Below are 52,427 nucleotides of genomic sequence, written 5' to 3' on the forward strand. Positions count from 1 at the left end.
CATGCCCCGCTCGCGCACCGCACGGATCCACGCGCCGGTCGCGGCCGGATCGAAGCAGATCTGCGAGACGACGTAGTCGGCGTGCCGGGCTTTGACGTCCAGTGCGCGCGCGGTCTCGACGTCCGGGATGAACGCGTGCGATTCCGGGTAGCCGGCGATGCCGATCCGGGCCGGTCGGCGGCCGAGCTCCTCGATGGCCGACAGCAGGCCCGGCGCGTCGGCGAATTCGCCCACCGGTTCCGGCCGGTCGCCCGCGATCACGAACACCTCGTCGATGCCGGCCGCGGCCGTGCGGTCGAGCAGCTCGGCCAGTTGCACCTGCCCGGTGATGCTGCGCGCCGCCAGGTGCGGGACGACGTGCAGACCGAGCTCGCGCAGCCGGATGGCGACCTCGACGGTCCGGTCCGGTCCCTTCGAGGCCGAAGCCGTCACGGTGACCGTGCTGCCCGCGGGCAGTTGCGCCGCCTGCTCCACGGCGCCGCGCAGCGGGAGCACCTCGAACCTGGCCTGCAGGAGGTGCTGCCGGAGCTGCTCGGGGTTGGTGATCATGCGCCCATCACCGCTCTTTCCGCTGTTGCCGCCGTCCGGCGGCGGTGTCGGTTCCGCGTATCGCGCCCGGTCCGGGCACTGCGGTCGGCGGGCACCCGCGGGTGCGTGGGGCGCGGGTGCCCGCGCCGCGGCGGTGCTGCCGCGGCCGTCCATCGGTCCCGTCACGCCCGCACGAGGCGCTTCGGGATGTCCTTGCTCGGGTCCAGGAACGGCTTCTCCGCCACGACCGCTTCCTGCGGGCCGTGCTGGGTGTGCACCACCAGTTCGGTACCCAGCTCGTGGTAGGCGATCGGCACCATGGCGTAACCGATGTTGCGCTCCAGCCGCGGCGACCAGCACGCGGAGGTGATCTCGCCGATGCGCAGCCCGTGCGGGTCGTGCACGTCGAACGGGTCGATCATCCGGCCGTCGTTGAACGAGCCCACGCTCGGCCCGCCGATCTCCACCCCGACCAGCTTGCGGGTGATGCCCTCGGACTTGATCCGCTGCAGCGCCGCCTTGCCCAGGAAGTCCGATTCCTGCGCGAGGTCGACCATCCAGGTCTTCTCGAACCCGTACCCGGCTTCGAAAGGATTGGTGTCGTGGGTGATGTCGCAGCCCCAGGACAGGATCCCGGCTTCGATGCGCCGGATGTGGCACGGGCCGATCACCCGCATCCCGTGCGGTTCGCCGGCCTGCCAGATCCGGTCCCACAGCGCGACGCCGTCCCTGCTGGCGTTGTGCAGGTAGATCTCGTAGCCCAGCTCGGCGGTGTAACCGGTGCGCGAGACGACCACCTGCATGCCGTCCAGCTCGCGGTCGACCGCGTAGTAGTACGGGACGTCCAGGATGGACTCGCCGAACAGGTCGACCATCACGTCGCGGGATTTCGGGCCCTGCACCTGGACCGGACCCACATCGGGCTCGCGGATCTGCACATCCATGCCGAGGCCGTGCGCCAGGCCCTTCGCCCACAGCAGCACGTCGCTGTCGGCCAGCGAGAGCCAGAAGTGGTTCTCGCCCAGCCGCAGCAGGACCGGATCGTTGATGATCCCGCCGTCCTCGTTCGTGATGAACACGTACTTGCACTGCCCGACCTTGCACTTGGTGAGATCGCGGGGCACGAGCATGTTGGTGAACTCGAACGCGTCGGGACCGGTGATCTCCACCTGCCGCTCCACGCCGACGTCCCACAGCGTCACGCCCTCCAGCAGGGCCCAGTACTCGCCGATCGGGTCGCCGTAGTGCCGGGGGTGGTAGGTGTGGTTGTATACGCTGTAGAGGCCGACTCCGTGCCTGCGCGACGCGTAGAAGAACGGCGACTTGCGCAGCCGGGAGTAGAGCAGGATTCCGGGGTTCGGGTTGATGCTCATCTGGACTCCTCGTCGGGTGCGAAGGGTGTGCTGGGTCGGCGGGCGAGGCCGGGTGCCTCGCCGCGGGGGCGGTCGGAGTGGTCGGTGGTGCTGGATCAGCAGCGCATCCGGTGCATGTCCGGGTCGAAGACGGGGTCTGCGACCACGGTCGCCGGATGTCGCCGGTCGAAGTAGGACACCTGCAGGGCGGTGCCCGGTCCGGACAGTTCCGCGGGCAGCCACGCGTACGCGAGGCTCGCTCCGACGCTGTGCCCGTAGCCGGTGCTCGTGGTGAAGCCGACCGCATCGGCCCGCTCCGCGGTGAACACCGGTTCGGACCCCATCAGCACTGCGCCGTCGTCGACGGTCAGACAGCACAGCTTGCGCTGCGGTGGCCGCTCGCGGCGCCGCAGCAGCGCATCGCGCCCCAGGAAGTCGCCCTTGTCGGTCTTGACGGCGAAGGCCAGGCCGGCTTCGTCCGGATCGTGCCGGCTCCACATGTCGGTGCCCCAGGCCCGGTAGCCCTTCTCCAGCCGCAGGTTGTTGAACGCGGCCCGCCCGGCGGGCACGATCCCGTGCTCGGCGCCCGCCGCGGCCAGCAGGTCCCACAGCCGCAAGCCGAATTCCGCCGAGGCGTAGAGTTCCCAGCCCAATTCGCCCACATAGGACAGTCGCAGCGCGGTTACCGGGACCTCGCCCACGTGCAACCGCTTCGTGCGGAAGAACCGGAACCCGTCGTGCGAGATGTCGTCATCGGTGAGCTCGCCGAGCACGTCCCGGGCGCGCGGCCCCCACAGGCCCACGCAGCACGTCCCGCCGGTGATGTCCCGGACCGCGGTGCCGGGTTCGGCGTGCTCGCGCAGCCAGGCGATGTCCCGCGGTCCGTTGCAGCCGACCTGGAACAGGTCGCGCTCCAGCCGGGCGACGGTGATGTCCGCGCGCACGCCCGCGGTGTCGTCGAGCATGAGCGTGTACGTCACATAACCGGGCTTGCGGTCGAGGTTTCCGGTGGTCAGCCGCTGCAGAAGGTCCAGCGCGCCGGGTCCGGACACCTCCGCGCGGGGCAGCGAGGTCATGTCGTACATGGCGGCGCGCTCTCGGGTGGCGTGGTGCTCGGCGACGGCGATCGGTGACCAGTAGCGCGCCGCCCACGGCCCGGGTGCGGCGTGCTCGTGGTCGCCGAGCATCCCGCTGTTGGCGGTGTACCAGTGCGGGCGTTCCCACCCGGACGCCTCCAGGAAGAATGCGCCGAGTTCCTGCTCGCGCGGGTAGAACGGGCTGGTGCGCAGCGGGCGCGGGTGCTCGGGCGGTTGCTGCGGGTGCAGCACGTCGTAGACCTCGCGGAAGCTCTGCGAGCCGCGCTCGGTCACGTAGGCGGGGCTGTGCGCGAACGGGTCGAACCGGCGCACGTCCGCGGCGCGCAGATCGGTACCCGGGTGGCCGCGGACCAGCCACTCCGCCAGTGCGCGGCCCACCCCGGCCGAGTGGGTGATCCACACCGACTCGCCGAGCCAGAAGTTGTCGACCTCCGCGGAGGGGCCGAGCACCGGCATCCCGTCCGCGGTGAACAGGAACAGGCCGTTCATGCCCTCGGCGATCTCGGCGTCGGCCAGCACCGGGAGCAGTTCGCGGGCGTCCTTCCACGGCACGTCGAAGTCCGCCGGGGTGAACTCGTGCACCGAGGCCATGCCCGCCCAGCCGCCGCCGGAGGACGGAGCTTCGGCCCCGTCGCCGGGTGCGGCGGTGGGCGCGAGGTCGGCGCTGCGCACCGGGATCGCGCGGTGCTGGTAGGACCCGATGCCGTACCGGTCGTGGGCCTGCCGGAAGTACATCGAGCTGTCCTGGTGGCGCAGGATCGGCTGGGAGACCTCGTCGGTCCCGGTCAGCCCGGGAACGTGGCCGGTGACCGCGTACTGGTGGGCCAGCGGCTGGACCGGTACGGACACCCCGGCCAGTCGGCCGATGCGCGGTCCCCAGATCCCGGCGCAGCACAGTACGGTCTGCACCGCGATGTCCCCGCGGTCGGTGTGCACCGCGCGAATCCGCCCGTCCTGCACGTCGAATCCCGTCACGGCCGTGCGTTCCAGGAAACGCACGCCCCGACGACGCGCGTCGCGGGCCATGGCTTCCCCGGCGCGGACCGGTTTGGCGATGCCGTCGGTGGGCACGTGCAGTCCGCCGAAGATGCGGTCCGGATCGATCTGCGGGATCCGGTCGCGCACCTGGCCGGGGTCGAGCAGTTCGCCGTCCACGCCCCAGGCGGCGGTCAGGCCGAGCTTGCGGTGCAGGTCGTCCCAGCGCTGCTGGGTCGCGGCGACCTCGATCCCGCCGACCTGGTGGAAGCAGGGCTGCCCGTCGAGTTCGAGCTCGCCGAAGGTGCGCACCGTGTCCTGGGCGAGCTCGGTGAGCAGCTGGGACCCGTTGGTCTGGAAGACGAGTCCGGGGGCGTGCGCGGTGGAGCCGCCGGTGGCGAACAGCGGGCCCTGCTCGACGACGACCACGTCGGTCGTCCCGAGGCGCGCGAGGTGGTAGGCGGTGCTGCAGCCGACGATGCCGGCACCGATGACGAGGACCTGGGTGCTTGTTTCCATAGCCGCCGCCTGTTGCGTCTACGACAACTAGATTCGATATACGCAACAGTGCGCTCCGGGCATCCGGTGCGTCAAGGACACGGCAGGGTCAATTTCGCCGCGGCTGATCGCGGGTTCGGGGACTCGGATCCGTTGCCGGGTACCGGGATTCGGCCCGGGAGGAGCGTCGGCCGGATATCGCCGGGCGCCGGCGGGATCCGCGGGCGGCCGGGGAGCGCCGGGTGCGCCGGCGGGATCCGCGGGCGGGTCAGATCACCCGGCGGATCGCCTGCTCGAAGTGGTCCACGTGGCGCACCGCCACCTCGTCGGCCCGGTCGGCTTCGCCGTCGACGACGGCTCCGATCAGCGCGGCGTGCTCGGCGACGTGCTCGCTGAGGTCGGGCAGCTGGTCGGCGAACAGGTACCAGATGCGCAGCGCCAGGTTGTAGTAGTGGTTGAGCGTGGTCTCCAGGTACCGGTTGTGCGTGCCGCGGTAGATCGCGCGGTGCACCCGGGTGTCGAGGTCCATCACCGTCGGCGGGTCGTCGGACAGGCCCTCGGCCTCGGCGCGCAGCGCATCCAGGTCCGTGCGCTCCTCCGCGGTGGCGCGCTCGGCGGCGCGCCGGGCGGCATGGCCTTCCAGCCTGCGTCGGACGTCGGCGATCAGCGCGTGGTCGGTGATGTTGACCTCGGTGACGAAGGTGCCCCGCCGCGGGTAGATCGCCACCAGCGCCTCGGCCTCCAGCCGCTTCACGGCCTCGCGGAACGGGGTTCGGCCGATGCCGAGCTCGGTGGTCAGCGGTTCCTCCTGCACCGGCTGGCCGGGCGGGAGCTGCAGCGTCACCACGAGATCGCGCAGCGTCAGGTAGGCGATGTCCGCCTGGGACCGGTTCTCGCCCGGCCGTGAATTCACTGCTGGTGACACGAGCGCACCGTACCGCACGGACTGGTATACCAGCACTGGCGGACGCCGATGCCCTTGCCGCGCGGCGGGTTTCGCGGTCAGCCGGTTGCGGCCGGCTCGGTGCTGAGCGCGGAGACCAGGCGCCTGCGGTGCGCGGCGAACTGCTTGGGGCTGTTCATCGCGAACACCGCCACCTGGCGCCCGGACCGCTCGTAGTACGCCACGAACCTGCGGGCCCGGGTGGAACCGTCCACGATCCGCACCCGGTCCTTCGGGCCCGCGTACCCGGCGAACTGCAGCGTGCAGCCGAACTGCCGGGACCAGAAGTGCGGCATGCCCGGGTAGTCGTGCGCGCGGTGGCCGGTCAGCAGGTTGCGCACCGCGACCGGGGGCTGGTTCATCGCCGTGCTCCAGTGGTCGCTGCGCACGGTGTGCCCGCGGGGCGGCTGCGCGCCGTGCACCGGGCGGTAGCGGGCGATGTCGCCCACCGCCACGACGTTCGGCAGCCCGGTGCGGCAGCCGGAATCGGTCAGCACGCCGTCGCGCAGCTTCAGCCCCGAGCCGCGCAACCAATCGGTGGCCGGGGTCGACCCCGCCGCGACCACGACCGCATCGGCGGGAAGCACCCGGCCGTCGGCCAGCTCCACGCCGGTCACCCGGTCCCCGGACAGCACCCGGGTGGCGGGCGTTCCGCAGCGCACGCGGACGCCGAAGTCCTCGTGCATGGCCAGGCACAACCCGGCGAGCTCGACCCCGAGCGTGCGGGACAGCGGGACGTGCTGAGTGTCGACCAGCGTCACGCGCGCGCCGAGGAGCCGGCAGGTGGCGGCGATCTCGGTGCCGAGCACACCGCCGCCGACCACCACGACCCGCGCATCCGCCCCGACTTCGGCGCGCAGGGCGGCCGCGTCGTCCAGGGTGCGCAGCGAGTGCGCGCCGGGCGCGCCGGCCGCCCCGGGCAGCGCGACGTCCCGCGCTCCGGTGGCCAGCACGACGCCGTCCGCGCGCACCTCCCGGCCTCCGGTCAGGCCCACCGCGCCGCGGCGGGGGTCCAGCCGCACCGCGGTCTCGCCGAGGAGCCAGTCCGCCTGCAGGTCGGCCTCCTCCTGCTCGCTGGCCAGGAACAGGTCCTCGGGTGCCACGCGTCCGGCGAGGAATTCCTTGGACAGCGGAGGTCGGTCGTAGGGGCGGTGCCGCTCCTGGCCGATGATGACCAGCCTTCCGGCGAACCCCTGCTCGCGCAGCTCCTGCGCCGCTCGCCAGCCCGCAACCGAGGAGCCGACGACGGCGACGGTGTTCACGTGTCGTCCTTGGACGCGAACAATGCGACCTCCGTTGCACCATGAGGAACAGCGGGTATCATGTGCAACAAATCTGGCCCGCGGGAACCGGCGACGTCAAGAGCATCTGCCCTCCCCGGCCCAGGTGCACCCCGATGGCGGGCCGCGCCGGTTGCGATCGGGTCAATGCAGCAGCGGCGGGTTCACATCCGAGCCCGGATGGATACGGTTGGGCCGTGGATAGCGCAACGGATGGTCGTGGACGGGGCACGCCCGCCCTGGTGCAGTCCGTCGACCGGGCGGTCACCGTGCTGGAACTGCTCGCGCGCAGTGGCGAAGCGGGGATCACCGAGATCGCCGGGGAGCTCGGCGTGCACAAGTCGACCGCGTCCCGCCTGGTCGGTGTCCTGGAAGCGCGCGGCCTCGTCGAGCAACTGGGGGAGCGGGGCAAGTACGCGATCGGATTCGGCGTGGTGCGGCTGGCCGGAGCCGCGACCGAGCGGATGGATCTGCCGCGGCTGGGCAGGCCGTTCTGCGACTCGCTGGCCGCCGATCTCGGCGAGACCGTCAACATCGCCATCCGGGACAACGACGTCGCGCTCAACATCAGCCAGGCGCGGGGGACCGCCGCGGTCACCGCGCACAACTGGGTCGGGCAGCGGACCCCGCTGCACGCTACCTCCAGCGGGAAGGTGCTGTTCGCGCACGCGCCCGAGGGAGACCAGGAAGAACTGCTCTCCGGCGCGCTGGAGCGCTACACGACCCGGACCGTGGTGCAGCCGGACGAGCTGCGCAAGGACTTCGACCTGATCGTCCGCGACGGCTACGCGACCAGCTACGAGGAGCTCGAACTGGGGCTCAACGCCGCGGCCGTGGCCGTGCACAACCACGACGGCGAGGTGATCGCCGCGCTGAGCGCCTCCGGACCGTCGTACCGCTTCTCGCGCAAGCGGATGCGCGAGGTCGTCGGGACCATGCGGGTGGCGGCCAAGGAGCTCTCCTCCCAGCTGGGTTATCTGGAGAGCTGACGCAGCCGGGTCAGCGGCCGCGCCATTCGTCCTGCAGCGCCTCGGCCGCGGAGTGCCGGGTGTCCTCGTCGACGGATCTGCGGTGTGCCGCGGGCTGCACCCGCGTCTGCCCGGACCTCGGCCGGGCCGTGCCGGGAGCAGCGGCTTCCGGTCGGGTCCCGCCGCGACCGCGGTCTGCGGCACGTCGCCGGGCGGGTGGCGGGGACTGGGCGATCACGTACAGCACCTGCAGGATCAGCACCACGGCACCGGCCGCGAACGCCGCCACCGCCAGCCAGGCCGCGCTGGAGCTGCCGCCCCACCACAGGCCCAGCGCGACGCCGCCGACTCCGCCCGCGGCCATCGCGAGCAGGTGGAACAGCAGGTGCACTCCGTAGCCCCGCACCGCGGTCACCTCTCAGTCGCGTCGTCGCCCACCGGGCGAGTTCGGGTCCCTGCGCAGCACACGTCCACCGCGCGCGTGTGGTTGTCCGGGCCGCACCGACCGACCCGGGCCGGTTTGCGGATTCGCGCACCGTTTCGATAATACCGCCCGTCAGGTGCGGAATGCCCTCAATCGATCTCCGTTCTTTCCGGAACGATTCGGCTCGATCGGCGGTACGTGATCGCGTTCCGGATTCCGCGCGGAAATGCGATCATCTCTCACCTCTTCGGGTGGGACGGCCGCCCGCGCAGGAGGTGGTGCCGCGCCGGTGCACCTACCGTGAACTGCAGGAGCCGCAACGGAGTCGGCTGGTCCGGCTCCGGATCGATCGATTCGGTCGGGGAACCGCGCCAATCCACCGCGCCGGGGGTGATGCCGGTGATCAATTCACTGGCGGGATTCGTCATTACCGCCACGATCGGGATCTCGGCGATCATCGGATCGCTGATCGGAATGTCCTGGGTGGAACGACGCCTGCTCGGTCCGGCACCACCGCCGGTCGCCGCGCGCGGGCAGGAGCGGGTGAGCGGACGGCTCGTCGTCGAGTACCGCAGCAAGCGCGCCGAACTCGCGCGCGGCTCGGCTCACCGGCTGCCCGCACTGCTGGAGTCGTCCGCGGCCGCCGGGCACGCGCTGGTGGAGATCATCCGGAACGGCACCGTGCGCCCGCCGGAGGCGCCCGCGGGCGGACCGGGCGCCATGCGCCGACCGGACCGCTGACCGGCGGGACCGCTACAGCGCAGCGAAGTCGGCGAAGTCGAATCCCGGGGACACCACGCAGCTGACCAGGGCCTCGCCCTCGGCGGCGGACTCCGCCCGCTGCCAGGTGCCGCCGGGAACGACCAGCTGCGGGCGCTGCCCGGGACCCGCGCCGAGTACCGCCTGCTCCGGATCGCTGCCGGGCCGCCGGCCCGCACCGCCGAAGGACAGGGTCAGCGCGCTGCCGCGGTGCCAGAACCACACCTCGTCGGAAGCCACCACGTGCCAGGCCGAGACCTCGCCGGGTGGCAGCAGGAAGTGGATCGCGGTCGCCGACGGGCGCGCGCCGCCGGCCGTGTCCACCGGTGTGCCGCTGGTCCAGGTGCGCCGGTACCAGCCCCCTTCCGGATGCGGGAGCAGGTCGAACTCCTCGGCGGTGGGACCGCGCCGCTCCAGGTCGAGGAACGTGCCGTCGACCGCGCGACGCGCGTAGCGCACTCCGGTGATCGCCGTGCGCGGCACCGGGCCGTAGACGTGCGGGAACGCCGTCGCGGGTCCGACGCCGAGCGGGGGCGCGGGGCTGGGCGCTTCCCAGCGGACCGGGGACGGCAGCAGGTCCGGATCCAGTTCCACCGCCACCAGCTGCTCGTCGGTGTCGCGGTACAGCGTGTTGGCCACGGCCACCGTGGTGGCCACGTCCGGAGAGCAGTGCACGAACCCTTCCGGGCCCGGCTCGGCGACCGGGGCGGTGCGATGCGCGCGCAGCTCGCTGAGCGGGAGCAGGTGCAGCAGGGGCGTCACGCCGCCAGTCTCCCCGGAGCGCCGCGGTGGCGGGTGCGGATGTCGGCGGTGCCACACGATCACCGCAGCTGTCCGGCGCCTAGGATCGTGGGCCGCCAACCGCATCCCGGCGAGGAGGTCCGCGATGTCCGTCCGAGTCGCAGTGCTGGACGACTACCAGCGCGTGGCGCACCGCTACGCCGACTGGGAGTCGCTGCCCGCCCAGGTGGAGTTCCTGCACGAGCACATCGCCGACCGCGACGACCTGGTCGCCCGCCTCGAACCGTTCCAGGTCGTGGCGGCCATGCGCGAGCGCACGGCGTTCCCCCGCGAGGTGCTCGAAGCGCTGCCGAACCTGCGGCTGCTGGTGACCACCGGGATGCGCAACGCCTCGATCGACCTGGACGCGGCCCGCGAGCTGGGCATCGTGGTCACCGGCACCGGATCCAGCGGCGCCGCGGACAATTCGTGGGCACCGACCGCCGAGCTGACCTGGGGGCTGATCTTCGCGCTGGTGCGCGACATCCCGAACGAGGACCTGCTCCTGCGGCGGGGCGGCTGGCAGGGCGGGGTCGGTCTGGAGCTCGGCGGGCGCACCCTGGGCGTGCTCGGGCTGGGCCGGTTGGGAACCCGGGTCGCCGAAGTCGGCCGGGCCTTCGGCATGGACGTGATCGCGTGGAGCGCCAATCTCACCGCGGAACGGGCGCAGCAGGCCGGGGCGCGGCGGGTGGAGTTCGGCGAACTGTTCGAGCGCTCGGACGTGCTCAGCATCCACACCGTGCTCAGCAAGCGCACCCGCGGTCTGGTCGGCGCCGCTGAACTCGCCCGGATGAAGCCCACCGCGTACCTGGTCAACACCGCGCGCGGCCCCGTGGTGGACGAGGCCGCGCTGCGCGAGGCGCTGCACGCCGGACGGCTGGCCGGCGCCGGGCTCGACGTCTTCGGCCGCGAACCGCTGCCCGCGGGTGACCCGTGGCGGGACACCCCGCGCACGGTGCTCACCCCGCACCTGGGCTACGTCACCGAGGGCACCTACGAGAAGTTCTACGCCGAAACCGTCGAGGACATCGCCGCGTTCCTGGCCGGCGCACCGGTGCGCCGGCTCACCTGAGCCCGCCGCATTCCCGGGGAGGCCGGTCCGGACCTCCGGTCTTGACGGTCGGGGAGATGCGCATCACAGTGTCATACCAACCAGTCGGTCTGTGACGTCCATCTCCGAAGGGGACACCCCATGACAGCACCGCAACCGACCCCGGCGCGCGCGCCGCGGAAACTGCTGGCCGCGGCACTGATCGCCAGTTCCATCGAGTGGTACGACTTCTTCATCTACGCGACGGCCGCGGCCCTGGTCTTCGGTCACCTGTTCTTCCCCGGCGCCAGCCCGCTGATCGGCGTACTGCTCGCGTTCGCCACGTTCTGGGCCGGCTTCATCGCCCGGCCCATCGGTGGCCTCGTCTTCGGCCACCTCGGGGACAAGATCGGCCGCAAACCGGCGGTGGTGACCTGCCTGGTGCTGATGGGGGCCTCGACCTTCCTCATCGGCGTGCTGCCCGGCGCCGCGGTGATCGGCGTCGCGGCACCGATCCTGCTGGTCCTGCTGCGATTCCTGCAAGGCATCGCGGTCGGCGGCCAGTGGGGCGGGATCATCCTGCTGCTGACCGAGAGCGGGGATGGCCGCAAACGCGGCATGGCAGGCACTTTCGGCCAGATGGGCGTGCCGCTCGGCGTGATCCTCGGCAACCTGTCCTTCCTGCTCGTGGGTGCGTCGATGGGCCAGGAGGCGTTCCTGTCCTGGGGCTGGCGAATCCCGTTCCTGGCCAGCGCGGTGCTGGCTCCGGTGGTGCTCTACATCCAGCTGCGCATCGAGGACACGCCGGTTTTCCAGGACCTGCAGGACCGCGCCGACCAGCGCGAGCAGGACGTGGTCAAGGCTCCGCTGCTGGAAGTGCTGCGCTCGCACAAGAAACCGGTGCTGCTCGGTTCCGGGCTACTGTTCGCGACCAACGCGATCTTCTACATCAGCATCTCCGGGCTGCTCGATTACGGCACGCGGGAACTGGGCATGGACCGCAATTCGCTGCTGCTGGTGACGCTGCTGTCCTCGTCGGTGTCGGTGGCGGTGATCTTCCTCAGCGGGCAGCTGTCCGACCGGGTGGGCCGCAGGCCGCTGATCTTCGCCGGTGCCGGGCTGCTCGCGGTGTGGGCGTTCCCGTTCTTCTGGCTCGTGGACACCGGGACGATCACCGGGGTCGCGATCGCGGCATGTGTGGGCGGGATCGGTTCCAGCCTCACGTACGGGCCGCTGGCGGCCTACCTCAGCGAGCTGTTCGAGCCGCGGGTGCGCTACTCCGGCGCCTCGCTGGCCTACCAGCTGGCCGCGATCCTGGTCAGCGGCGGCACCCCGTTCATCATGACCGCGCTGCTGGCCGCCACCGGCAGCTCCGCATCGGTGTCGGCCTACCTGCTGCTGATGGGCGTGATCACCCTGCTGTCCGTGCTGTTCCTGCGCGAAACCCGCCAGCGCGAACCGGAATCCCCGCGCACGCCCGAGCAGAGCATGTCCTGAGCCGGCGCCGCGCCCGGTGCTCGACCGAGCGCCGGGCGCGGAACCGCGTCAGTCGAAGACGACCATCCGCCGGACACCGCGTCCGGCCTGCATCTCCTCGAAGGCGCCGCCCACATCGGACAGTCCGATCCGTTCGGTCACCAGTGAATCCAGGTCCAGCCGGCCGGACCGGTAGTGCTCCAGCAGCACCGGGATGTCCGCCTCGGCGTCCGTCGAGCCGTACATGCAGCCGCGCAGCGTGCGCGCGAAGTGGGCGACCTCCAGCGCGTTGAAGCTGAACTGGTCGCCGGTTCCGCCGAGCCCGACCACCGTGGCCTGCCCGCCGCGGCGGGTCGCCGACCACGCCGCCCGGATCGTCTCGGCGCGCCCGACGCACTCGAAGGCGTGGTCGGCGCCCCGGCCCTCGGTCAGCTTGCGGATCCGCTTGCTCAGGTCCGGCCCGGGTTCGAGGACCTCGTCGGCACCCAGCCGGACCGCGAGATCGGCCTTGTCCGGCGCGGGGTCGACGGCCAGCACCGTTCCCGCCCCGGCGATCCGCGCGGCCTGCAGCGCGCACAACCCGATACCGCCGAGCCCGAACACGACCACGCTCTCCCCGGGACGCACCCGCGCGGCGTTGAACACCGCGCCCGCCCCGGTCAGCACCGCGCAGCCCAGCAGCGCGGCCTGCTCCAGCGGGATGTCGGCGTCCAGCCGCACGCAGGAGTTCACGCCGACGACCGTCTCGGTGGCGAACGCCGCCGTGCCCAGCCCCGGATGCACCGGGGTGCCGTCGCCGAGCGCGGCGTAGGGCTGGGCCATCGCGTTGCCGCCGTGCGGGCACAGGTAGGGCTCACCGGCGGTGCAGAACCAGCACTCCCGGCACGGCGGGGTCCAGTTCAGCACCACCGAGTCGCCGGGTTCGAGACCCGCCACGTCCGGACCGGTCTGCACGACCGTCCCGGCGCCCTCGTGCCCGAGGACCGCGGGGACCGGATGCGCCAGCACGCCGGTGGCCAGCGACAGGTCCGAGTGGCAGACCCCGGTCGCCGCCAGCCGCACCCGAACCTGGCCGGGGCCGGGTTCGGGCAGTTCCACCTCCTCCAGCGCGATCTCGCCGCCGGTCTCCCGGATGACTGCCGCCTGCGCCGTTGTCATGCCGCTCCTCACGGGCGTGTGGTTCGGGATCGTGGGTTCCCCGGGGAATGGGTGCGCCGCCGGTCAGACCTCGGAGGCGAGTTCCTTGACCTTCTCGATGAGCCGGGCGCTCTCCTCCGGGCTGCCGGCCACCGGCGTGACGTTGAGCGTGGTCACCCCGGACTCCTTGAGCGCGGCCAGCCGCTCCTTGACGTGCCCCTCCGGGCCGATCAGCGTGGTCTTCTCCAGCAGTTCGCGCGGGACCGCGGCCGCGGCCTCCTCCTTCTTGCCGTCCAGGTAGAGGTCCTGGATCTTCTCCGCCTCGGCCTCGTAGCCGTAGCGGCGCGCGAGGTTGTTGTAGAAGTTCTTGCCCTTGGCGCCCATCCCGCCCACGTACAGCGCGACCTGCGGGCGGCCGAAGTCCAACAGGTCGTCCAGGCCCTCGCCGATGGCCAGGTGCGCCTGGGCGACCACGTCGAGCTCGGGCAGCGAGGGATCGCGCTTGGCCTTGCCCGCCGCCAGCGACTCGCCCCACACCTCGCCGGCCTTCTCCGGCAGGTAGAAGATCGGCTCCCAGGACTCGGCGATCTCGGCCACCATCTGCACGTTCTTCGGCCCGATCGCGGCGATCATCACCGGCACGCGGTCCCGAACCGGGTGGTTGATCAGCTTCAGCGGCTTGCCGAGCCCGGTGCCCTGCTCGACCGGGAGCGGGATGTTGTAGTTCTTGCCCGAGTGCTCGACCCGCTCCCTGCGCCACACCTGGCGGCAGATGTCCACGATCTCGCGGGTGCGTCCCAGCGGTGCGTCGTAGGGCAGGCCGTGGAAGCCCTCGATCACCTGTGGTCCGGACGCCCCGATCCCGAGCGTGAATCGCCCGTCCGAGACGTAGTCCAGACCGGCGGCGGTCATGGCCGTCAAGGTCGGCGTGCGCGTGTAGATCTGCAGGATTCCCGAGGCGATTTCGAGCCGTTCGGTGCACGCGGCGATGTAGCCGAGCTGGCTGACGGCGTCGAAGGAGTACGCCTCCGGCACGTACACGATGTCCAGCCCGGCGCGCTCGAAGCGCACCAGGTTGTCGACCGTCTCCTTGAATCCTCCGCTGTAGTTGAGCGGCATCCCGATGCGCATTGGTGGTCCTCTCCGTTCGCGGCAGCGGCATGCCCGCCCTCCGGCCACGCCGCCGAGGCGCTCCTGAGGTTACCGACGGGTTTTCGCGGTCGGGAGATCGGCGCCGAACCGGTCTTTGTGATGCACCTCTCACGGATTCCCCCGGTCGCGACGATCTTGACCGGCACCGGTCCGGACAATGGGGACGAGGCGCACCGGAGCGCCGGGAGCCGCGGGAAGGGGTCGGATGAGGCTGGCGTTGCTCGACATCGGGTCCACGGCCGCACGGCTGGACATGGTGGACCTGGACAGCGGGAGGGTCCCGCGCGCCGACTGGAGCGTCAAAGCCCGTACCCGGCTCGCGGACAACACCGGCCCGGACGGGATGATCAGCGAGGAAGGCGCCGCGCTCGCGGTGCGCGCGGTCCGCCGCTGCGCGTCGGCCGCGCGCGAGGACCGGCCGGACGTGCTGCTCGGGTACGCGACCTCGGCAGTGCGCGACGCCCGCAACGGTGCCGCGCTGCGCCGCAGGCTCAGTGCCGCCGCCAACGTCCGCATCGGCACGCTCACCCCGCGGGACGAAGCCGCCGTGACCTACCGGGCCGCTCGGCGCTGGCACGGCAGGTCCGGCTCCGTGTTGACCACGGTGGACATCGGTGGCGGCACCACCGACGTCGCCGCGGGCATCGGCACCGATCCCGCGGAGATCGTCTCGCTGCCCCTCGGCGCGGCCAGCCTCACCAGGCAGTTCCTGCCCGACGACCCGCCCGGCCCGGAGCAGGTGGCCGCGCTGCGCGCCGCGCTGGACCGGGCGTTGCCCGACCGGTTGCGCGGTTTCGCCGGACGCGGGCCCGGCAATCCGGTCGCGCTGTCCAAGGTCCTGCGCCAACTCGCGGTGCTGACGGCGAGTTCGCCGCAGCACCCCGTCCGCCACCCCGACCGGCTCTCCCGCGGGCTGCTCCAGCCGTGGATCCCGCGGCTGGCCGAGCTTGGGCAGCGCGAACGGGCCCGGCTGCCCGGGGTTTCGCGCAGCCGGGCCCGCCGGATCCTGGCCGGTGCGCTGCTGGCCGAGCGGGTGCTGCACGTCATCGGCGCGGACGAGCTGGAGATCTGCCCGTGGGGCCTGCGCGAGGGCCTCGTCTTCCGGTTCCTGGAGGCGTACCGCGCGTGCGGGCAGCGACCGGACGGAGCGGCCCGCGCACTGTCCGCGTTGTTCCGCTGAACCGGCCGCGGTCGAGGTTCCGGCGGTGGCACCGGGCGGTAGCGTCGGCGGCGTTCAACACCCGCGGAACAGGAAGGTCCAACGTGGCACTTCTGGTGCAGCTCGTGATCACCGCGGTGGCCGTGTGGATCACCACCGCGCTGCCGGGGATCACGCTGGAAGGCGACGACACCACCGCCAAGGTGCTCACCCTGCTGGTGGTGTCGGTGATCTTCGGCGTCGTCAACCTCGTGCTCAAGCCGATCGCCAAAACGCTCGGCTGCCTGCTCTACGTGCTGACCCTCGGCCTGTTCGGCCTGGTGGTCAACGCCCTCCTGTTCTGGCTGACCAGCTACCTGGCCGGTCAGCTGCAGCTGCCGTTCCACGTGGACGGGTTCTGGGCGGCGTTCTGGGGCGCGCTGATCGTGTCCGTGGTCACCAGCGTGCTGGCCGGGCTGTTCGAGCGGTCCGGCAGCGACGACCGCAGCTGATCCACTGCCGCAGGGCCGGTTCCGCCGCGGTTCCGGTCCTGCGGCCCCGGCGGCCGTGCGGCGCGGGTCCAAGATCAGCGCGTGCTAGGGTCGTCGACCGTCCGCCGGTCGGCTTCGGGGAGCTGATCGGCTGCACCAGCCCCGGTCCAGGGACCCGGGTCGGTGATCGTTCTCCCCGGATCGCGCTGGTGCCGCGCCCCTCTCGAAGCGGGCGCACCTGCTGACACTTCAGCGCGATCGTCCGCACGTCGGGGACGGCCGGTCGCGGTGCTACTCGACCTCGTGCGGAGCACTGTGGCGGAAACGATGGGTTCCGGCCGACCGGACGCCCGGCCCCGACGGCTGCGGGCCGCGGCATGGCCCGGCCTGGTCCTGCTGCTGGTCTGGCTCCTGGTGTCCTCGATCGCCGTGCACGGTGCGCTCGCCGATCGGTCGGCGGCGGCCGGGGTGCGCGCCGAGACGACGCCGGTGGTCGACGTGCTGGTGGCCGTGCAACAGGAGCGCCGGTTGGCGCTGCAGCGCCTGGCCCCGCCGCCCGGCCCGGGGGAGCGGCGTCCGGACGCGGCCGCGCTGCTGTCCCAGCGCGCCCAGACCGACCAAGCGCTCGCCCGGCTGCGCGTCGTGGCCGGCGCCGTGCCGGACCGGTTCGCCGGACTCCCGCAGCACCGCGAGGCCGTCGACGCCGGGACGGTGCCGCGCGGCGAGGTGGCCGCGTTCTACGGCGGTCTGCTCGACGCCGGGGTGCACCGGCTGGACGTCGGCGCGCGGGTGGTGGCCGATCCGACCGCCGGGCACCAGTTGCGCACCGCCGCCGAGCTGTTCCGCGTCAGCGCCCGGATGGCCGGTGCGGCCGCGCTGGCCGACGGCGCGCTGGGATCCGGCGGGTTCACCACTGCCGAGCACGTTGAGTTCGCCCGCCAGGTGGGCGGCTACCGGGCGGTGCTGGAACCGGGCCTGCCGGACCTGGCGCGCGAAGCCGCGGCCGTGCACCGCGAACTCGTCACCGGGCACGGATGGCGCACGCTCATGGACCTGCAGGACCAGCTGATCAGCGCTGCACCCGGAAGCGGCGCACCGCTCCCGGACGGCGAGCAGTGGCGCAGCACCAGCACGCGGGTGACCCAGGACCTGGTGGCGCTGGCGGTGGAGCAGGCCACCGCGGCACCGGAGACCGGCGTGCGCGCCGCGGACCGGGAGCTGTGGGCCACCGCATCGGTCGGCGCGGCCGGACCGGTCGTGCTCGCGGCCGCCACCGCCGCGGTCGCGAGCCGTACCCGCACCCGCGGCGCCACGGTCGGGACGGGCGCAGCGCAGCAGCCCGAGGAGACCGCCGGTCAGACCCGGTAGAACGCTGCGGCGTTGTGCCGGAGCACGGCGTCCGCGTGCTCGCCCGCGGCCTCGGCGACCAGGTCGAGATCGGCGTGCGCGAAGGGCCGGCGCGCGCGGGTGGACGGCAGGTCAGTGCCCACCACGAGCGCGGTCGGGTCGATGTCGAGGATCGCGCGGATCGCGTGCGCGGGGTCGAGCTCGATCCGGCCGAAACCGGTGGCCTTGACCTTGACCCCGCGCTCGACCAGGCCGAGCAGGTGCGGCAGCCCGTCGGGGTGCAGGCCGAGGTGGTCGATGCTGGCTGCGGGCAGTGCGGCGAGGGTGTCGGCGAGATCGGGCAGGTCGCGCGCGTCGACGTAGAGCTCGGTGTGCATCCCGGCGATGCCGTGCACCCGGCGGGCGAGGTGGTCGAGGTGCTCCAGCCCGGCCGATCCGCCACGGCGCAGGTTGAACCGGATCGCGCGCACGCCCCGCTCGGCGAGCTCGGCGATCTCCCGATCGGGCATGTCGTGCGGGATCTGTGTGACGCCGACGTAGCCGGGGCCGAGCTGGGCGAGCGCGTCGAGCAGGTAGGTCTGGTCGAACCGCTGGAACGAACCGGACACCACCGCTCCACCGACGACGTGCAGCCGCTCGGTGCGGGCCCGGTAGTCGTCGACGGTGAACTCGTCGGGCAGGTAGTCGTTGTTCGCGTGCAGCGGGAACCGGCTGTCGATCACGTGGAAATGGGCGTCGAACAGCGGTCGGCGGTCGGTCACGGTGGGCGCTCCCGGGGCGGGGTCGGTCGGGCGCGGGAATCGGGCGGCTTATCTGTCCCCGAACGGCGAAGTGGCCTCCGAAACAGCGAAAAGGCCAGGCGCGGAAACCCTTTCGGGTTCCGACCTGGCCTTTTCGTCGGTGGGCGATACTGGGATCGAACCAGTGACCTCTTCGGTGTGAACGAAGCGCTCTCCCGCTGAGCTAATCGCCCGAGTTCTGTTGTCCGCCGCCTTCTGCGGCGACGGGGAAAGATTACACGGTCGTCCTCAGGAGCCGAACAGGGGGGAGGCAAGCCAGGTCATGTGCATGCCGAACCAACCGCCGACCAGGTCGAACACGCCCATCATCCACAGGGTCACGCCGACCACGGCCGCCGTGCCGCTCATGACCCCGATCTTGGTGATCGCGCGCTGGCGGGCGAGCCAATGCACCCAGCGCTGGTAGTGCCGCTTGGCGAACGCGTTGACCCGGTGCGCCCAGTGGAACTCGGTGGCCAGGATGCCCAACCCGGCGAAGACCACGAGCCAGCCCGGGCCGGGGTAGGGGACCATCACGATCCCCACCACGAGCACGATGGCGCCGACGGTGCCCAGCACGCAGCGGTAGGTGGTGTTGAGCGTGCGCCGGTGCCGGATGCGGTCCCGGCGTGCGGCGACGGCGTCGCGCATCGCGCGCAGCCGCCCGCGCAGTCCCGTGTGTCCCGGGACGTCGGCGTCCCCGCCGTCGGGGCTCCCGGTGGCGGCCTCCCGGCGCCCGGCGTCGCGCTCCGCCGACTCGTCGCGTGTCCCGGGCTCGCCCGGTTCGGTTCTGGGGTTCAGGACCGCACCTGCCTTGTCCGCGCTGTTGCGATGTCGTTCGCTCCGATGCCTGCACGACCGCATGTCCGCCTCCCGACGATACTGGGCTCGCCGGTCCAGCGGAGGCGGATCCGCCCGGCTTCCCCGCCCGCCGGGGGTGTCAAGCGGGCAGACGGGGATGGTTCGGGCGGCCCGCTCCGCAAAGTGTGTCCCGAATCACCCTACTCGCTCTCAAGCTTGCTGAACCGAGTGCCGATTCGAGGATTTCGACCCTGGTCACACTGTGATGCCGAATTCGAGCGGGAGTTCGGACTCAGGCGGCCTCCGTGACGATGCGGAGCAGCTGCCTAACCCGTTCCGGGGAACATGGGTGGCGAGGGTCTCAGCGCGCGGCTGCGCTGGGAATATCGCCCCCCGCGCCATCGCTTATGCTCGTGACGGCGCTCGGAAGGCTCGATTCGTGCGGAACCCGGTGGTCAAACCGGGTCTCGGCGGTGGGGTCCACCGAGCCGGGGCGCAGGATCGAAGGCCGGGCACCGGTACGACTGCCTGATTGCGAACAGTAGTAGCAATCAGGCACCACCGAGTGGCCGCCCTGCGACCCACCGTCCTCTGTCGGGCAAGTCCGCGGCGGATCGTTCGCCGCTGCAGCCGGTACCCGGCCGGCTGCGGTGTCGGCCGGTGTCGCGGGCGGGTCGGTCTCGCGGATGCGTGCGAGCCGAAATACTGAACACGTTGCGCAGTTGTCTGGTTGCCCAACGAATTCGGGCGTGGCCCGTACGGGTGATCTATCGGGGAGTTGCGAGCGTCCGGGTCCGATGAGGCGTCACAACTGTGTTGCTCGGCCGATGTACTGGTCGGGAGCAGGAAGGGGAGGACAATGCGTAACGACCATGTGACATTGCGTTCGACGGCCGTGTTCGATCTGCTGGCCCCGCAGTCGCCCGCAGTTCCGGTGCAGGTGGAACTCCGCTACGACACGCAGGACCCGTACGCGGTGGTGGCCGCGTTCCGCACCGGCCGTGCCGGCTGGGTCGAGTGGGTGTTCGCCCGCGATCTGCTCGCGGACGGGCTGATCGCGCACGCGGGCGAAGGTGACGTCACCATCCGGCCCGCGCCGGACGACCCCGAGGTGGTCGCCATCGAGCTCAGCTCGCCGTCGGGGCATGCCGTGTTCGAGGCGTCGGCCCAGGAGCTCGCCGACTTCTTGGACCGCACGTACGACGTCGTGGTGCCCGGCAACGAGAACCTCTGGGTGGACGTGGACGAGGCGCTGACGCGCCTGCTGCCGCACGACATGGGCTGACCAGCCCCGATCGGCTTCCCGCGATACCGGGCGGGGGTGCGGGGCACCCCCGCTTTGATCGTGTTCGCGGATGTCGTCTAGAGTTCACGGTGCAGCGCGGCGGAAGGCAGCGGGTCAGCCGGACCGGACGTCGCAGGCAGGCGGACGTAGCGCAGCTGGTAGCGCATCACCTTGCCAAGGTGAGGGTCGCGGGTTCGAGTCCCGTCGTCCGCTCTGGAATCTCGTGCGGAGTGGGCCGGCGATGCGTCGATCCGCTTCCGTTGCGGCGGAGTGGCCGAGTGGCTTAGGCAAGGGCCTGCAAAGCCCTGTACGCGGGTTCGATTCCCGCCTCCGCCTCGCGCGATTAGCTCAGCGGGAGAGCGCTACCTTGACACGGTAGAGGTCACTGGTTCGATCCCAGTATCGCGCACCACTTTTTGTGCAGGTCAGAGTGCCTGACCATGGATCATGCGTTTTCATTGGCTCGCTGCGATGGGGCGAGAATGGGGTGACCCCATCGCTCACGCTTGAGAGCGGCCTGAGTCAGGGCAGCTTCAGCCACGGTGTGTGCTGTTCCAGCCAGCCTCGTTCTGTGTCGTTGATCACAGCCAGTCCTCGGTTCCATCGAGCTTCGAGCGCTTCGGAGATCTGTTCGCGCATGGCCGGGGTGACGTGGTCGTAGACCCGTGCGATACCTTTCATCTTCTGCCCAAGTCGGGCCCGGCGAGCGACCTCGGGCACCCCGTCCTCGGTCACGGGCAACACATCGATACGACGGTGGCTGACCGCGTCGATGATCACGGTCGCATACTGTTGTCGGCGTGCGAGCGCGAAATCATCAACGCCGAGAACGGTTCCTGGTTCAATCGCGGGCTCGGGAAGTGCGTGGACCAGTCTAAGAACCGTGCCGCGACTGGCCGGCATCTCGAGCAGACCGGCGAGCCGAGCCCCAGCACGGCCCGCTAACGCGAGCCCGACCTGGGCCAACGACTCACGGCACGGTGAACTGCGCTGCGCATGCCGCGTGGTCAACCCCTCCACCTGCTCCGCGAACGTCCGCACCGAACACGTCCGGTCGTCGCAGAAGAAACGGCGCACCCGCAGGCGCAGCGCCACCGGTTGCCCCGCCACAGGCAGATCAGCCAACGTCCGCTCGTAACGGCTATGCACAGCGGGCGTCCCGCAGCTCCAGCAGGATGCGCCGTTCGCGTCGACACGCGCCCAGACCCGAACACCGGCCGGCATCCGTTCGATTCCCTCGATGACCGCCCCGGCCAAGTGCGGCAACAACCCGTCTAACCACTCCTGATCACACACTCAAGATAATCACAGAAACCCGCTAGATACCCCGCCCCGGTCCATGATCACGGAACCTTGGAAAGAACCGTTAGATCGACACTCCCCTCGGGAAGGTCTCCGAACCTTGTGAGTCGCATCGTCAGACTCCTTCGTGTCGACGGACGGAATGCAAACCGAGAAGTACCGTGAAATAGTCCGCTACCCTAGCCTATCGTTTCGCGTAACGCGGAGTGCTTGCGGATCTAGATCGACTACGCCTTCTTCATCAAATTGGCGACAGGGCCAAACCCTGAGCGGGCCCGGTGTGGGTTTCTGGTATTCCTTGTCACCAGTCCTTCTCGCGGACGCGCGGGTCACGCAAGATAGCGTAGACATATGAGGGCTGGGCGACTGGTGGAAGCTTGCTCGGGCCATCGACGGGCCATGCGTCCAGCGCATTGCTGAAATCTCCACGGGCTATGTTTCGGCGAAGGTGAGAGAGGGTCACGTACCAGGGAACAGGAGCGCCGCCAATCCTGTAGGTGAACTCCTTTCCTCGGACCGTCGTGAACACCTCACCGGCGTTCTGCTCGATCCGCTTCCATGTCTTCTCGATCTTCAAAAGTTCCCGCTGTGGCTCAACCGGCGCCGGTTCTGGCGGGCCCGGTCGCCCCTCCCAGATGGCCAGATCACGCTCTGTCGGCGGTCGGGCGGTGCCCCAGTACGGTCCGCCTGGCTGGGCACGGAGGACAGCAGCGAAGCTTCGTCCATCCGGGGCCGTGAGAGCCACCGTTCGGAAGTCGGGGAAACTCCGAGTTAGTTGCACCTTGGCATACCCCGCCCGTTCCGCGGCTTCACGCGCGGCGACCTCGCCATGCCACGTCGCTTGAGCCCAGTGGTCCTCATTGGCATCGTCTGTGAAGTCGACGACCGCGACCAACTCTCCAGTGCGCATCCTGGCGGCTCCCCTCGCGCCACACGGGCGTCGGAAACAAGATCGTTTTCATTTTGAGGGTATCGCAACGATCTGACGATCACAGCTGATTCGGAGATCTCCGCGCATCTGCAGCCCAGGTGAGTCCCAGCGTGCCGGTGCGTTGGGAGCCGCCAACCTGGGAGGAAATGGGGAGAAATCACCCGCGCTGAACCGCTTCGAACGGCTCCCAACGGAACCGTCCTGGTCTGCCGATTCGTTATCTCCGCAGGTGAGGACGGTTGCCGGCGCTACCTTGACACGGTAGAGGTCACTGGTTCGATCCCAGTATCGCGCGCCACCGAAGTTCCCAGGTGAGAGCCCCATCGATGCTGTCCATCGGTCGGGGCTCCAACCATTTCGGGGCGCAGTTGACGTTGTCGTGCCGTGTTCGCCCCATTCGGCAAACTCGGTGTTTGCTCGGGCATCCAGGTTCTCGTCGCGGCGGCCGGTGCGGATGAGATCGGTGTTCGGGGCGTGTTCGTCGGTGAGGGCCCGCACTGCGGCGGCGGCGATGTCGTGGCGTCGACGAAACCGACGCGCCCGTTGCCCGTCACGGTCAGGATGGGGCCGTCTTCCCCGCGGGCGCGGCCGCCGCCGTGGTCGGCTGGTGCCGGGGCACCCGGCCGCATCGGGAGGTCGCCGACCGGGTGCCCCGGGGTCAGTCGAGCGTGACGCCGTCCATCGTGCCGGTGGCGCGCCACCGGGCCAGCAGCTCGAAGAACTCCACCGGGCCGCCGCCGTAGCCCGCCGCGAGGAGGCTGTCGGGGTTCTCGTGGTCACCTTCGGTGTCGAGATAGCTCGGGGTGCAGTCCCGGAAGAACTCGACGCCCGGGCCGGCGAGTTCCCGCATGGTGCGGACCCATTCGTCCTCGGCGGCCAGGTCGGCCTCGATGGTCCGCGTGCCCCGCTCCGCCCACTGCCCGAGCAGGTAGGCCAGGTGCCGAGCTCGCTCTTCGGCGGTGTGCGTGTAGTTGTGCGCGATACCGGTCTGGGTGTAGCCGAGGAAGAAGCAGTTCGGGAACCCGTGGGACTGCAGGCCGTGGAACGTGCGGGGCCCGTCCTTCCACTTCTCGCTCAGGCGCACGCCGTCGCGGCCGACGATGTCGAAGCCGGTCCGGCGCGTGTAGGTCGTGCCGACCTCGTAGCCGGTCGCGAATATCAGCGCGTCCACCGGGTACTCGACACCTCCCACGACCACGCCGCCGGTGGTGAGCCGCTCGATGCCGCGCCCGTCGGTGTCGACGAGCTCGACGTTGTCGCGGTTGAACGCCTGCAGGTACTCGTCGTGGAACCCGAGCCGCTTGCACAGGCGCTTGTACCAGGGCTTGAGGGCTTCGGCGGTCTCCTCGTCGGTGACGATGGAGTCGATGCGGTCCCGGACCCGCTGCATCGACCAGTAGTCCTTCTCGTAGAGGAAGTCGACGATCTCCTCCATGCTCATGTCCCCGCCCCGGCGGGCGATCTCGTTGACGACGGCCGGCGCGGTGACCTCGAACGCGACCTCGGTCCAACCGTCGTCGACGAGGTCGTTGCCGCGTTCCACCTCGGCGCCTGCCGTGACGCGGGTGAAGTTCTCCATCCGCTCCCGCTGCCAGCCCGGTTCGAGGCCCGCCGCCCACTCGGGGTCGGTGGGGCGGTTGGCGCGGACGTCGACCGCGTTGGGGGTGCGCTGGAAGACGTAGAGCTGTCCGGCCCACCGCCCCACCTGCGGCACGATCTGCAGCCCGGTCGCGCCGGTGCCGATGACGCCGACCGCCTTGTCGCGCAACCCGGTCAGCCCGCCGGACTCGTCGCCACCGGTGTAGCCGTAGTCCCAGCGGCTCGTGTGGAACGTGTGGCCCCGGAACTCGTTGATTCCCGGAATCCCGGGGAGTTTCGGCCGGTGCAGCGATCCTGGGGAGACGACCACCACCGACGCGGTGATCCGGTCGCCCCGGTCGGTCGACACGATCCAGCGCTTGAGCGCGTCGTCCCAGACCATCTCGGTCACCCCGGTCTGGAACAGGGCGTCGTCGTACAGGCCGTAGCGGCGGGCGATCTCCGCCAGGTGCTCCCGGATCTCGGGCGCGTGCGCGTAGCGCTCGGTCGGCACGTGCCCGAGCTCTTCGAGCAGCGGCATGTAGATGTAGGACTCGATGTCGCACTGGGCACCGGGGTAGCGGTTCCAGTACCACGTGCCGCCCACGTCGCCCGCCTTGTCCACCAGCCGGGTGCCGGTGATGCCGACCTCCTGCAGCCGGACGGCGGCCAGCAGACCGCCCAGCCCGGCGCCGACGATGAGCACGCCGACCTCGTCGTCGACCGGATCGCGCTCGTCGCGTTCGACGTACGGGTCGTCGGCGTAGTGCGAGAACTCGGCCGTGACCTCGACGAACTGATCGACGGCGTCCTGGCGCAGGCGTTTGGCGCGTTCGTGGGCGTGCTTGGCGCGAACCCAGTCCGGGTCGTAGTGATCGGGCTGCGGTCCCGGCGGCGGTGCCGTGTCAGCCATCCGTACCTCCTTGCCCGCGGCGGGGTTTCACCGGTTCGCGATCTCGCGGAAGCGGTCCCGCAGCGGACGGTCGTCAGGGGTGGAGCGGTAGATGCCCCGGTCGATCAGCCGCGGCACGACCTCGTCGATGAACTCCCGGATCGACAGGGAACCGACCGGGAACATGAGGTTGAAGCCGTCGACGTGGCCGTCTTCGAACCACAGGGCGAAGTCGTCGACCAGCTCGTCGTAAGAGCCGACGAACTTGCGGTGCGTGGCCCCGCCGCGCCCGATCGCATGGGCGGCCACGTCCCGCACCGTCACGCCCGGGTTGTCCCGGACCCAGTTGTAGAGCCCGACGTAGTTGCCGAACGTGCTGTTGATCGTCTTCTCGACCTCGGCGGGCGGCGGGAGGATCTCCACCGGGAACGGATCGTTCACGTCGTCGAATTCCAGCGGGATGTCGAACTGGGTCAGCGCGAACGGCGCGAGGAGATCCCACGGCACGTAGTCGTCGAGGGCGCGCATCTTCTCCTCGGCCTCCTCGGCGGTGCGGCCGATGAAGGGGATGAGCCCGGGAATGGCCGGAACGGTGTCCTGCTGGCGCCCGGCCTCCAGCAGTGCCTTGTCGAGATCGGCCCGGTACGCGGCGGCGCCGTCGCGGGTGGTCGCGTTGGTGAACACCATGTCCGCGTGCTTGGCCGCGACCCTGATGCCGGTTCCCGATCCTCCTGCCTGCGCGATGAGCGGGCGCCCCTGCCTGCTGGGGGCGACGTTCAGCGCGCCCGCGACCTGGAAGCGCTCGCCGTCGTGGTCGACGGGGCTGGCGTAGAAGCGGGTCGCGCCGTCGGGGTCGGCGCGGAGTTCGCGGTTGGCCCACAGCGCCGTGACGACGTCGAGGAACTCGTCCGCGCGGCCGTAGCGGGTCTCGCGGTCCGGGTGGCCTTCGAGGCTGTAGTTCCGCGCGAAGTGATCGCCCGCCGTGGTGACCGCGTTGAAACCCGCGCGGCCGTCGGATGCCTGGTCGAGCGAGGCGAGCAGCCGCGCGAGGGTGTAGGGGTCGTAGAACGTCGTGGACGCGGTCGCGATGAGACCCACGTGCTTGGTCCGGGCCGCCATCGAGGTGAGCGCGGTGATCGGCTCGGCCGGTCCGCCGTCCATGGCCGGCGACATGGCCAGGCCGGGGACGTCCCCGAGGAAGATGGCCGTGAACAGCCCTTCGTCGCCGAACTGCCCGTACTCCATGAGCCGGGTGAACGCGTCGCGGTCCTCGAGACCGCCGTGCTCGCGCTCGTAGGCGAGCGCACCCATGTGCAGGTTCAGGTCGTTGCCGACGAGATTCAGGTGCAAGTGGCGTCGATCCGACATTGGTACTCGCTTTCGATTCGTCGATGACTGGAGCCGTGCTCAGCCCGGCGCTCCGCCCCGGCCGGTGGCGGTCCGGGTGCGCGGCGTCGTGTCGGTGAGCTGCTTTCCGTGGATGTGGGTCTGCTTCGGCATGTTCCAGCCGAGCACGCCCGTGACCACCCCGTCGTGCCGGTAACGCGCGACGAAGCGCGGGCCCTCGACGGCGCCCTCCACGATGTCCACGTCGGAACCGGGTGGGAGGGTTCCGAGGATCTGGATCTTGGTGTCGTACTGGTCGGTCCAGAGGTAGGGGACCGGCGCGTAGGGCTGGGGCGCGCCGAGGATGTTGGCCGTGACGGCCCTGGCCTGGTCGGCCGCGTTGGTGCGGTTCTCCAGGCGCAGGGGGCCGATCCCCGGGTGCTCCCAGCGGGCGATGTCACCGACCGCGAACACGCCGTCCGCGGCGCGGCAGCGCGCGTCGCACAGCACGCCGTCGCCGATATCGAGCCCGCTGCCGTTGAGCCAGTCAGTGGCCGGGAACGCGCCGAACGCGACCACGACCACGTCACCGGGCAGCACCTTGCCGGTGGCCAGGCGCACCCCGGTGGCACGTCCGCGGTGTCCCGCCAACCCGGTCACCGCGGTGCCGAGCCGGAGTTCGACACCGCGCTCGGTATGCAGGGCCGACAGCCGCTCGGCGACGGTGGTGCCCAGCTGGTACTCCATCAGCGCGGGCTGGGGGCCCGCGATGGTGACCTCGCATCCCATACTTCGCGCGGTGGCGGCGATTTCGGTGCCGAGCACGCCGTCGCCGACCACCACGACCCGTCGCGCGGCGAGCAGGTCCGCGCGCAGCGAGATCGCGTCGTCGAGGGTCCGCAGCACGTGGGCCCCGGTGAGGTCCCGCTGCCCGGGCAGGGTGCGGGGTCGCAGACCGGTCGCGAGGACGATCGCGTCGGCCCGCAGCGCCCGCCCCGCCGCGGTGCGCACGGTGCGCGAGTCCACGTCCAGGTCCACAGCGGGATCGGCCAGCACGAACTCGGCGTCCAACGCCGACAGGGCATCCGGGTCCCGCAGGAACACCCGCTCGGTGTCCCAGGACCCGCCGAGCACCTGCTTGGACAGGGGCGGGCGGTCGTAGGGCAGGTGGCGCTCGGCGCCCAGGACGGTGAGCGTGCCGTGGAACCCGCTGCGTCGCAGGGATTCCGCGGTGGCGAGGCCGGCGACCGATGCCCCGACGACCAGGACACTCGACGGCGTGCTCATCCGTCCTCGCTCACCGAGAGCGAGTCCGTGCCCGATGCCGCGAGTCGGGTGCGGCTTCGCGGTGCCGCGCGCGGACCCCTCGGCGCCGAGGAGATCACGCGGCGGCGGGCGGTGACGCGGCCGCAGGTCGCGCGGACGGCGGCCACGATCTCGGAGGCGTTCGGCCCGTCGGTGTCGGCCGGTCCCACCACGTACTCGATGGGCGCGTGCAGGGTGCCGAAGAGTTCCCGGTGGATGACGGCGGCGATCTCGGTAGGCGGTCCCGACGGTGCCGCCATGTCGGGCGCCAGAACGAGGCGCCGCGTGCGGCGGACCGCCGCGAGGACGGTGTCCACGTCGAGCGGTGCCAGGCTGCGCAGGTCCACCACGTCGACGTCGATGCCCTCCGCGGCGAGCGCGGCGGCCGCGCGCAGTGCCGGTCCGCGGATGGCGCCGTAGGTGACGACGGTGGCATCGGTGCCCCGACGCACCGTTTCGGCGGCACAGCGGTGAGCCGCGGTGCGCGCCGGTTCGGCGCGCGGACCGCTCGCCCGGTACAGCACGGCCGGTTCGAGGACGATGCACGGTGCCGGGTCGGTGATGGCGGCGGACAGCAGCGCCTCGGCGTCGGCGGGCGTGCTCGGTGCGAGGACCTTCAGGCCGGGAACTCGCGCGAACCACTGCCCGTACGCGCGACTTCGGGACTCACCGGGCGGCAGCGGAACCCGCAAGACCGGTGCGCCGGTCTTCGCCGGCCGCTCGCACCCGAGGACGGCCTGGAGCTGGTCGAGCACCGCGTTGGTGATGCCCGAGGCCGGGATCTCCACGACCGGCAGCATGCCTTCGATCGCCGCACCGACGGCAGCCCCGATGATCGCGGGCTCCGGTGTGTCCACGACGCGGTGCAGTCCGTGTGCGGTCGACAGCCCCTTCGTGACGCCGTAGCGGCCACCGACCGGATCGGCGAGATCCCGGCCGAACAGCAGCACCCGGTAGTCCGCCCGCAGCGAGCGGTCGAGGGCGCGGTTGAGTGCGACTCGGCCGGAGTAGTGCGCAGTGCTCATGGCGTGTCTCCTTGGCTGGGCCGGGAGGGTTCACCCCGTGATGTCGTCGCCGACCGCGAGTCTGGTCACGACGTGGTGGCGCTGGATCTTTCCGGTGTCGGTGCGGGGGATCTCGTCCCACACCGCGATGCGGTCGGGGGTCTTGGACGTGCGCAACGCGGCCTCGGCGGCCTCGCGCAGCGCGTCGGGATCGAGCTCGGCGTCGCGTTCCGGGGTGACGACCGCTTCGATGCGGTGGCCCCACTCGTCGTCGGGCACACCGACGGCGACCGCGTCGGCCACGCCGTCTTGCCGCAGGAGCACGTCCTCGATCTCGGCGGGTGCGATGTTCTCGGCACCTCGGATGATCGTGTCGTCCTGGCGGCCTTCGACGAACAGGAACCCGTCGGCGTCGAGCCGGCCGAGGTCGCGGGTGTCGAACCAGCCGTCGTCACGAGCGCGCGCTTTCCCGGCGTACTCCCCGGATACCTGCTCGCCGCGCACCCAGATCCGGCCGGGCGCGCCGATCGGCACCTCGACACCGTCGGCATCGCGGACCTGGACGTCGACGCCCGGGATCGGTCGTCCCGCCGAGTGCAGCCGGGCGCGCACCGCAGGATCTGCGGAGGCGAACGCCTCCCGGTGCTCCTCGGGGCCCAGGATCGAGACGGTCGAGCTCGTCTCGGTCAGCCCGTAGGCGTTGACGAACCCGACGTGCGGCCATTCGCGCAGGGCGCGCTCGATCACCCGCGGCGGCATCGCGGCTCCGCCGTAGGCCAGGGTGCGCAGGCTCGGGACCGACCGGTCCGCGGAGCCGTCGTCCATGATCCTGGCCAGGATCGTCGGGACCACCATTGCGTTGGTGACCCGCTCGTCACGGACCAGGCGCAGCCAGGCGGACGGGGTGAAGGCGTCCAGCAGCACGAGCCGTCGCCCGGCGTACAGGTTCGTGAGCACGTTGGACACCGCGGCGATGTGGTACGGCGGAACGCAGAGCAACGAGGACTCGTCGGCCCCGGCGCTGCCGAACTCGACCGTGCCGATGACGTAGGACACCAGGTTGCCGTGCCGCAGCAGCACGCCCTTCGGCTCCGATGTCGTACCGCTGGTGTAGATGATCACAGCGGTCGAATCCGGATCGGGATCGCTCGCGGATCCGCTCGCCGCGGGGGTGCGCGCCGCGGCGAGCCATGCCTCCGGGGTCCGGATCCCGACGGCGATCTCCTCGGCCAGCCCCGCGTGCTGTTCGTCGGCGATCACGTAGGCGCCGGGGTGCTTCGCCAGCAGCGCGCCGAGTTGCGCCCGCCCGAGCCGGTAGTTGATCGGGACGAACGGCACCCCGGCCAGCGCCGCGGCCAGCAGCGCCACCGGGAACGCGGGCCCGTTCTTGGCGATGTGCACGAGCGCGGAGGCTCCGCCGCGCGCCAGCGTCGCGGCGCCGTTCCGGGCGGCTTCGCGTAACTGCCCGGCGGACAGACCGTCCCGGCTGCTGCCGAGCACGATCCGGTCGTCCCCGCCGTCGGCGGCCATGTCCAGCAATGTCGTGAGGTTCATGGCGTCAGTCCGATGCCGGCAGGGGTTTGGCTGCCTTGACCGCCAGCGCCGCGTCGCCGAGCGCCAGCGAACCCTGCCCGGCCTTGGTGCACAACAGCTCCACCGAGCCGTCCGCGGCGACGTAGCGCTTGCCCAGCACCGTCCCGGACGCCTGATCCGGGTCGAGGGTCCCGCGCGCGGACCCGTCGTGGTCGTCTTTGCCGACCATCGGTGCGCCGCCGCAGGTCAGCGGAGCCGCTCCTGCGGACCAGCGCACGACCACCACGGCGGTGTCGTCCACCGTGCTCACCAGTGTGGACCCGACCTTGGGTTCCATGACGCCGTCCCTTCTCGGTACGTGGGGTGCGGGAGGTTTCCGCGGCCGACCACCGCGCGGGCCGATCACGATGCGGGCCGGTCGCCGATCACGCCGTCCGCCGCGAGCGAGGCGATCTCGTCCTCGGACAGCCCGAGCCCGGTGAGGATCTCGGTGTTGTGCTCGCCGAGGAGGGGGGCGTGGCGACGGTGGTAGGGCACCGCTGCGCCGGAGAACCGCAGCGGCAGGGTGCTGTAGCGCCCGGTGCCGGCGACGGGGTGCTCCACGGTCTCGTAGAAGCCGCGGGCCCCGAGCTGCGAGGTCTCGGACTGGCGGTGCGGGAACAGCACTTTCGCGACCGGAACGCCCGCGGTCGACAGCAGTTCGACGATCTCGTCACCGGTGCGCGGCAGGCACCACTTCTCCAGACCGTCGTCGATCTCGTCGTGCCGCTCCCTGCGTCCAGCCACATCGGACAGTGCTGCGTCCTCGGCCCAATCCGGTCGCCCGACCGCGCCGCACAGGGCCTGCCACTGCTCGTCGGTGGCGACCGCGATCGCGACCCACGAGTCGCGGCCGCCGAATTCGTCCTGCTCCGACGTCCGGTAGAGGTTCTGCGGCGCGGAGACCGGACCGCGGTTGCCGTCCCTGGTCAGCAGTGCGCCGTAGGCTGAGTGCTCGATCACCTGCTCGCCGGCGATGTTGATCGCGGCGTCCACCATCGCCGACTCGACGAGCATGCCCTCCCCGGTGCGCCGCCGGTGTTCGAGCGCGAGCAGCAGCCCGTTGAAGGCGTGCACACCGGCGTTCGGATCGCCGAGCGTGTAGGGCTCGACGGGGTTCTGGTCCGGGTGCCCGGTCAACCAGGTCAGGCCGGAGGCGTCCTCGATGACGTACGCCAGCGCCCCCGCGTCCCGCCACGGGCCGTCGAGCCCGAATCCCGGCATCCGGACCACGATCGCGTCGGGCCGGATCTCCTTGACCGCCTCGTACCCGAAGCCGGCCTGCTCCAGCACCCGGGGCGTGTAGTTCTCCACCACGACGTCGCAGTCGGCGATGAGCCCGCGCAGCAGCTCGCGCCCGCGCTCGGTCTGGAAGTCGATGGTCACGCTCTTCTTGTTCGTGTTGAGCGCGGCGAAGATCGGCGATCGTTCCCACCACCGGTCCTCCGTCGCGGGCACGCCCGCGATCAGCCGGGTCCCGTCCGGTCGGCCGGTCGATTCGAGGTGGATGACCTCGGCGCCGAGCATCGCGAGCAGGTGGGTGCACGACGGGCCCGCCCAGAACGCGGTCATGTCGAGCACCCGCAAGCCGGCGAACGGCAGCGCCGCGGGCTCGTCGCCGGGCCCGGCCTGCTCGTCCCGGTTCTCCGGTCGGCTCCGGACCCGGCAGCTGTCGGTGTGCTCCCCGAGGCGAGGCGCCGGTTCCGGGTCGCCCAGCACGTCCGGAGACAGCCGGTACGGGAGGCCCGGCTGCAGGAACCCGTCCCTCGGGTTGGGCCGGAACGTCCCGCGCGCTGCGAACTGGTCCATCCCGGTGATGCTCGACCCGTTGCTCACCGGGGCGTTGGGGATGCGGAACGCCGTGGCGGCCTCGCACACGTCCTCGACGTCCCGCTCGGCGATCCAGGCGTAGAGCTCGGGTGCGACCTCGCCCGCCAACTCGGTGATCGCGATCGGTTCGTCGGGGTCGATCCACTCCGGATGGCCGACCATCGCGCAGAGGTCGAACCACTGCTGGGCCGTGGCGCAGCCGATCGCCACGAGCCCGTCCCGCGCCGCGGCGACACCGGGCACGAACAGCGAACGGACCGAGCGGAACGGGCGGTCCAGCAGGTCGAAGAAGGTGACCGGGTAATAGGTCAGGCAGAGGACGTGGACTTCGAGCATCGAGACGTCGACCAGGCGTCCGCTGCCGCTGGCCAGCGTCGCCAGGCGCGAGACGAGCGTCCCCGCCGCCGCGTACGCCCCCGACAGCCAATCGCCGACCTGCCCCCCGATGTGCACGGGAGCGCGTTCGGGATCGCCGCGGCCGATGCCGATCATGCCGCCGGACCACGCCTGGAGGGTGAATTCGGTGGCGGGGAAGTCCTTCCACGGCCCGTCCAGCCCGAACGGCGTGATCGCGGTGACGGTCAGGTGCGGGTACGCGCGCCGGATCTCCTCCGGCAGCAACGCCGCGTGCTCGGCGAGCCGGGATCCCCGCGACCACACGACGGCATCGGCCGAGGCCAGCAGCGAGTGCACCCGTTCCAGGGCGGCGGGATCGTCGGGTTCGGCGACGACGCCGCGCTTGGAACCGGCGAGGAAGCTGAACAGGGCGCCGTCGGCGCCGGGCGGGATCTCGGCCCCGGACGCCGACCACGAGCGCAGGGCGTCGCCCTCCGGCGGCTCGACCTTGATCACGTCGGCGCCGCCGTCGGCGAGGGTCTTGGTGCAGTAGGCGCCCGCGATCCCGGCGGAGAGGTCGATGACCGTGTAGCCGGACAGCGGTGGTTCCGGTGCGGCGGTCATGGTCACTCCGGCTTCCTGCGGCCCGACTTGCTGAGCCGGAAATCGGGCGGGAACTGGGCGTCGTTGTCCTTGACGGTGTTGTTCAACCCGCGTTCGAAGGTTTCCTCGTCCAGGACCACGTCCCGATCATCGGGTTTGACGTAATTGCCGAGGCTCTCGAACAGGCCGCTGAGGATGCTGCCCAGGTATTCGCCCTGGTGCTGCTTCATCATCGTGAAGAAGAGCTTCTGCTGGTACACGACGTCGGTCGGGCGGGTGCGGGAGCACGCGAGCGCGTACTTGCCGACCTCGTCCTCCAGCTCGTCCCTGGTGACGACCTTGTTCAGGAAGTTGCAGTCGTACATCTCGGCCGCCGTGAACGGGCGCCCGGTGAACACCATCTCCTGGAACTTGCGGAGGCCCATCGTCATCGCCCAGCTCCACATCCGGGGACCCCAGCCCGCGTACCGGAACGCGGCGTGCCCGAAGAGCGCGTCGTCCGCGGAGATCACCAGGTCCGCGTCCGCTGCTTGGTAGAAGTGCCAGCCGTAGCAGTAGCCCTTGACCTCCAGGATGCTGATCTTCTTGAAGTCCTGGAGAGTCCGGCAGCCGGACCTCGGGTCGGCGAACCACTGCCCGGTCTGCGCCCCGCCGCGGAAGGAGTCCTGCGGCGGGAGCCGCACGTCGTCGTCTTCGGTGAGCCGGTAGTCCTGCAGCCGGGGCCCCTCGTCCGGCGCGGTGTAGACCTCCATGAATTCGGGCAGGTCGACGCCGCTGCCGAGATCGTTCCCCGCACCGCGGATGACGAGCACCTTCACCTGGTCGTCGACGTTCGCGCGGTGCAGCAGTTCGGCGTACCGCAGCCGGGCCCCGATGGTGGGGGCGTTGAGGTGTTCCGGCCGGTTGAACGTGATCGTGGCGATTCTGGTTTCCGGGTCCTTCTCGTAGAGGACGATCTCCTCGGGAGAGGGACGCGAGGACTCGGGCATGGACGGAACTCCTTGCGCTGGTGGGCAGGGGTCGACTGGTGGCCGGTCCGGGACGGGGAGGTTCGGACGCGGCGGAGCGCCGGACCGCGGAGTCAGATGCCGGGTGCGGGGATGTCGGCGCACCTGCCCGAGCCGGTCGTCGCGGCTTGCCCGGCTGGTGTGGTGCACGCCATAGCGCTGAGTGAACACCCTGGCCATGCCGTGAGTCAACCGGTTGATTGAGGCTGATTTCCGCCTCAATCAACCGGTTGACTCACCGAGATCGGCGATGTTTACTGCGGCCATGCCGCCTTTTCCGGCATGAGCCCGCACTTCGTGGCCGGGCGAGCCGGAAACGGGCTGATCCGCCCTTCGTCGACGAACAGGGAGGCGGAAACAAGATGAAGGTCAGCATCGAGCAGGACAGATGCATCGCCGCTGGTCAATGCGTCGCTGCCGCACCGGAGGTCTTCGATCAGCGCGATGAGGACGGTGTCGTGGTGCTGCTGACGCCGGTCGCGCCGGACGGCACGGAGGACGACGTCCAGCACGCCGCGTCGGCCTGTCCCGCGCAGGTGATCCACGTCCAGGTCTGACGGCCCCACCGCACCGGAAGGAACGCGGAACCCATGTCCGAGACACTGGCCTCCGGCGCTACCGCCGGGTCCACGCCGTACTTCCCGATGGAGCGGGCGGCAGGATGCCCGTTCGACCCGCCGTCCGCCCTCCGCTCGACCGTCGCCGACCGCCCGATCTCGCGGGTGCGGATCTGGGACGGCAGCGAGCCCTGGATCGTGACCGGCCACGCCGAACAGCGCGCGCTCCTGTCGGATCCGCGGGTCAGCGTGGACGACCGGTTGCCGAACTTCCCGCACTGGAACGAGGGCATCGCGACGATGGCGCCGCAGCGCCCCGATTCGGTGTTCAACACGGACCCTCCGGTGCACAGCAGGCTCCGCCGGATGATGACGGCGCCGTTCACGGTCAAACGGGTGCAGGCGATGCGCCCGGTCGTCGAGCGGATCGCGGGCGAGCTGCTCGACGCGATGACGCAGGGGCCTGCGCCCGCCGACCTGGTCTCGTCCTTCGCGCTCCCGCTGCCGACGTTGATGATCAGCGACATCCTCGGCGTGCCGTACGACGATCACGAGTTCATCCAGCACCACGCCACGGTCGGGGTGGACCGCTACGCGACGGCCGAGCAGTCGATGCAGTCGTTCGCGGCGCAGGTCGAGTACCTGGTCGGGCTCGTCGAGCAGCGCGTCGCCGAACCGCAGGACGACGTGATCTCCGACTTCGCCAAGCGGGTCGCCGCCGAGGAGATCACGGTGTCCGAGGCCGCGCAGATGGGGCTGGGCCTGCTCATCGCGGGGCATGAGACGAGTTCCAACATGATCGGCCTCGGCGTGCTCGCGCTGCTGCAGGACCCGGAGCAGCTCGCCGTGCTGCGCGACGCCGAGGACCCGGCGGTGGTCGCCGGCGCGGTGGAGGAACTGCTGCGCTACCTCGGGATCATCCACAACGGACAGCGGCGGATCGCCAAGGAGGACATCGAGGTCGGCGGTACCGCGATCCGTGCGGGAGAGGGAATCATCATCGAGCTGGCGACCGCCAACCGCGATCCCCGCACCTTCGTCGAGCCCGACGAGCTCGACCTCGGCCGCTCGGCGCGTGATCACCACGCGTTCGGCTACGGGATCCACCAGTGCATCGGTCAGCAATTGGCGCGCGTGGAGCTGCAGGTCGTGTTCGGCATGCTCTTCAAGCGCATTCCCACGTTGCGGCTGGCCACGACCGTCGACGAGGTCGAGTTCAAGCACGACCGGCTCGCCTACGGCGTCTACGAGCTTCCGGTGACCTGGTGACGCTCCCCGAGTGGAACGGAGAACGCAGCGTGAACGAGCTTTCAGGTCGGATCGCCGTCGTGACGGGAGGCGCCGCAGGACTCGGACGCGGTGTCGCCGAACGGTTCGTCGGCGCGGGCGCGCGGGTCGTGATCGCCGATGTGGACCAGGTGGCGGGAGAGGGGACAGCGGCGGCGCTGGGCGACGCCGTGGTCTTCCGGCGCACCGACGTGGCCGAACCGGACCAGGTGCGGGACCTCGTCCAGTCCACGGTGGACACGTTCGGCGGCGTGGACGTCATGGTCAACAACGCCGGGGTGTCCGGGACGATGCACGCCCGGTTCCTCGACGAGGACTTCACCGACTTCTCCGAAGTCATGTCGGTCAACCTGCTGGGCGTCATGGCCGGCACCCAGCAGGCGGCCCGGCACATGGTCGAGCGCGGCGGCGGTTCCATCATCAACGTGACCTCCATCGGCGGAATCGCCGCCGGGCGCAGCGTGATCAGCTACCGCGCATCGAAGGCCGGCGTCATCCAGATGAGCAAGTCGGTCGCGATCGACCTCGCCGAGCACGGGGTGCGAGTGAACTGCATCGCCCCGGGCAACATCCCGACCGGGTTGCTCGCCGGGGCGATGGCCGACGGCGACGCGGACGGCCGGGCCGCCGTGATCCGCTCCGTGATGGGGGTGTCCAGACCGCTGAAGCGGGAGGGCGCGGCGAGCGATGTCGCCGAGGCGGCGCTGTACCTGGCGGGGGATGGCTCGGCCTACGTCACCGGTGTCGTGCTCCCCGTCGACGGCGGCACCACGGCAGGCACCCCGTTCAAGTCGGAGGACCTGATCAAGCTCGCGACCGCGGAGACGGTGCCATGAGACACTTGATGACCGAACCCGCCGGGAGGGAAGCCCGGCCCCGCGCGATCAAGCCGTTGAGCCTGCCCGCGGCCGAGCGGCTGTTCGCCGAGCGGGGCGTGCGGGCGCTGTCGGACCGGCAGATCGCCGACGCTGCCGGACGTGGCGACGCGGTGACCGGCGGCCCGGGGACGAAGGCCGAATTGGTGCGGGCGATCACCCGCGGGTTCACCGCCGAGGTCGAGCGTTCCCGCGTCGCGATGATCGCCGAAACCGACTCCTCGGCGGGGATCCGGGACTGGTTGCGGTGCCTGATCCGCCCGTGGACCGACCACTTCAGCAGCGCGGGCACGACGTACTTCGCGCGGCTGTGCGAGCAGGTCATGGTGGCTTCGGACCTCAAGGCGGTCGTCACGACGGAGGCGTGCCGATCGCCCTCGCTGCGGCAGGCGCACCGGGCGGTGCTGCGCTCGCTGCCCGCGCTGCCGGACGACGTCGCCGCCGAGCGCGGGCAGATCGTCGGGCAGGTGATCGTGCACATGTGCGCCGACCGGGAGCGCGCGCCGGCCGACGGTGCCGCGGCGCAGCCGCCGAGCTGGCGGGATCTGGAGGCGGGTCTGCTGGACGCGTTGGTGGGCATATGGACCGCACCGTGCACTCGATCGGGCTCGGGTCCCGGGAGCGGGCGATGACGTCCCCGGACGCGAACGCGGTCCGGCGTGTGGCCTGCCTCGCCTCCCGTGGAAGCCCGCGGTCAGGGGCGTTACGGTTCCGGAACGAGCGCCCCGCCGCCCCACGGGCCGGTAGGAGTCCGCTATGACCCCTGTCGACGAGACGACGAGACGAAGAGGCCAGCGAACCGGTGGACGAGATCAGGTTGGCGGCAGGAGGCGACGTCCCTCCGCCCGGCGAATCCGTGACGCCGCAAGCCGTGGCCGCGCAGGCTCGCAGGGACGCCACGCGCAAGGCGATTCTGGCGACCGCCGTGCGGTTGTTCGCCGAGCAAGGCGTCCTGGCGGTGTCGAACCGCCAGATCGGATCGGCCGCCGGCAGGGGGAACACCTCCGTCGTCGGCTACTACTTCGACTCCAAAGCCGATCTCGTGCGGGAACTCGTGCGCGGGTTCAACGCCCGGGTCGAGCAGAACCGCGAGCAGCGCTTCCTGCGGATGGGGCGCTCCCCGGACGTCCGCGACTGGATCGGTTGCCTCGTGCACCCCTACGCCGAGCTGCTGAACGCCGACGGCCCGAACACGTGGTTCGCGCGGTTCATGGCCCAGGTCGTGGCCGATCCCGGGTTGCGCCGGATCGCGGTCGAGGAAGCGGGATCGGACTCGGTCGCGCGGATATCTGCTGGGCTCCGGGAATGCCTGCCCGGCCTGACCGAGCACGCGGTGCGCGACCGCTCCCGGATCTCCACGCACGTGATCGTCCAGATGTGCGCCGAACGCGAGCGCGCGCTCGCCGAGGGAACGCCGGTGACCCCTCCGACGTGGGAAGAGGCGGCGACGTCCCTGGTGGACGTCCTCGTCGGGATGTGGACCGCTGAGGTCACCCCGGCCGAGGACGGCGACGACTCCTGATCCCGACCGGCTCGCGGATGACGGGGTAGGTCGCCGAACAGTGCGCCGGTGGTTCTGCTGGCGCTCCGGTACACCCGATTTCCCGGCACATCCCGAGTTCGAGAGGATGACGATGTCCACCTGGGATTGCTCGTACGACTTCGTCAGCGTCGGCAGCGGCGGTGGCGGCCTGGTCGGCGCGCTGCGCGCGGCCGATGCCGGATGCTCGTCGCTGGTGCTTGAGAAGCAGTCGCTCGTCGGCGGTTCCACCGCGATGTCCGGTGGGATGGTGTGGATTCCGAACAACCCGCTGCTGTCCGAGGACGGGGTCCCCGACTCGTACGACGACGGGATGGCGTACTTCGCCTCCGCCGTGGGCGAGGCCGGTCCCGGGTCGTCGCAGCGGCGCCGCCACGCGTACCTGACCGATGGTCCGCGGATGGTCTCGTTCCTGCGGGACAGCGGCATGCGGTTCACCCGGTGCGCCGGATACCCCGACTACTACGACAACGTGGAGGGCGGCAAGGCGGAGGGACGTTCCATCGAGGGCGTCCCGCACGACGCGCGCGGTCTGGGCGAGTGGCGGGAGAGGCTGCAACCGGGTCTGGCGTCGTCGGTCGGATTTCCCGCGATGACCGAGGAGATCCCGTTCCTGATGCACTTCAACCGCTCGTGGCGGAGCCTGGGCATCGCGATCCGCATCGCCGCGCGTGGGGTGCTCGCGAAGATCCGCCGTCGACCGCTGCTCACCAACGGCTCCTCGCTGATCGGGCAGATGGTGGAAATCGCCGTGGCGCGCGGTATTCCGATCTGGCTGGACACCTCGGTGCAGGAGCTCGTCGTCGAGGGCGGGCGGGTGACCGGTGTCCGCGTGACCCGCGACGGCGCCACGGTGAGCGTCCAGGCCCGCAAGGGCGTGCTGCTGGCTGCCGGGGGTTTCGCGCGCAACGAGGAGATGCGCCTGGAACACGGGGCGGAGCAGCGGACCACGGGCGAGTGGTCGATGTCCAATCCGGGGGACACCGGGGAGGTCCTGGCCACCGCGATGGCGCTGGGCGCGCAGACCGACCTGCTCGACGAGGCGTGGTGGCTGCCCAACCCTTCGGAGTACTTCGCCATGTCCGCGCTCAACAGCGCGCGCCAGCGGGCGCACACGATCTACGTCGACGCGGCCGGCGAACGTTTCTGCAACGAGGCCAACTCGTATGTCGAGGTCGGCAAGGCGATGTTCGCGCGGAACAAGCGGTCCAGCGCGGTCCCGTGCTGGCTGGTGTTCGACGACAACTACCGGCGCCGCTACGCGCACTCGCAGACCAGCGTCGGTCGGCTCCCGGCGAAATGGCTGGCCAGCGGCGAGATCAAGAAGGCGGCGACGCTGGCCGAGCTGGCCCGGTCGTGCGGGATCGACGAAGAGGGGCTGGCGCGGACGGTCGCCCGGTTCAACGAACACGCCGCGCACGGTCGCGACCCGGTGTACGGGCGTGGGGAGTCGCAGTACAACCGGCATCTGGGCGATCCGGGGCACAAGCCGAACCCGGCGCTGGGGCCGCTGGACCGGTCGCCGTTCTACGCGCTGCCGATCTTCCCGAGCGACGTGGGCACCTGCGGCGGTCTGGTGACCGACGAGCACGCGCGGGTGCTCGGGGCCGACGGTGAATGCCTGCCCGGGCTGTACGCCACCGGCAACATCACGGCGACCGTCATGGGCCGGACGTACCTGGGCGCGGGAGGGAGCATCGGCAACACGATGGTCTTCGGTTTCGCCGCCGCGGAACACGCCTGCGGTGCGGTGCCGTCGGCAGCGGGCCGATAGCGCTGCCCGCGCGAACCCGCCCGGTCGGCCCGGGCGGGTTCGCGCCCAGCCGTTCCGGGCTCAGCGGGCGGCCCAGTTGACGGTCTTGGTCTCCAGGTACTCGTCGAGGCCGAATTCACCCCACTCGCGGCCGATTCCGCTCTGCTTGTAACCGCCGAACGCGGCGCGCGGGTTCACCCCGCCGCCACCGCCGTTGATCGTGACGGTGCCGGAGCGCAGCCGGCAGGCGATGGCGTGCGCGGTGGCGGTGTCGGCGCTCCAGACGCCGGCGGCCAGCCCGTACGGGCTGTCGTTGGCGATGCGGACCGCCTCCTCGTCGCCGCGGAACGCGATGACGACGCCGACCGGTCCGAAGAACTCGGTGCGCGCGATCGTCATCGCGTTGTCGACGCCGGTGAACAGCGTGGGTTCCACGAAGTGACCCCGTTGCAGACCGGGCGGCCGCCCACCGCCGCAGGCCAGGTGCGCGGCCTCCTCCTGGCCGGTGCGGATCAGCTTCTCGACCTTGTCCCGCTGCGCCTCGCTGATCAGCGGACCCATCGTGGTGGTCTCGGTCGCCGGATCGCCGACGGTCACCGCGGCCAGGCCGTCGAGGATGCGCTGGACGAGTTCGTCGTGCACCGACTCGTGGACGATCGTGCGCGTGAGCAGCGAACAACCCTGCCCGGCGTGCGTGGTGATGCCCGCGATGGCGGATCGGGCGGCCCCGTCGAGATCGGCGTCGGCGCGGACGACGTTCGCCGACTTGCCGCCGAGTTCGAGAACGACCTTCTTCATCGAAGCGGCCGCCTGCGAGTACACGGTGCGCCCCACGTCGTCCGAACCGGTGAAGCTGACCAGGTCGACCATCGGGTTCGTGGTCAGCTCGGTGCCGCAGTCGACGTCCCCGGTGACCACGTTGACCACGCCGGGCGGCAGACCGGCGGCATCGGCGAAATCACCGATCAGCAGCGACTCCAGCGGGGTCGCCGGTGCCGGTTTGAGCACGGCGGTGCAGCCTGCGGCCAGCGCGGGGATCAGCTTCATCATGCTGAGGAAGAACGGGAAGTTGTAGGCCGCGATCAGCGCGCACACCCCGAACGGCTCGCGGCGCAGCTGCCCCTGGGAGACCCCGATGCCGGGCGTGACGGTGGGATCCATCGGGCGGTCCCAGGGGAAGGCGGGCATCACCCGCTCCGCCATGTCCCGCAGGTGCGCTACCGGGACGGAGGTTTGTAGGCTTTCGGCCAGCCAGCGGGCCGAACCGGCTTCGGCCATGTTGACCGCGACGATGTCGGGAAGGCGCCGCTCCATCTCCTCGGCCATGCGCAGCAGGACCGAGGCCCGCTCGGCGGGTTTCATCCGCGGCCACGGACCGTCGTCGAAGGCCCGACGGGCCGCCTCGATCGCGCGCCGGACGTCGGGGAGCGCGGCTCGCGGGACGTCCGCGATCTGCTCTTCCGTCGCCGGGTTGTGCACGGTGGTCCGGGTTCCGGATTCGCCGTCGGTGCGGTGCCCGTCGATGTAGAGCTGCGACGAGAACGAGAAGGCCGTCATGTCGTCTCCTGACCGCTGAGCGCCATTGACCAATTTCAGGATACTGAAATACCGTAGCGGGATGGCGGTGCAGACGGAAGTGCCGGCCGCACCGGACGGGGACCGCTGATGCCCCGCGGGGCGATCCGGTTCCGCGGGCGGGAGATGCGCGACGACCGCGCGCTGGTCATGGCGATCGTGAACCGCACCCCGGACTCGTTCTACGACCGCGGCGCCACGTTCGGCTGGGACCGCGCGGTCGCGGCCGCCGAGCAGGCGGTCGCCGACGGCGCAGACATCGTCGACGTCGGCGGGGTCAAGGCCGGACCCGGTCCCGACGTCGACGTCGACGAGGAGGTCCGCCGGGTCGTGCCGTTCGTGGCCGAGATCCGCGCCCGGTTCCCGGCCCTGGCCATCAGCGTGGACACCTGGCGGCACGAGGTCGGCCGGCTCGCCTGCGCGGAAGGGGCCGACCTGCTCAACGACACGTGGGCGGGCGCGGACCCGAAGCTCGCCGACGTCGCCGCCGAGTTCGGCGCCGGGTACGTCTGCACGCACACCGGCGGCGCCACTCCGAGAACGCGTCCGCACCGGGCGGCGTTCGACGACGTGGTGGCCGACGTCCTCGCCGAGGTCACCAGCAGCGCCCGAGCGCTGGTGCGGTCCGGTGTGCCGGAGGAGGGGATCCTGATCGATCCGACGCACGACTTCGGCAAGAACACCTGGCACTCCCTCGAACTCACCCGCCGGTTCGGGGAACTGACCGGCTCCGGCTGGCCGGTGCTGGCATCGCTGTCCAACAAGGACTTCATCGGTGAAGCGCTGGATGCGCCGGTGGGTGAGCGCGGGACCGGCACCCTCGCGGTGACGGCGGTCTGCGCGTGGCAGGGCGCCGCGGTGTTCCGCGCGCACAACGTGGCCGAGACCCGCCAGCTGCTCGACATGGTCGCGGTGGTGGGCGGTCGGCAGGCACCTGCGCGGACCGTCCGGGGGCTGGCGTGATCGTACGAGCGGCGATCTGCCCGCACCCGCCGCTGCTCCTGCCGGGCGCGACCGGCGGCGTGCTCCACGAGGTGGAGGAACTGCGGGCCGCGTGCCGGTCGGCGGTCGACGACCTGGTCACCGCCGCGCCGGATCTGCTGGTCGTCGTGGGCGGGGCGTCCGCCACCCGCCTGTGGTCCACCGATGCCGCCAGTCCGCTGTCCTCGTTCGCGCGCGGCAGCACGGCCGCACCCGAGGGCGAGACCCTGCCGCTGAGCCTCGCCGTCGGCAGGGAACTGACCGCCGGATGGCCGGTCGAGCTGCGCGGTGTACGCGCGGCCGATCCCGTGGACCGCTGCCGCCGCCACGGCAGGACCCTCGCCGAGCGGACCGAGCGGATCGGTCTGCTCGTCATGGCCGACGGCAGCGCGCGCCGCGGTCCGAAGGCGCCCGGCTACGAGCATCCCGGAGCCGCGGCCGTGGACCGGGACGTCGACGAGGCGCTGCGTGCGGGCGACTGCGCGTCGATCCTGCGCCTGGATCCCGGTTCGGCCGACGAACTGCTCATCGGTGGTCGGGCGGCCTGGCAGGTGCTGGCCGGGGCTTGCGCGGACCGCGCTGTCCGGGCGAGGTGCCTCTACAGCGACGACCCGTTCGGGGTCTGGTACCCGGTCTTCGTCTGGGACCCGGACCGGGCGGGCCACCCGCCCCGGTGAGCAGGAGCGGCGGTCCCGGGTCAGGCGATCGGCGCGAGTTCGTCGACGAGTCCCCAGTCCAGCGCCGTCGCGGCGTCCAGCGGCTCGCCGGACAGGGCCAGCAGCAGGGCGCGCCGGCGCCCGATGCGGCGAGGTATGCCGACCGTCCCGCCGGCACCGGGGATCAGCCCCATCCCGACCTCGGGGAGCCGGAACGTCGCGGCCGGATCGGCGATGACGTGACCGGCGAACGCGGCGAGCTCGATGCCCGCACCGACGCACGCCCCGTGCACCCGGGCCCGGGTGCGCTCGGCCAGCCGGTGCAGGCGAAGGCCGGCACCGGCGCGGGTCCGGACGAAGTGCGCGGTCGCCGGGTCGGGGGCGCTGCCGAACTCGTCGAGGTCACCGCCGGCGCAGAACGACCGACCGGCCCCGTCGAGGACGATGCGGGTCACGGTGTCGTCGTGCTCGGCGACGGCCAGCGCTTCGACGAGCGCATCGCGCAGCAGGGCGCCGTGGGCGTTGCGGCGCTCCGGGATGTTGAGCCTGATGTGCAGCTCGTCGCCGGATCTGGTGGCCAGCACGGGTTCCGGCGTCTCGGGTGGCGCGGGCCGGTGGCCCCGGGCGTCGAGCCAGCGCCGGAACTCGGTGCCGCCCAGCAGGGTGGAGTAGGCGAGCGATTCGACGTCCAGCGCGCCCGGCACCGCAAGATCGGCGGTGGTGCGCAGCACCTGCGCGAGCACGAGGGCGGCCTGCGGGTTGGCCTCGGCGGCCGTGCGCAAACGCGCGGCGGTGCTGCCGGGATCCTCGACCACGGCAAACATCGGACCGGCTCCGGCGAGCTCCGGTGGGCCGAGCGCGAGATCCAGCGCGGCGACCAGTTCCCGGCGGTCCGGGACGATCCGGTCCGCGCCGGTGAGCCCGATCAGCACCCGGTCCGACGACCTGGCGGCCCGCACGGCCTCGGCGAGCGCGAGCTCGTCGACCGGGGTGTCGAGCTCGACGACGAGCAGCGGATCGACGATCCGGCCGTCGTCCGCGAACAACGGCGCGCGCGCCGCGACGGCGAATTCGGCGAACGAAACCATGGTTCCCAACCGATGTGCGGATCGTCCACAACGGATTCGAGGGTACCATCGCGCGCGTGGCGATTGAACCGTTCGCGCCCGACGCGGAGGCGGACTGGGCCCACAGCGGGGTGGTGGCGCTGACCGGGGATCCGGCGGGGGCGCCGCTGATCCCGCCCGGCCGCGCGGCCACCGCGGCGCGGGAGGTGGCCGATCGTTGCGGCCTGCCGGTCGACGGCCGGCGGTTGCTGGCCGAGCGGGCGGCGTTCACCGGTCGCGGCAGGCGCGGTGCCGTTTCGGTCGGGGGTGGTTGCCGGATGCTGCCGACCGGCGATGGCTGGGCCGCGGTCTCCTGCGCCCGGCCGGACGACCCGGCGCTGCTCGGCGCGCTGATCGAGGCCGAGGTGTCCGATGATCCCTGGCCTGCGGTGGCGGAATGGCTGCGCGGCCGCTCCGGCGAGGAGTTGACCGAACGTGCCGCGCTGCTCGGTGTCGCGGCGGGCGCGGTCCGAGAACCGGGGGCTCCCGCGGACCTGCCGACCCCCGGGCGGGCCCGTGCGGTGTCCGGATTGCGCGTGCTGGACTTCAGTGCGTTGTGGGCCGGACCGTTGTGCGCGCACCTGCTGGGGCTGCTGGGAGCCGACGTGGTCAAGGTGGAGACGCCGTCGCGGCCCGACGGCGCGCGCGGCGGCGACGCGGAGTTCTACCGGCTGCTGCACGCGGGCAACCGGTCGGTGGTGCTCGATCCGGACGAGCCGGGGCAGCGCCGGGCACTGGCGCGCCTGGTGGAGACCGCGGACATCGTCGTCGAAGCCTCGCGGCCGCGCGCGTTGGAGCGCTTCGGGCTCGACGCGGCGGCCGCCGCCGAGGCGGGCACGATCTGGGTGTCGGTGACCGCCTACGGCAGGGGTGACGACCGGGTCGGATTCGGCGACGACGTGGCCGCGGCGAGCGGACTGGTGGCCGTCGACGAGCGCGGCGTTCCGTGCTTCGTCGGCGACGCCATCGCGGATCCGCTCACCGGGATCGTCGCGGCCGAACTCGCGCTCTCGGAACCGGAGGGTGGCCGCGGCGCGCTCTATGACCTGGCCATGTCCGACGTCGTGTCGTCCACTATGGACACCGGATTGCCCGCTGCGCGCACGTGCCGGTCCGGCGGTCGATGGGTGACCGGCGGCGGCGTTCCGGTGGTTGCTCCGCGCCGCAGGGCGGTGGACGGTTCGGCGGCGGCCAGCGGTGCGCACACCGCGGAAGTGCTGCGCGAACTGGCGGTCTCGTGACCGGGCTGCTGCTGCGCGATGCCGCCGTCGACGGTGCGCGGGTGGACGTCCGGGTCGCCGGTACCGCGGTGGCCGAGATGGGCCCGGCCCTGGCCCGCGCGCCGGGGGAGGCGGTGCTCGACGCGCGCGGTGGCGCGCTGCTGCCGGGGCTCTGCGATCACCACCTGCATCTGCACGCGCTCGCCGCGCACCACCGCTCGGTACCGTGCGGCCCACCAGAGGTGGCGAACCGGGCGGAACTGGCCGAAGTGCTGGCGCGCGCCCGCCCGGACGAGCACGGCTGGATACGCGCCGTCGGCTACCACGAGTCGGTCGCCGGACCGCTCGACGGTGCCGCCCTGGACCGGCTGCACTCGGCGCGGCCGGTGCGGGTGCAGCACCGCAGCGGCGCGCTGTGGGTGGTCAACCGGGCGGCGGCCAGGACATTGGGCCTCGCCGCCGGCGACTGCCCCGGCATCGAACGCGATGACGCGGGCCGTCCCACCGGGCGGCTCTGGCGCGCCGACGGCTGGCTGCGCGAGCGGCTGGCGCCGTCCGGCCCACCCGACCTCGCCGAGATCGGCACGCGGCTGGCACGGCTGGGCATCACGTCCGTCACCGACGCGACTCCGGATCTCGACGCGACCGCGATCCGCGCGATCACCGATGCCATGGGGGCCTGCTCGCTGCCGCAACGGGTCCGGCTGCTGGGCGTGCCGCTCGGCCATCGCGTTCCGGCGGGTCCGCGCACTGGCCCGCACAAGATCGTGCTCGCCGACTCCGGCCTCCCCCCGTTCGTCGAGCTGACCGAGCGCATCCGCGCCGCGCACGGTGCGGGCAGGTCGGTCGCCGTGCACTGCGTGACGCGCACGGCGCTGGTCCTGCTGCTGGCCGCGTTCGCCGAAACCGGGACCCGCTCCGGCGACCGCGTCGAACACGCGGCGCTGGTCCCGGCCGAACTGGTGCCCCGGATCGCCGAGCTCGGCCTGCGCGTCGTGACCCAGCCGGGATTCCTGGCCCACCGGGGTGATGACTACCTGCGCGAGGTCCCCGGCGACGAGCACCCGGACCTCTACCGGATGCGCTCGCTGATCGGCGCGGGCGTCCAGGTCGCGGCGTCCAGCGACGCGCCCTACGGCCCGCACGACCCGTGGCGGGTGATCGCGGCCGCGGTCCGGCGCCGGACCCCGGCGGGTCGGATCGCCGGTCCGGCCGAGCGCGTCGACGCCGGTCGCGCCTTGGCCGGTTATCTCAGCGCCCCCGACGATCCCGGCGGCCCGGTCCGGCGGATCCGCACCGGGACGCCCGCCGATCTGGTCCTGCTGCGCGGCCCGCTGGCCGAGGCGTTGGCCACCCCGTCGGCGGACCTGGTCCGCGCCACGGTCATCGGAGGGCGCCTGGTGTCCGGGTCGTGACCGGCGTCGCGGGCCACGGGCCCCGTCAGGAATCCGCTGCCACGAGGTCGATGAGGGCGAGGCTGGACCGGGCGTAGGCGGCGCGGCGCTTGCGGCCCACCAGGAAGCTCGGCGGCGCGAAGTAGCCGACGTCGGCGGGCAGCGCACCGGAACGCGCGGCGAGCGCGGCCTTGGCGTCGGAAGTCGTTCCGCAGACGGCGATCTCGGTGAGCATGTCGTCGGTGACGGAGGCGGCCATCGCGTCGGTGTCCCCGCTGCGGAACGCTTCCCGCAGCCGCGCGACGGGTTCCTGCCATCCGTGGTGCTCCACGTACGGGTCGTAGGTCTTGACGGTGAGGTAGAAGGCGACCATGCGGCGGGCGTCGGCGATCGCGCGCTCGGGAGCGGAGTCGTCGACGGCGGTGATGATCCAGCCGTGCTCGGCCGGGCGCGCGGCGCGCTCCGCCGCGCCTCGTTCGGTCGCGCCGCGTTCCGCGGCCGGGCGCACCACGTCGTTCCACCAGGAGCGGGTGAACAACCCGTGCCCGATCACGCCGTCGCCGACCCGGCCGGCGGTGGTGGCCATGCCCGTGTTGAACGCCGCCAGCAGCACCGGGATGTCGAGCCGCCCGAGCACCGGGGCCCGGACGTCGGCGTCGATCTCGTAGAACTCGCCGGAGTAACGGACCTTCGCGCCGTTCTCCGCGCGCAGCCAGGCGCGAACGGCACCGGCGGTCTCCGCGATGCGCGCGGCCGGCCGGTCCGCGGGCACCCCGAACCAGTCCCGGTTGATGCGGAACGCCCCGGTGCCCAGCCCCAGGAACAGCCGGTCCGGAGCCGTCGCGTGCAGCTGGCGCATCGCGGTGGCGTGCGCGTAGGGCGTGCGGGAGAACGCGTAGGCGATGGCCGGACCGACCAGCGCGCGGTCGGTGTTGGCGACGATCTCGGCCAGGGTCGTGTACGGGTCGTGGTCGACGAAATCCCCGACGCAGAACGCGCCGGCACCGGCCTCCTCGGCTTCACCGGCGATCTCGGCGCCGGGCCACGGCATACCGAACCTCATCGCAACCTCCGTGCGGGTGTCGTGCTCGGGACGGGATCAGCGCAGTCGCCACTGCGGTGCGCGCACCGCCGAACGATCGATCTGCTCCTGGGCGATCGGGTTGCCGAGCTGGGTGTAGGACAGCCCGGTGCGCAGCGCCTGGGTGCGGGTGGTGTCCAGGGATTCCCAGATGGCGCGGACGGTTCCCTGGACCGCCGCGGGCGGTTTGGCGGCGATGATCCCGGCGATCTCGTCGGCGCGCTCCCGCAGCCGCTCGCCGGGCAGCACCTCGCTGACCAGGCCGATCTGCTCGGCACGCTGCGCGGACATCCGCTCGTCGAGCCCGAGCAGCGCGATGCGCAGCGTTTCGCCGAGCGGGATGCGCCGGGCGAGCCCGATCGGTTCGAGCGAGGCGGTGAGCCCGTAGCTGACGTGCGGGTCGAAGAACGTGGCGTCCGCGGAGCAGATGACGATGTCGGCCTCGTTGAGCCAGTAGAAGGCGCCGCCGGCCGCCATCCCGTGCACCGCGCAGACCAGCGGTTTCCACACCTGGTTGAGCTTGGGTGAGAGGTGCTCGCCCGGGTCGGTCCGGGTCCAGACGTTCGCGTGGCGGTCGATGCCCTCCTTGACGTCGACCCCGGTGCAGAACGCGCGCTCGCCCGCCCCGCGCAGCACGACGACGCGCACGTCGTCGTCGGTCTTGACCCGGTGCCAGATGAGGTCGAAGTCGTCGAGCATGTCCTGGTTGAAGCTGTTCATGGCTTCCGGCCGGTTCAGGGTGATGGTGGCGACGTGGTCGGTCACGTCGAACAGGACGGTCTTCGGTTCCATGCGGCGGCTCCGTGGGTGGGCGCGGGCTCTTCCTCCCGGTTCCTGAGTAGAGTATAACGAATTACATGACGGAAGCTGGCTTGTCGATGGCTCGCCGGATCGGCCTCCCGGGCACCGACCGGAGTGAATCCACGTCCCGCGCTCCTTCGGAGTGGTCGTCGGTGCTGCGCAGGTCGCGGTTGGCTGATCGGCGTTTCGGGTGGCATGGCCAATCAGTGTACTCAAACGGACCCCGAACCCGGGAGGGGCGATGAGCGGGAAGGACGTGGCGAGCGGAGCGCTGCGCGCCGCGATCGGTGGCACGATGATCGCGCACGGAGTGCGGCACGGCCGCACTCTCGACGGTACGGCGGGCTGGTTCGGCTCGATCGGGTTCCGGCGGCCTCGGCAGCAGGCCGTCGCCAGCGCCGTCGTCGAGATCGCAGCGGGCGCGGCGCTCGCGGCCGGTGCGGCGACGCCGGTGGCGGCCTCGGCGGTGGTCGCGACGATGGGGGTCGCCGCTCGCTCGGTGCACCTGCCCAACGGATTCTTCATCACCGCCGAGGGGTACGAGTACGTTCTGCACCTCGGTGCGGCATCGGTCGCGCTGGCCGCGCTCGGAGCGGGCCGGTTCAGCGTGGACCGCGCGCTCGGCGTCGACGAGCTGTTGTCCGGCAGGCGGCGGGCCGCGCTCGCCGCCGGGCTCGGGACCGCGGCCGCGGCCGCGCACCTGGCCGCCTGCTGGCGGCCCCCGCAGGACGACGGCGAGGCGAACCAGGTCGGTGCCGGCGGGTGACCGGGGCCTCCGCCGGAAGTCGAGTACCGATATCCAGCCGATCGCCGGATTCCACGGCCCGTACCGGAGGACGCAGCGTGCTGACTGCTGATGACCGACCACTCCCGTCCCGGCTGCGCAGGGTGGTCTCCGCCGTTCCCGAGGCGACCGCGCTGACCTTCGAAGACCGCTGCTACCCGTGGGCGTTCCTGCGTCGCGCCGTCGAGGACCTGGACCGGCTGCTCACCGAGGCGGGAACGCCCGGTGCGCAGCGCATCGGTGTCGTCCTGCGCAATCGCCCCGGGCAGCTGGCCGCGCTGGTGGCGGTGATCGCCACCGGTCGCCAGGTCGTGACGCTGAGCCCGTTCCACGGCGATCTCGCGTTGGCCGAGGACATCGCGGCGACCGCCCCGCACGTGCTCGTCGCCGATGCCGAGGACTGGGCGAGGGCGGGGTTCTCGGACGCGGCCGCGGCGGTGGCGGCGCTGCCGGTCGAGACGGGCGAGGACGACGTGCCGCTGCGGGTGCGGGAGGCGGACTGGCCCGTCGTGCCCGGCGAGCCGGCGGGCGACGACGTCGCGGTGCTCATGCAGACCAGCGGGACGACCGGCAGGCCGAAGCGGGTCGAGCTGACCTATCACAAGCTCACCGCGGCGTTCGAGGCATCGGGAACGCCGGTGGCGGCCACCGAGGTCAGGTTGCGGGACCACCCCGCGATCCTGTGGACGTCGCTGGTGCACATCGGCGGGCTGTACTTCGCGATCGCCAACGTCGCGGCCGGATTGCAGACCGCGTTGCTGGAGCGGTTCGACGTGGCCGAATGGGCGGCCTTGGTGCGGCGGACGCGGCCGAGGCGGATCCGGCTGGCCCCGGCGGCGCTGCGGATGGTGCTGCACTCCGACCTGCCCTCGGACACCCTCGACGGCGTCGAGCAGGTGTCCTCCGGCACCGCCGCGCTGGACCCGGACGACGCCGACCGGTTCACCGCCCGCTTCGGCATCCCGGTGCTGTCGGTGTACGGCGCGACGGAGTTCGCCGGGGCGATCGCCGGGTGGGACCTGGCCCTGCACCAGCGGTGGTGGTCCGCGAAGCGGGGCAGCGTCGGCAGGCCGTTCCCCGGCATCGAGCTGCGCATCGTCGACCCGGGAACCGGTGAGCCCGTGCCGACCGGCGAGGTCGGCGCGCTGGAGGCGAAGGGCGACCAGCTGCCGGGGCACGATTGGGTGCGCACCACCGACCTGGCGAGTCTGGACGCCGACGGGTTCCTGCACATCCACGGCCGCGTCGACGAGGCGATCAACCGGGGCGGTTTCAAGGTCGTGCCGAGCGAGCTGGAGGACGTGGTGCGCGGGCATCCGGCGGTGCTCGACGCCTCGGTGGTCGGTATTCCGGACGAACGGCTCGGCGAAGTCCCGGTGGTCGCGGTGCTGGTCCGGGACGGCATCGCGCCTCCCGACGCGGCCGAGGTCCGGGAGTGGCTGGCGCAGCGGGTGGCCCGCTACCAGCTGCCGGTCGAGATCCGGTTCGTCGACGAGCTGCCGCGGACGCCGTCGCTGAAGGTGAGCCGCCCGGACGTGCGGGCGATGTTCACCCGGGCCGATTCGGCGCGGTAGGCACCGGGCGGGCCGGTGCGCTCCGGCCGACCCGGGGGCGCGGAGGACTGGCGGACAGCGGAGCCGCTGCGCAGGCGGGACCGGAAACCGGGTGGAGAGGAGACCGAGCATGAGGGATGCCGTCATCGTCGACGCCGTCCGCACGCCGATCGGCAAGCGGAACGGTGCGCTGTCGCGGATCCACGCAGCGGACCTGTCGGCGCTCACGCTCAACGCGCTGGTGGCGCGGACCGGGGTGTCTCCGTCGTCGGTGGACGACGTGGTGTGGGGATGCGTGACCCAGGTCGGCGATCAGTCCAGCAACGTGGCCAGATCCGCCGTGCTCGCGGCCGGATGGCCGGAGCACGTCCCCGGCGTGACGATCAACCGGGCGTGCGGGTCCGGCCAGCAGGCCGTCGACTCCGCGGCGCACGCCGTGCTGGCGGGCCAGTACGACCTCGTGGTCGCCGGTGGGGTGGAGACGATGAGCCGGGTGCCGCTCGGCGCGGCGCGGACCACCGGTCAGCCCTACGGCCCCGGTGTGTCGGCCCGCTACGGGGGATTCGAGTTCAACCAGGGGATCGGTGCCGAACTCATCGCCGAGCGGTGGGGATTCAGCCGGGGCAGGCTCGACGAGTTCGCCGCAGGCTCGCACGCCCGGGCCGCCGCGGCGATCGACGGGGGGATCTTCGACGACCACCTGGTGCGCATCGATCTCGACGGCACGACGTTCACCGCGGACGAAGGGCTGCGGCGGTCGACATCGCCCGAGACCTTGGCCGCCCTCAAGCCCTCGTTCACACCGGACGGCGTGATCCACGCCGGAAACGCCTCGCAGATCTCCGACGGCGCGGCCGCGCTGCTGATGACGACCGCTGAGCGCGCGGCCGAACTCGGCCTGACCCCGATCGCGCGCTACCACTCGGGAGCGGTCAGCGGAGCGGACCCGATCACGATGCTCACCGGACCGATCCCCGCGACGGAGAAGGTTCTGCGCAGGGCCGGACTGTCCATCGACGACATCGGGGTGTTCGAGGTGAACGAGGCGTTCGCGCCGGTCCCGCTGGCCTGGCTCGCGGAGACGGGCGCCGATCCCGACCGGGTCAACCCGCTGGGCGGGGCGATCGCGGTCGGCCATCCCCTCGGCGGTTCCGGTGCCATCCTGATGACGCGGCTGCTGGCCCGGATGCGGCAGCGCGACCTGCGCTACGGGCTGCAGACGATGTGCGAGGGCGGCGGCACGGCGAACGCCACGATCATCGAACGGCTGCGCTGAAGACCCGGCTGCGCGCACGTTGCGCATCGCCGGGTTCCCGGGCGTGGGGGGGGCGGGGGGGC

46 protein-coding genes and 4 tRNA genes (1 of these 50 running past the window's edge) are annotated in these 52,427 nt (G+C 71.6%); 24 read left to right on the forward strand and 26 right to left on the reverse strand.

Annotation, left to right across the window (positions count from 1 at the left end; genetic code table 11):
- The 5 genes from IQ251_RS02150 to IQ251_RS02170 all read right to left on the reverse strand — a co-directional run.
- Positions 1-549, reverse strand: the 5' portion of a protein-coding gene (locus IQ251_RS02150) for a methylenetetrahydrofolate reductase (RefSeq protein WP_193926696.1). It extends 294 nt beyond the left edge of the window; the window shows 549 of its 843 coding nt (coding positions 1-549); it begins with the start codon at positions 547-549; the stop codon falls past the left edge of the window.
- 161 nt (positions 550-710) lie between these two features.
- The gene (locus IQ251_RS02155) at positions 711-1,901 is read right to left on the reverse strand and encodes a glycine cleavage T C-terminal barrel domain-containing protein (RefSeq protein WP_193926697.1); all 1,191 of its coding nucleotides are present in this window, start codon (positions 1,899-1,901) and stop codon (positions 711-713) included.
- Between the two features lie 95 nt (positions 1,902-1,996).
- On the reverse strand, positions 1,997-4,471 hold the full coding sequence (locus tag IQ251_RS02160) for a GcvT family protein (RefSeq protein ID WP_193926698.1): 2,475 nt from the start codon (positions 4,469-4,471) through the stop codon (positions 1,997-1,999).
- Positions 4,472-4,718: 247 nt separating this feature from the next.
- The gene (locus IQ251_RS02165) at positions 4,719-5,375 is read right to left on the reverse strand and encodes a GntR family transcriptional regulator (RefSeq protein ID WP_193926699.1); all 657 of its coding nucleotides are present in this window, start codon (positions 5,373-5,375) and stop codon (positions 4,719-4,721) included.
- A 77-nt stretch (positions 5,376-5,452) separates the two neighbouring features.
- Positions 5,453-6,655 carry an NAD(P)/FAD-dependent oxidoreductase gene (locus IQ251_RS02170; RefSeq protein WP_193926700.1) on the reverse strand — a complete coding sequence of 401 codons (1,203 nt, stop codon included), beginning with the start codon at positions 6,653-6,655 and terminating at the stop codon, positions 5,453-5,455.
- Between the two features lie 260 nt (positions 6,656-6,915).
- On the opposite strand from IQ251_RS02170, the gene IQ251_RS02175 reads away from it, so the two are divergent.
- Positions 6,916-7,662, forward strand: coding sequence for an IclR family transcriptional regulator (locus tag IQ251_RS02175; RefSeq protein ID WP_370591159.1), 747 nt, complete (start codon positions 6,916-6,918; stop codon positions 7,660-7,662).
- A gap of 10 nt (positions 7,663-7,672) precedes the next feature.
- On the opposite strand, the gene IQ251_RS02180 is transcribed toward IQ251_RS02175, so the two are convergent.
- Entirely contained in the window at positions 7,673-8,047 is a 375-nt protein-coding gene (locus IQ251_RS02180) for a hypothetical protein (RefSeq protein ID WP_193926702.1), read from the reverse strand.
- A 417-nt stretch (positions 8,048-8,464) separates the two neighbouring features.
- Here IQ251_RS02180 and IQ251_RS02185 point away from each other — a divergent pair, with 417 nt between their 5' ends.
- Positions 8,465-8,806: a hypothetical protein gene (locus IQ251_RS02185; protein ID WP_193926703.1), complete on the forward strand. Its 342-nt coding sequence runs from the start codon at positions 8,465-8,467 to the stop codon at positions 8,804-8,806.
- A gap of 12 nt (positions 8,807-8,818) precedes the next feature.
- Here IQ251_RS02185 and IQ251_RS02190 read toward each other — a convergent pair whose 3' ends face one another.
- A complete protein-coding gene (locus IQ251_RS02190) occupies positions 8,819-9,586 on the reverse strand; it encodes a cupin domain-containing protein (protein WP_370591153.1) in 768 nt (255 codons plus the stop codon).
- Between the two features lie 124 nt (positions 9,587-9,710).
- On the opposite strand from IQ251_RS02190, the gene IQ251_RS02195 reads away from it, so the two are divergent.
- The gene (locus IQ251_RS02195; RefSeq protein WP_193926705.1) at positions 9,711-10,676 is read left to right on the forward strand and encodes a D-2-hydroxyacid dehydrogenase family protein; all 966 of its coding nucleotides are present in this window, start codon (positions 9,711-9,713) and stop codon (positions 10,674-10,676) included.
- Between the two features lie 120 nt (positions 10,677-10,796).
- Positions 10,797-12,131, forward strand: coding sequence for an MFS transporter (locus IQ251_RS02200; RefSeq protein WP_193926706.1), 1,335 nt, complete (start codon positions 10,797-10,799; stop codon positions 12,129-12,131).
- Positions 12,132-12,179: 48 nt separating this feature from the next.
- Here the strand turns inward: IQ251_RS02200 and IQ251_RS02205 are convergent, their stop codons facing one another.
- Entirely contained in the window at positions 12,180-13,268 is a 1,089-nt protein-coding gene (locus IQ251_RS02205) for a Zn-dependent alcohol dehydrogenase (protein WP_193926707.1), read from the reverse strand.
- Between the two features lie 63 nt (positions 13,269-13,331).
- Positions 13,332-14,378: an LLM class F420-dependent oxidoreductase gene (locus tag IQ251_RS02210; protein ID WP_193926708.1), complete on the reverse strand. Its 1,047-nt coding sequence runs from the start codon at positions 14,376-14,378 to the stop codon at positions 13,332-13,334.
- Between the two features lie 226 nt (positions 14,379-14,604).
- Here IQ251_RS02210 and IQ251_RS02215 point away from each other — a divergent pair, with 226 nt between their 5' ends.
- The 3 genes from IQ251_RS02215 to IQ251_RS02225 all read left to right on the forward strand — a co-directional run bounded on the left by IQ251_RS02215 (position 14,605) and on the right by IQ251_RS02225 (position 17,396).
- The gene (locus IQ251_RS02215) at positions 14,605-15,579 is read left to right on the forward strand and encodes a Ppx/GppA phosphatase family protein (protein ID WP_193926709.1); all 975 of its coding nucleotides are present in this window, start codon (positions 14,605-14,607) and stop codon (positions 15,577-15,579) included.
- A gap of 83 nt (positions 15,580-15,662) precedes the next feature.
- Positions 15,663-16,049 carry a phage holin family protein gene (locus IQ251_RS02220; RefSeq protein ID WP_193926710.1) on the forward strand — a complete coding sequence of 129 codons (387 nt, stop codon included), beginning with the start codon at positions 15,663-15,665 and terminating at the stop codon, positions 16,047-16,049.
- Positions 16,050-16,343: 294 nt separating this feature from the next.
- On the forward strand, positions 16,344-17,396 hold the full coding sequence (locus tag IQ251_RS02225) for a nitrate- and nitrite sensing domain-containing protein (RefSeq protein ID WP_193926711.1): 1,053 nt from the start codon (positions 16,344-16,346) through the stop codon (positions 17,394-17,396).
- On the opposite strand, the gene IQ251_RS02230 is transcribed toward IQ251_RS02225, so the two are convergent.
- The 3 genes from IQ251_RS02230 to IQ251_RS02240 all read right to left on the reverse strand — a co-directional run bounded on the left by IQ251_RS02230 (position 17,384) and on the right by IQ251_RS02240 (position 19,018).
- Positions 17,384-18,136, reverse strand: a complete 753-nt coding sequence (locus IQ251_RS02230) for an amidohydrolase family protein (protein WP_193926712.1) — start codon at positions 18,134-18,136, stop codon at positions 17,384-17,386. The genes IQ251_RS02225 and IQ251_RS02230 overlap by 13 nt on opposite strands.
- Positions 18,137-18,276: 140 nt before the next feature.
- Positions 18,277-18,348 (reverse strand) — tRNA-Val (locus tag IQ251_RS02235).
- Between the two features lie 55 nt (positions 18,349-18,403).
- Positions 18,404-19,018 (reverse strand): TIGR02611 family protein, encoded by a 615-nt coding sequence (locus tag IQ251_RS02240; RefSeq protein WP_228045987.1) that lies wholly within the window; start codon positions 19,016-19,018, stop codon positions 18,404-18,406.
- 796 nt (positions 19,019-19,814) lie between these two features.
- Between IQ251_RS02240 and IQ251_RS02245 the strand changes: the two genes are divergently transcribed.
- The 4 genes from IQ251_RS02245 (at position 19,815) to IQ251_RS02260 (ending at position 20,652) form a co-directional block, all read left to right on the forward strand.
- On the forward strand, positions 19,815-20,240 hold the full coding sequence (locus IQ251_RS02245; RefSeq protein WP_193926713.1) for an SsgA family sporulation/cell division regulator: 426 nt from the start codon (positions 19,815-19,817) through the stop codon (positions 20,238-20,240).
- A gap of 140 nt (positions 20,241-20,380) precedes the next feature.
- Positions 20,381-20,453 (forward strand) — tRNA-Gly (locus IQ251_RS02250).
- 51 nt (positions 20,454-20,504) lie between these two features.
- Positions 20,505-20,576 (forward strand) — tRNA-Cys (locus tag IQ251_RS02255).
- 1 nt (position 20,577) lies between these two features.
- Positions 20,578-20,652 (forward strand) — tRNA-Val (locus tag IQ251_RS02260).
- 110 nt (positions 20,653-20,762) lie between these two features.
- Here IQ251_RS02260 and IQ251_RS02265 read toward each other — a convergent pair.
- From IQ251_RS02265 to IQ251_RS02310, 10 genes are all read right to left on the reverse strand, one after another.
- Positions 20,763-21,536: a transposase family protein gene (locus tag IQ251_RS02265; RefSeq protein ID WP_193926714.1), complete on the reverse strand. Its 774-nt coding sequence runs from the start codon at positions 21,534-21,536 to the stop codon at positions 20,763-20,765.
- 307 nt (positions 21,537-21,843) lie between these two features.
- The gene (locus tag IQ251_RS02270; protein WP_193926715.1) at positions 21,844-22,452 is read right to left on the reverse strand and encodes a hypothetical protein; all 609 of its coding nucleotides are present in this window, start codon (positions 22,450-22,452) and stop codon (positions 21,844-21,846) included.
- Between the two features lie 679 nt (positions 22,453-23,131).
- Positions 23,132-24,964 (reverse strand): flavin-containing monooxygenase, encoded by a 1,833-nt coding sequence (locus tag IQ251_RS02275; RefSeq protein ID WP_193926716.1) that lies wholly within the window; start codon positions 24,962-24,964, stop codon positions 23,132-23,134.
- Positions 24,965-24,991: 27 nt separating this feature from the next.
- Positions 24,992-26,293, reverse strand: a complete 1,302-nt coding sequence (locus IQ251_RS02280) for an NtaA/DmoA family FMN-dependent monooxygenase (protein ID WP_228045988.1) — start codon at positions 26,291-26,293, stop codon at positions 24,992-24,994.
- A 57-nt stretch (positions 26,294-26,350) separates the two neighbouring features.
- The gene (locus IQ251_RS02285) at positions 26,351-27,556 is read right to left on the reverse strand and encodes an NAD(P)/FAD-dependent oxidoreductase (protein ID WP_193926718.1); all 1,206 of its coding nucleotides are present in this window, start codon (positions 27,554-27,556) and stop codon (positions 26,351-26,353) included.
- On the reverse strand, positions 27,553-28,599 hold the full coding sequence (locus IQ251_RS02290) for a transketolase C-terminal domain-containing protein (RefSeq protein WP_193926719.1): 1,047 nt from the start codon (positions 28,597-28,599) through the stop codon (positions 27,553-27,555). The genes IQ251_RS02285 and IQ251_RS02290 overlap by 4 nt, the downstream gene beginning before the upstream one ends.
- A gap of 30 nt (positions 28,600-28,629) precedes the next feature.
- Positions 28,630-30,132, reverse strand: coding sequence for a class I adenylate-forming enzyme family protein (locus tag IQ251_RS02295; protein WP_193926720.1), 1,503 nt, complete (start codon positions 30,130-30,132; stop codon positions 28,630-28,632).
- Positions 30,133-30,136: 4 nt separating this feature from the next.
- On the reverse strand, positions 30,137-30,448 hold the full coding sequence (locus IQ251_RS02300; protein WP_193926721.1) for a hypothetical protein: 312 nt from the start codon (positions 30,446-30,448) through the stop codon (positions 30,137-30,139).
- A 65-nt stretch (positions 30,449-30,513) separates the two neighbouring features.
- The gene (locus IQ251_RS02305; RefSeq protein ID WP_193926722.1) at positions 30,514-32,940 is read right to left on the reverse strand and encodes a CaiB/BaiF CoA transferase family protein; all 2,427 of its coding nucleotides are present in this window, start codon (positions 32,938-32,940) and stop codon (positions 30,514-30,516) included.
- Between the two features lie 2 nt (positions 32,941-32,942).
- On the reverse strand, positions 32,943-33,908 hold the full coding sequence (locus IQ251_RS02310; protein WP_193926723.1) for an enoyl-CoA hydratase/isomerase family protein: 966 nt from the start codon (positions 33,906-33,908) through the stop codon (positions 32,943-32,945).
- 380 nt (positions 33,909-34,288) lie between these two features.
- On the opposite strand from IQ251_RS02310, the gene IQ251_RS02315 reads away from it, so the two are divergent.
- From IQ251_RS02315 to IQ251_RS02340, 6 genes are all read left to right on the forward strand, one after another.
- On the forward strand, positions 34,289-34,483 hold the full coding sequence (locus tag IQ251_RS02315; protein WP_193926724.1) for a ferredoxin: 195 nt from the start codon (positions 34,289-34,291) through the stop codon (positions 34,481-34,483).
- A 33-nt stretch (positions 34,484-34,516) separates the two neighbouring features.
- Positions 34,517-35,752 carry a cytochrome P450 gene (locus IQ251_RS02320; RefSeq protein WP_193926725.1) on the forward strand — a complete coding sequence of 412 codons (1,236 nt, stop codon included), beginning with the start codon at positions 34,517-34,519 and terminating at the stop codon, positions 35,750-35,752.
- A gap of 29 nt (positions 35,753-35,781) precedes the next feature.
- Positions 35,782-36,606 carry an SDR family NAD(P)-dependent oxidoreductase gene (locus tag IQ251_RS02325; RefSeq protein ID WP_193926726.1) on the forward strand — a complete coding sequence of 275 codons (825 nt, stop codon included), beginning with the start codon at positions 35,782-35,784 and terminating at the stop codon, positions 36,604-36,606.
- An 8-nt stretch (positions 36,607-36,614) separates the two neighbouring features.
- Positions 36,615-37,277: a TetR/AcrR family transcriptional regulator gene (locus tag IQ251_RS02330; protein WP_193926727.1), complete on the forward strand. Its 663-nt coding sequence runs from the start codon at positions 36,615-36,617 to the stop codon at positions 37,275-37,277.
- Between the two features lie 170 nt (positions 37,278-37,447).
- The gene (locus IQ251_RS02335) at positions 37,448-38,167 is read left to right on the forward strand and encodes a TetR/AcrR family transcriptional regulator (protein ID WP_370591154.1); all 720 of its coding nucleotides are present in this window, start codon (positions 37,448-37,450) and stop codon (positions 38,165-38,167) included.
- Between the two features lie 112 nt (positions 38,168-38,279).
- Positions 38,280-39,959, forward strand: a complete 1,680-nt coding sequence (locus IQ251_RS02340; RefSeq protein WP_193926728.1) for an FAD-binding protein — start codon at positions 38,280-38,282, stop codon at positions 39,957-39,959.
- Positions 39,960-40,019: 60 nt separating this feature from the next.
- On the opposite strand, the gene IQ251_RS02345 is transcribed toward IQ251_RS02340, so the two are convergent.
- The gene (locus IQ251_RS02345; protein ID WP_193926729.1) at positions 40,020-41,495 is read right to left on the reverse strand and encodes an aldehyde dehydrogenase family protein; all 1,476 of its coding nucleotides are present in this window, start codon (positions 41,493-41,495) and stop codon (positions 40,020-40,022) included.
- Between the two features lie 144 nt (positions 41,496-41,639).
- On the opposite strand from IQ251_RS02345, the gene folP reads away from it, so the two are divergent.
- Together folP and IQ251_RS02355 are read left to right on the forward strand one after the other, a co-directional pair.
- Entirely contained in the window at positions 41,640-42,476 is an 837-nt protein-coding gene (gene folP / locus IQ251_RS02350) for a dihydropteroate synthase (RefSeq protein WP_193926744.1), read from the forward strand.
- Entirely contained in the window at positions 42,473-43,171 is a 699-nt protein-coding gene (locus tag IQ251_RS02355) for a class III extradiol ring-cleavage dioxygenase family protein (protein WP_193926730.1), read from the forward strand. Before folP ends, IQ251_RS02355 begins: the two co-directional genes overlap by 4 nt.
- Positions 43,172-43,191: 20 nt before the next feature.
- On the opposite strand, the gene IQ251_RS02360 is transcribed toward IQ251_RS02355, so the two are convergent.
- A complete protein-coding gene (locus tag IQ251_RS02360; RefSeq protein ID WP_193926731.1) occupies positions 43,192-44,238 on the reverse strand; it encodes an enoyl-CoA hydratase/isomerase family protein in 1,047 nt (348 codons plus the stop codon).
- Between the two features lie 56 nt (positions 44,239-44,294).
- Here IQ251_RS02360 and IQ251_RS02365 point away from each other — a divergent pair, with 56 nt between their 5' ends.
- On the forward strand, positions 44,295-45,497 hold the full coding sequence (locus IQ251_RS02365) for a CoA transferase (RefSeq protein WP_370591155.1): 1,203 nt from the start codon (positions 44,295-44,297) through the stop codon (positions 45,495-45,497).
- A complete protein-coding gene (locus IQ251_RS02370; RefSeq protein ID WP_370591156.1) occupies positions 45,494-46,891 on the forward strand; it encodes an amidohydrolase family protein in 1,398 nt (465 codons plus the stop codon). Before IQ251_RS02365 ends, IQ251_RS02370 begins: the two co-directional genes overlap by 4 nt.
- 25 nt (positions 46,892-46,916) lie before the next feature.
- On the opposite strand, the gene IQ251_RS02375 is transcribed toward IQ251_RS02370, so the two are convergent.
- The gene (locus tag IQ251_RS02375; protein ID WP_193926733.1) at positions 46,917-47,933 is read right to left on the reverse strand and encodes an LLM class flavin-dependent oxidoreductase; all 1,017 of its coding nucleotides are present in this window, start codon (positions 47,931-47,933) and stop codon (positions 46,917-46,919) included.
- A gap of 36 nt (positions 47,934-47,969) precedes the next feature.
- Positions 47,970-48,743 (reverse strand): enoyl-CoA hydratase/isomerase family protein, encoded by a 774-nt coding sequence (locus IQ251_RS02380; RefSeq protein WP_193926734.1) that lies wholly within the window; start codon positions 48,741-48,743, stop codon positions 47,970-47,972.
- A gap of 250 nt (positions 48,744-48,993) precedes the next feature.
- On the opposite strand from IQ251_RS02380, the gene IQ251_RS02385 reads away from it, so the two are divergent.
- The 3 genes from IQ251_RS02385 (at position 48,994) to IQ251_RS02395 (ending at position 52,365) form a co-directional block, all read left to right on the forward strand.
- Positions 48,994-49,518: a DoxX family protein gene (locus tag IQ251_RS02385; protein WP_193926746.1), complete on the forward strand. Its 525-nt coding sequence runs from the start codon at positions 48,994-48,996 to the stop codon at positions 49,516-49,518.
- 77 nt (positions 49,519-49,595) lie between these two features.
- Positions 49,596-51,110: a class I adenylate-forming enzyme family protein gene (locus IQ251_RS02390; RefSeq protein ID WP_370591157.1), complete on the forward strand. Its 1,515-nt coding sequence runs from the start codon at positions 49,596-49,598 to the stop codon at positions 51,108-51,110.
- Between the two features lie 109 nt (positions 51,111-51,219).
- Positions 51,220-52,365 (forward strand): thiolase family protein, encoded by a 1,146-nt coding sequence (locus tag IQ251_RS02395; RefSeq protein ID WP_193926735.1) that lies wholly within the window; start codon positions 51,220-51,222, stop codon positions 52,363-52,365.
- The last annotated feature ends 62 nt before the right edge of the window (positions 52,366-52,427 follow it).

The sequence above is a fragment of the Saccharopolyspora montiporae genome (assembly GCF_015209505.1).
In the GTDB taxonomy this organism is placed as follows: domain Bacteria; phylum Actinomycetota; class Actinomycetes; order Mycobacteriales; family Pseudonocardiaceae; genus Saccharopolyspora; species Saccharopolyspora montiporae.

Coding starts and splice junctions, on each gene's coding strand:
- IQ251_RS02155 (WP_193926697.1), bottom strand. CDS start 1,901: ATGAGCATCAACCCGAACCCCGGAATCCTGCTCTACTCCCGGCTGCGC.
- IQ251_RS02160 (WP_193926698.1), bottom strand. CDS start 4,471: ATGGAAACAAGCACCCAGGTCCTCGTCATCGGTGCCGGCATCGTCGGC.
- IQ251_RS02195 (WP_193926705.1), top strand. CDS start 9,711: ATGTCCGTCCGAGTCGCAGTGCTGGACGACTACCAGCGCGTGGCGCAC.
- IQ251_RS02200 (WP_193926706.1), top strand. CDS start 10,797: ATGACAGCACCGCAACCGACCCCGGCGCGCGCGCCGCGGAAACTGCTG.
- IQ251_RS02205 (WP_193926707.1), bottom strand. CDS start 13,268: ATGACAACGGCGCAGGCGGCAGTCATCCGGGAGACCGGCGGCGAGATC.
- IQ251_RS02210 (WP_193926708.1), bottom strand. CDS start 14,378: ATGCGCATCGGGATGCCGCTCAACTACAGCGGAGGATTCAAGGAGACG.
- IQ251_RS02215 (WP_193926709.1), top strand. CDS start 14,605: ATGAGGCTGGCGTTGCTCGACATCGGGTCCACGGCCGCACGGCTGGAC.
- IQ251_RS02240 (WP_228045987.1), bottom strand. CDS start 19,018: ATGCGGTCGTGCAGGCATCGGAGCGAACGACATCGCAACAGCGCGGAC.
- IQ251_RS02245 (WP_193926713.1), top strand. CDS start 19,815: ATGCGTAACGACCATGTGACATTGCGTTCGACGGCCGTGTTCGATCTG.
- IQ251_RS02270 (WP_193926715.1), bottom strand. CDS start 22,452: ATGCGCACTGGAGAGTTGGTCGCGGTCGTCGACTTCACAGACGATGCC.
- IQ251_RS02275 (WP_193926716.1), bottom strand. CDS start 24,964: ATGGCTGACACGGCACCGCCGCCGGGACCGCAGCCCGATCACTACGAC.
- IQ251_RS02285 (WP_193926718.1), bottom strand. CDS start 27,556: ATGAGCACGCCGTCGAGTGTCCTGGTCGTCGGGGCATCGGTCGCCGGC.
- IQ251_RS02290 (WP_193926719.1), bottom strand. CDS start 28,599: ATGAGCACTGCGCACTACTCCGGCCGAGTCGCACTCAACCGCGCCCTC.
- IQ251_RS02295 (WP_193926720.1), bottom strand. CDS start 30,132: ATGAACCTCACGACATTGCTGGACATGGCCGCCGACGGCGGGGACGAC.
- IQ251_RS02300 (WP_193926721.1), bottom strand. CDS start 30,448: ATGGAACCCAAGGTCGGGTCCACACTGGTGAGCACGGTGGACGACACC.
- IQ251_RS02305 (WP_193926722.1), bottom strand. CDS start 32,940: ATGACCGCCGCACCGGAACCACCGCTGTCCGGCTACACGGTCATCGAC.
- IQ251_RS02310 (WP_193926723.1), bottom strand. CDS start 33,908: ATGCCCGAGTCCTCGCGTCCCTCTCCCGAGGAGATCGTCCTCTACGAG.
- IQ251_RS02315 (WP_193926724.1), top strand. CDS start 34,289: ATGAAGGTCAGCATCGAGCAGGACAGATGCATCGCCGCTGGTCAATGC.
- IQ251_RS02320 (WP_193926725.1), top strand. CDS start 34,517: ATGTCCGAGACACTGGCCTCCGGCGCTACCGCCGGGTCCACGCCGTAC.
- IQ251_RS02330 (WP_193926727.1), top strand. CDS start 36,615: ATGACCGAACCCGCCGGGAGGGAAGCCCGGCCCCGCGCGATCAAGCCG.
- IQ251_RS02340 (WP_193926728.1), top strand. CDS start 38,280: ATGTCCACCTGGGATTGCTCGTACGACTTCGTCAGCGTCGGCAGCGGC.
- IQ251_RS02345 (WP_193926729.1), bottom strand. CDS start 41,495: ATGACGGCCTTCTCGTTCTCGTCGCAGCTCTACATCGACGGGCACCGC.
- folP (WP_193926744.1), top strand. CDS start 41,640: ATGCGCGACGACCGCGCGCTGGTCATGGCGATCGTGAACCGCACCCCG.
- IQ251_RS02360 (WP_193926731.1), bottom strand. CDS start 44,238: ATGGTTTCGTTCGCCGAATTCGCCGTCGCGGCGCGCGCGCCGTTGTTC.
- IQ251_RS02375 (WP_193926733.1), bottom strand. CDS start 47,933: ATGAGGTTCGGTATGCCGTGGCCCGGCGCCGAGATCGCCGGTGAAGCC.
- IQ251_RS02380 (WP_193926734.1), bottom strand. CDS start 48,743: ATGGAACCGAAGACCGTCCTGTTCGACGTGACCGACCACGTCGCCACC.
- IQ251_RS02385 (WP_193926746.1), top strand. CDS start 48,994: ATGAGCGGGAAGGACGTGGCGAGCGGAGCGCTGCGCGCCGCGATCGGT.
- IQ251_RS02395 (WP_193926735.1), top strand. CDS start 51,220: ATGAGGGATGCCGTCATCGTCGACGCCGTCCGCACGCCGATCGGCAAG.